This is a genomic window from Thalassotalea fusca, assembly GCF_053485835.1.
The window spans coordinates 1-57,671 of the sequence record NZ_JBQRUN010000017.1; the positions used below are offsets into that span (position 1 = coordinate 1).

General features: G+C 39.6%; 54 protein-coding genes and 11 tRNA genes (1 of these 65 running past the window's edge). 43 read left to right on the forward strand and 22 right to left on the reverse strand.

Annotated elements, in window-relative coordinates; all coding sequences use genetic code 11:
• Window positions 1-108: 108 nt before the first annotated feature.
• The 3 genes from ACSLUK_RS16425 to ACSLUK_RS16435 form a co-directional block, all read right to left on the reverse strand.
• Window positions 109-185 (reverse strand) — tRNA-Met (locus ACSLUK_RS16425).
• Window positions 186-315: 130 nt separating this feature from the next.
• Window positions 316-392: transfer RNA gene (locus ACSLUK_RS16430), tRNA-Met, on the reverse strand.
• 86 nt (window positions 393-478) lie between these two features.
• A tRNA-Met gene (locus ACSLUK_RS16435) sits at window positions 479-555 on the reverse strand.
• Between the two features lie 225 nt (window positions 556-780).
• Here ACSLUK_RS16435 and rlmKL point away from each other — a divergent pair.
• Genes rlmKL through ACSLUK_RS16455 form a run of 4 tightly spaced genes read left to right on the forward strand, consistent with a single transcriptional unit; the run spans window position 781 to window position 6,814 of the window.
• Window positions 781-2,913, forward strand: coding sequence for a bifunctional 23S rRNA (guanine(2069)-N(7))-methyltransferase RlmK/23S rRNA (guanine(2445)-N(2))-methyltransferase RlmL (gene rlmKL / locus ACSLUK_RS16440; RefSeq protein WP_448549776.1), 2,133 nt, complete (start codon window positions 781-783; stop codon window positions 2,911-2,913).
• Window positions 2,910-3,149: a glutaredoxin family protein gene (locus ACSLUK_RS16445; RefSeq protein ID WP_448549777.1), complete on the forward strand. Its 240-nt coding sequence runs from the start codon at window positions 2,910-2,912 to the stop codon at window positions 3,147-3,149. Before rlmKL ends, ACSLUK_RS16445 begins: the two co-directional genes overlap by 4 nt.
• A complete protein-coding gene (gene uup, locus ACSLUK_RS16450) occupies window positions 3,140-5,047 on the forward strand; it encodes an ATP-binding cassette ATPase Uup (protein ID WP_448549778.1) in 1,908 nt (635 codons plus the stop codon). The genes ACSLUK_RS16445 and uup overlap by 10 nt, the downstream gene beginning before the upstream one ends.
• 24 nt (window positions 5,048-5,071) lie before the next feature.
• On the forward strand, window positions 5,072-6,814 hold the full coding sequence (locus ACSLUK_RS16455; RefSeq protein WP_448549780.1) for a DUF3466 family protein: 1,743 nt from the start codon (window positions 5,072-5,074) through the stop codon (window positions 6,812-6,814).
• 69 nt (window positions 6,815-6,883) lie between these two features.
• Here ACSLUK_RS16455 and fabA read toward each other — a convergent pair whose 3' ends face one another.
• Window positions 6,884-7,399: a bifunctional 3-hydroxydecanoyl-ACP dehydratase/trans-2-decenoyl-ACP isomerase gene (gene fabA, locus ACSLUK_RS16460; protein WP_448549781.1), complete on the reverse strand. Its 516-nt coding sequence runs from the start codon at window positions 7,397-7,399 to the stop codon at window positions 6,884-6,886.
• Window positions 7,400-7,561: 162 nt separating this feature from the next.
• On the opposite strand from fabA, the gene ACSLUK_RS16465 reads away from it, so the two are divergent.
• From ACSLUK_RS16465 to ACSLUK_RS16520, 12 genes are all read left to right on the forward strand, one after another.
• Window positions 7,562-7,834 (forward strand): RepB family protein, encoded by a 273-nt coding sequence (locus ACSLUK_RS16465; RefSeq protein ID WP_448549783.1) that lies wholly within the window; start codon window positions 7,562-7,564, stop codon window positions 7,832-7,834.
• A gap of 143 nt (window positions 7,835-7,977) precedes the next feature.
• Window positions 7,978-8,622 (forward strand): UvrY/SirA/GacA family response regulator transcription factor, encoded by a 645-nt coding sequence (gene uvrY, locus ACSLUK_RS16470; protein WP_448549784.1) that lies wholly within the window; start codon window positions 7,978-7,980, stop codon window positions 8,620-8,622.
• A gap of 2 nt (window positions 8,623-8,624) precedes the next feature.
• Window positions 8,625-10,469: an excinuclease ABC subunit UvrC gene (uvrC, locus tag ACSLUK_RS16475; protein WP_448549785.1), complete on the forward strand. Its 1,845-nt coding sequence runs from the start codon at window positions 8,625-8,627 to the stop codon at window positions 10,467-10,469.
• Between the two features lie 94 nt (window positions 10,470-10,563).
• Window positions 10,564-11,145 (forward strand): CDP-diacylglycerol--glycerol-3-phosphate 3-phosphatidyltransferase, encoded by a 582-nt coding sequence (pgsA, locus tag ACSLUK_RS16480; protein ID WP_448549879.1) that lies wholly within the window; start codon window positions 10,564-10,566, stop codon window positions 11,143-11,145.
• Window positions 11,146-11,281: 136 nt separating this feature from the next.
• A tRNA-Gly gene (locus ACSLUK_RS16485) sits at window positions 11,282-11,357 on the forward strand.
• 39 nt (window positions 11,358-11,396) lie between these two features.
• A tRNA-Cys gene (locus ACSLUK_RS16490) sits at window positions 11,397-11,470 on the forward strand.
• 4 nt (window positions 11,471-11,474) lie between these two features.
• Window positions 11,475-11,561, forward strand: a tRNA-Leu gene (locus ACSLUK_RS16495).
• Window positions 11,562-11,620: 59 nt separating this feature from the next.
• Window positions 11,621-11,696: transfer RNA gene (locus ACSLUK_RS16500), tRNA-Gly, on the forward strand.
• 24 nt (window positions 11,697-11,720) lie between these two features.
• Window positions 11,721-11,796: transfer RNA gene (locus ACSLUK_RS16505), tRNA-Gly, on the forward strand.
• Window positions 11,797-11,858: 62 nt separating this feature from the next.
• Window positions 11,859-11,945: transfer RNA gene (locus ACSLUK_RS16510), tRNA-Leu, on the forward strand.
• A gap of 22 nt (window positions 11,946-11,967) precedes the next feature.
• Window positions 11,968-12,043 (forward strand) — tRNA-Gly (locus ACSLUK_RS16515).
• Window positions 12,044-12,432: 389 nt separating this feature from the next.
• A tRNA-Leu gene (locus ACSLUK_RS16520) sits at window positions 12,433-12,519 on the forward strand.
• Window positions 12,520-12,978: 459 nt separating this feature from the next.
• Here the strand turns inward: ACSLUK_RS16520 and ACSLUK_RS16525 are convergent.
• Complete coding sequence (locus tag ACSLUK_RS16525) at window positions 12,979-13,758, reverse strand: slipin family protein (RefSeq protein ID WP_448549787.1); 780 nt, start codon at window positions 13,756-13,758, stop codon at window positions 12,979-12,981.
• Window positions 13,742-15,109: an NfeD family protein gene (locus tag ACSLUK_RS16530; protein WP_448549788.1), complete on the reverse strand. Its 1,368-nt coding sequence runs from the start codon at window positions 15,107-15,109 to the stop codon at window positions 13,742-13,744. The genes ACSLUK_RS16525 and ACSLUK_RS16530 overlap by 17 nt, the downstream gene beginning before the upstream one ends.
• A 220-nt stretch (window positions 15,110-15,329) precedes the next feature.
• Here ACSLUK_RS16530 and ACSLUK_RS16535 point away from each other — a divergent pair, with 220 nt between their 5' ends.
• The 4 genes from ACSLUK_RS16535 (at window position 15,330) to ACSLUK_RS16550 (ending at window position 17,168) form a co-directional block, all read left to right on the forward strand.
• On the forward strand, window positions 15,330-15,929 hold the full coding sequence (locus ACSLUK_RS16535) for a hypothetical protein (protein ID WP_448549789.1): 600 nt from the start codon (window positions 15,330-15,332) through the stop codon (window positions 15,927-15,929).
• A gap of 155 nt (window positions 15,930-16,084) precedes the next feature.
• Entirely contained in the window at window positions 16,085-16,471 is a 387-nt protein-coding gene (locus ACSLUK_RS16540) for a plastocyanin/azurin family copper-binding protein (protein ID WP_448549881.1), read from the forward strand.
• A gap of 18 nt (window positions 16,472-16,489) precedes the next feature.
• The gene (locus ACSLUK_RS16545) at window positions 16,490-16,927 is read left to right on the forward strand and encodes a DUF2753 family protein (protein ID WP_448549791.1); all 438 of its coding nucleotides are present in this window, start codon (window positions 16,490-16,492) and stop codon (window positions 16,925-16,927) included.
• A 16-nt stretch (window positions 16,928-16,943) separates the two neighbouring features.
• Complete coding sequence (locus tag ACSLUK_RS16550) at window positions 16,944-17,168, forward strand: hypothetical protein (RefSeq protein WP_448549792.1); 225 nt, start codon at window positions 16,944-16,946, stop codon at window positions 17,166-17,168.
• A gap of 260 nt (window positions 17,169-17,428) precedes the next feature.
• Here ACSLUK_RS16550 and speE read toward each other — a convergent pair whose 3' ends face one another.
• Together speE and ACSLUK_RS16560 are read right to left on the reverse strand one after the other, a co-directional pair.
• A complete protein-coding gene (speE, locus tag ACSLUK_RS16555; RefSeq protein WP_448549794.1) occupies window positions 17,429-18,289 on the reverse strand; it encodes a polyamine aminopropyltransferase in 861 nt (286 codons plus the stop codon).
• Complete coding sequence (locus ACSLUK_RS16560) at window positions 18,279-19,238, reverse strand: adenosylmethionine decarboxylase (RefSeq protein ID WP_448549795.1); 960 nt, start codon at window positions 19,236-19,238, stop codon at window positions 18,279-18,281. The genes speE and ACSLUK_RS16560 overlap by 11 nt, the downstream gene beginning before the upstream one ends.
• 265 nt (window positions 19,239-19,503) lie before the next feature.
• Here ACSLUK_RS16560 and speB point away from each other — a divergent pair, with 265 nt between their 5' ends.
• Together speB and speA are read left to right on the forward strand one after the other, a co-directional pair.
• Window positions 19,504-20,448 carry an agmatinase gene (gene speB / locus ACSLUK_RS16565; protein WP_448549797.1) on the forward strand — a complete coding sequence of 315 codons (945 nt, stop codon included), beginning with the start codon at window positions 19,504-19,506 and terminating at the stop codon, window positions 20,446-20,448.
• Window positions 20,441-22,360: a biosynthetic arginine decarboxylase gene (gene speA / locus ACSLUK_RS16570; protein ID WP_448549799.1), complete on the forward strand. Its 1,920-nt coding sequence runs from the start codon at window positions 20,441-20,443 to the stop codon at window positions 22,358-22,360. The genes speB and speA overlap by 8 nt, the downstream gene beginning before the upstream one ends.
• Window positions 22,361-22,445: 85 nt before the next feature.
• Here speA and bfr (ACSLUK_RS16575) read toward each other — a convergent pair whose 3' ends face one another.
• From bfr (ACSLUK_RS16575) to ACSLUK_RS16585, 3 genes are all read right to left on the reverse strand, one after another.
• Complete coding sequence (bfr, locus tag ACSLUK_RS16575; RefSeq protein ID WP_448549800.1) at window positions 22,446-22,913, reverse strand: bacterioferritin; 468 nt, start codon at window positions 22,911-22,913, stop codon at window positions 22,446-22,448.
• A gap of 3 nt (window positions 22,914-22,916) precedes the next feature.
• Window positions 22,917-23,393 carry a bacterioferritin gene (gene bfr, locus ACSLUK_RS16580; RefSeq protein WP_448549802.1) on the reverse strand — a complete coding sequence of 159 codons (477 nt, stop codon included), beginning with the start codon at window positions 23,391-23,393 and terminating at the stop codon, window positions 22,917-22,919.
• Between the two features lie 178 nt (window positions 23,394-23,571).
• Window positions 23,572-23,766, reverse strand: a complete 195-nt coding sequence (locus ACSLUK_RS16585; RefSeq protein ID WP_448549803.1) for a (2Fe-2S)-binding protein — start codon at window positions 23,764-23,766, stop codon at window positions 23,572-23,574.
• A 272-nt stretch (window positions 23,767-24,038) separates the two neighbouring features.
• On the opposite strand from ACSLUK_RS16585, the gene icd reads away from it, so the two are divergent.
• Window positions 24,039-25,289, forward strand: coding sequence for an NADP-dependent isocitrate dehydrogenase (gene icd / locus ACSLUK_RS16590; RefSeq protein WP_448549804.1), 1,251 nt, complete (start codon window positions 24,039-24,041; stop codon window positions 25,287-25,289).
• A gap of 82 nt (window positions 25,290-25,371) precedes the next feature.
• Here icd and cspD read toward each other — a convergent pair whose 3' ends face one another.
• A complete protein-coding gene (cspD, locus tag ACSLUK_RS16595) occupies window positions 25,372-25,593 on the reverse strand; it encodes a cold shock domain-containing protein CspD (RefSeq protein ID WP_448549805.1) in 222 nt (73 codons plus the stop codon).
• A gap of 213 nt (window positions 25,594-25,806) precedes the next feature.
• Between cspD and clpS the strand changes: the two genes are divergently transcribed.
• Together clpS and clpA are read left to right on the forward strand one after the other, a co-directional pair.
• Entirely contained in the window at window positions 25,807-26,127 is a 321-nt protein-coding gene (gene clpS / locus ACSLUK_RS16600) for an ATP-dependent Clp protease adapter ClpS (RefSeq protein ID WP_448549806.1), read from the forward strand.
• Between the two features lie 30 nt (window positions 26,128-26,157).
• The gene (gene clpA, locus ACSLUK_RS16605) at window positions 26,158-28,416 is read left to right on the forward strand and encodes an ATP-dependent Clp protease ATP-binding subunit ClpA (RefSeq protein ID WP_448549807.1); all 2,259 of its coding nucleotides are present in this window, start codon (window positions 26,158-26,160) and stop codon (window positions 28,414-28,416) included.
• A gap of 74 nt (window positions 28,417-28,490) precedes the next feature.
• On the opposite strand, the gene infA is transcribed toward clpA, so the two are convergent.
• The 5 genes from infA to ald form a co-directional block, all read right to left on the reverse strand.
• Window positions 28,491-28,709, reverse strand: coding sequence for a translation initiation factor IF-1 (gene infA, locus ACSLUK_RS16610; protein ID WP_093328826.1), 219 nt, complete (start codon window positions 28,707-28,709; stop codon window positions 28,491-28,493).
• 84 nt (window positions 28,710-28,793) lie between these two features.
• Complete coding sequence (locus ACSLUK_RS16615; RefSeq protein WP_448549809.1) at window positions 28,794-29,489, reverse strand: arginyltransferase; 696 nt, start codon at window positions 29,487-29,489, stop codon at window positions 28,794-28,796.
• Between the two features lie 13 nt (window positions 29,490-29,502).
• The gene (aat, locus tag ACSLUK_RS16620; protein WP_448549810.1) at window positions 29,503-30,204 is read right to left on the reverse strand and encodes a leucyl/phenylalanyl-tRNA--protein transferase; all 702 of its coding nucleotides are present in this window, start codon (window positions 30,202-30,204) and stop codon (window positions 29,503-29,505) included.
• Window positions 30,205-30,210: 6 nt separating this feature from the next.
• A complete protein-coding gene (gene trxB, locus ACSLUK_RS16625) occupies window positions 30,211-31,161 on the reverse strand; it encodes a thioredoxin-disulfide reductase (protein WP_448549812.1) in 951 nt (316 codons plus the stop codon).
• A gap of 292 nt (window positions 31,162-31,453) precedes the next feature.
• Window positions 31,454-32,572, reverse strand: coding sequence for an alanine dehydrogenase (ald, locus tag ACSLUK_RS16630; protein ID WP_448549814.1), 1,119 nt, complete (start codon window positions 32,570-32,572; stop codon window positions 31,454-31,456).
• Window positions 32,573-32,703: 131 nt separating this feature from the next.
• Between ald and lrp the strand changes: the two genes are divergently transcribed.
• The 12 genes from lrp to ACSLUK_RS16690 all read left to right on the forward strand — a co-directional run bounded on the left by lrp (window position 32,704) and on the right by ACSLUK_RS16690 (window position 46,331).
• Entirely contained in the window at window positions 32,704-33,180 is a 477-nt protein-coding gene (gene lrp, locus ACSLUK_RS16635) for a leucine-responsive transcriptional regulator Lrp (RefSeq protein WP_448549816.1), read from the forward strand.
• A gap of 58 nt (window positions 33,181-33,238) precedes the next feature.
• Complete coding sequence (locus tag ACSLUK_RS16640; protein WP_448549818.1) at window positions 33,239-35,785, forward strand: DNA translocase FtsK; 2,547 nt, start codon at window positions 33,239-33,241, stop codon at window positions 35,783-35,785.
• A gap of 1 nt (window position 35,786) precedes the next feature.
• Window positions 35,787-36,458, forward strand: coding sequence for an outer membrane lipoprotein periplasmic chaperone LolA (lolA, locus tag ACSLUK_RS16645; protein ID WP_448549821.1), 672 nt, complete (start codon window positions 35,787-35,789; stop codon window positions 36,456-36,458).
• On the forward strand, window positions 36,445-37,794 hold the full coding sequence (locus ACSLUK_RS16650) for a replication-associated recombination protein A (RefSeq protein WP_448549823.1): 1,350 nt from the start codon (window positions 36,445-36,447) through the stop codon (window positions 37,792-37,794). The genes lolA and ACSLUK_RS16650 overlap by 14 nt, the downstream gene beginning before the upstream one ends.
• Window positions 37,775-38,176, forward strand: a complete 402-nt coding sequence (crcB, locus tag ACSLUK_RS16655; protein ID WP_448549825.1) for a fluoride efflux transporter CrcB — start codon at window positions 37,775-37,777, stop codon at window positions 38,174-38,176. The genes ACSLUK_RS16650 and crcB overlap by 20 nt, the downstream gene beginning before the upstream one ends.
• Window positions 38,177-38,193: 17 nt before the next feature.
• On the forward strand, window positions 38,194-39,480 hold the full coding sequence (serS, locus tag ACSLUK_RS16660) for a serine--tRNA ligase (protein ID WP_448549827.1): 1,287 nt from the start codon (window positions 38,194-38,196) through the stop codon (window positions 39,478-39,480).
• Window positions 39,481-39,598: 118 nt separating this feature from the next.
• Window positions 39,599-40,084, forward strand: a complete 486-nt coding sequence (locus ACSLUK_RS16665; protein WP_448549829.1) for a TlpA family protein disulfide reductase — start codon at window positions 39,599-39,601, stop codon at window positions 40,082-40,084.
• A 69-nt stretch (window positions 40,085-40,153) separates the two neighbouring features.
• Entirely contained in the window at window positions 40,154-41,281 is a 1,128-nt protein-coding gene (locus tag ACSLUK_RS16670; protein WP_448549831.1) for a M14 family metallopeptidase, read from the forward strand.
• 47 nt (window positions 41,282-41,328) lie between these two features.
• A complete protein-coding gene (locus ACSLUK_RS16675) occupies window positions 41,329-42,813 on the forward strand; it encodes an alanine/glycine:cation symporter family protein (protein ID WP_448549833.1) in 1,485 nt (494 codons plus the stop codon).
• A 94-nt stretch (window positions 42,814-42,907) separates the two neighbouring features.
• Window positions 42,908-43,240 carry a hypothetical protein gene (locus ACSLUK_RS16680; protein WP_448549835.1) on the forward strand — a complete coding sequence of 111 codons (333 nt, stop codon included), beginning with the start codon at window positions 42,908-42,910 and terminating at the stop codon, window positions 43,238-43,240.
• Entirely contained in the window at window positions 43,240-43,530 is a 291-nt protein-coding gene (locus ACSLUK_RS16685; RefSeq protein WP_448549837.1) for a YeaC family protein, read from the forward strand. The genes ACSLUK_RS16680 and ACSLUK_RS16685 overlap by 1 nt, the downstream gene beginning before the upstream one ends.
• The gene (locus ACSLUK_RS16690) at window positions 43,527-46,331 is read left to right on the forward strand and encodes a DUF349 domain-containing protein (protein WP_448549839.1); all 2,805 of its coding nucleotides are present in this window, start codon (window positions 43,527-43,529) and stop codon (window positions 46,329-46,331) included. Before ACSLUK_RS16685 ends, ACSLUK_RS16690 begins: the two co-directional genes overlap by 4 nt.
• 48 nt (window positions 46,332-46,379) lie before the next feature.
• On the opposite strand, the gene ACSLUK_RS16695 is transcribed toward ACSLUK_RS16690, so the two are convergent.
• Window positions 46,380-46,991, reverse strand: coding sequence for a LysE family translocator (locus tag ACSLUK_RS16695; protein WP_448549841.1), 612 nt, complete (start codon window positions 46,989-46,991; stop codon window positions 46,380-46,382).
• Between the two features lie 400 nt (window positions 46,992-47,391).
• Between ACSLUK_RS16695 and ACSLUK_RS16700 the strand changes: the two genes are divergently transcribed.
• A complete protein-coding gene (locus ACSLUK_RS16700; RefSeq protein WP_448549843.1) occupies window positions 47,392-48,492 on the forward strand; it encodes an ABC transporter substrate-binding protein in 1,101 nt (366 codons plus the stop codon).
• An 18-nt stretch (window positions 48,493-48,510) separates the two neighbouring features.
• On the opposite strand, the gene ansA is transcribed toward ACSLUK_RS16700, so the two are convergent.
• Together ansA and sppA are read right to left on the reverse strand one after the other, a co-directional pair.
• Window positions 48,511-49,515 carry an asparaginase gene (ansA, locus tag ACSLUK_RS16705; protein ID WP_448549845.1) on the reverse strand — a complete coding sequence of 335 codons (1,005 nt, stop codon included), beginning with the start codon at window positions 49,513-49,515 and terminating at the stop codon, window positions 48,511-48,513.
• A 45-nt stretch (window positions 49,516-49,560) separates the two neighbouring features.
• Entirely contained in the window at window positions 49,561-51,420 is a 1,860-nt protein-coding gene (gene sppA / locus ACSLUK_RS16710) for a signal peptide peptidase SppA (RefSeq protein ID WP_448549847.1), read from the reverse strand.
• Window positions 51,421-51,589: 169 nt separating this feature from the next.
• Here sppA and ACSLUK_RS16715 point away from each other — a divergent pair, with 169 nt between their 5' ends.
• Both ACSLUK_RS16715 and ACSLUK_RS16720 read left to right on the forward strand, forming a co-directional pair.
• Window positions 51,590-52,288, forward strand: coding sequence for an HvfX family Cu-binding RiPP maturation protein (locus tag ACSLUK_RS16715; protein ID WP_448549850.1), 699 nt, complete (start codon window positions 51,590-51,592; stop codon window positions 52,286-52,288).
• A gap of 16 nt (window positions 52,289-52,304) precedes the next feature.
• Window positions 52,305-52,856, forward strand: coding sequence for an NAD(P)H nitroreductase (locus ACSLUK_RS16720; protein WP_448549852.1), 552 nt, complete (start codon window positions 52,305-52,307; stop codon window positions 52,854-52,856).
• Between the two features lie 117 nt (window positions 52,857-52,973).
• Here ACSLUK_RS16720 and asnS read toward each other — a convergent pair whose 3' ends face one another.
• Window positions 52,974-54,374 (reverse strand): asparagine--tRNA ligase, encoded by a 1,401-nt coding sequence (gene asnS, locus ACSLUK_RS16725; RefSeq protein ID WP_448549854.1) that lies wholly within the window; start codon window positions 54,372-54,374, stop codon window positions 52,974-52,976.
• 149 nt (window positions 54,375-54,523) lie between these two features.
• On the opposite strand from asnS, the gene ACSLUK_RS16730 reads away from it, so the two are divergent.
• Entirely contained in the window at window positions 54,524-54,880 is a 357-nt protein-coding gene (locus tag ACSLUK_RS16730) for a hypothetical protein (protein WP_448549856.1), read from the forward strand.
• A 25-nt stretch (window positions 54,881-54,905) separates the two neighbouring features.
• On the opposite strand, the gene bioA is transcribed toward ACSLUK_RS16730, so the two are convergent.
• The gene (gene bioA / locus ACSLUK_RS16735; RefSeq protein ID WP_448549859.1) at window positions 54,906-56,204 is read right to left on the reverse strand and encodes an adenosylmethionine--8-amino-7-oxononanoate transaminase; all 1,299 of its coding nucleotides are present in this window, start codon (window positions 56,202-56,204) and stop codon (window positions 54,906-54,908) included.
• A 100-nt stretch (window positions 56,205-56,304) separates the two neighbouring features.
• Between bioA and bioB the strand changes: the two genes are divergently transcribed.
• Complete coding sequence (bioB, locus tag ACSLUK_RS16740; protein WP_448549861.1) at window positions 56,305-57,381, forward strand: biotin synthase BioB; 1,077 nt, start codon at window positions 56,305-56,307, stop codon at window positions 57,379-57,381.
• 2 nt (window positions 57,382-57,383) lie between these two features.
• Window positions 57,384-57,671, forward strand: the start of a protein-coding gene (bioF, locus tag ACSLUK_RS16745; protein ID WP_448549863.1) for an 8-amino-7-oxononanoate synthase. 879 nt of this gene lie beyond the right edge of the window; 288 of the gene's 1,167 nt are visible here — the first part of the coding sequence; the start codon lies at window positions 57,384-57,386; its stop codon lies off the right edge, out of view.

Sequence of the window (57,671 nt, forward strand, 5' to 3'; positions counted from 1 at the left end):
TTTATAAGAGAGCTGAGCCCGATGAGCTAAGCAAACGTTTAAAGATTGGAACAATTTAAGATCAATATCTAAAAAAGGGAGGTAATAAAAATAGAATTTCTCAAGAATTGGTTGCGGGAGCCGGATTTGAACCGACGACCTTCGGGTTATGAGCCCGACGAGCTACCAGGCTGCTCCATCCCGCGTCCGAATGGTTCAATGCAAAGTGCATTAAACAAGCCTAAGAAGTTTTAATTCATTCTTAAAGAATTGGTTGCGAGAGCTAGATTTTAACCGTCACCTTCGCTTAAACGTGTCTTTACAAATAGTAAAAGTTGGTTGCGGGAGCCGGATTTGAACCGACGACCTTCGGGTTATGAGCCCGACGAGCTACCAGGCTGCTCCATCCCGCGTCCGATGTACTTCTTTAGCAAGTACCACATTGTATTCACGGCTACGATTAGCCAATTCGTTAAACCATATTAGCTATGGGAAGAATTGGTTGCGGGAGCCGGATTTGAACCGACGACCTTCGGGTTATGAGCCCGACGAGCTACCAGGCTGCTCCATCCCGCGTCCGTGAAAACGAGGCGTATCTTAAGGATACTCGTTCCATAATGCAACAGGTTTTATCAATTAATTGTTTGTTGGCTTAAATCTTAGCCATATTGATTCATATTTCTACGTAATACGTTCAATAGTTTAAGTATAGCTGTTAAACAGTGAGTTTTGATGTAATAGAGTTTATGTCCTTCGCTAGTTTGTATATAATCGCGGCATCATAAAGTTCGGATACATACAATGCTGCAATTTCTTGCATTAACTTCTCCTGGGATTGAAATCCTGCTCGCTGAAGAGCTCCAAAAATTAGGTGCTTCAGATATTACGCAAAAGCCGGAAGGTGTTTATTTTTCTGCTGAATTGAACAGTGCATATAAGATCTGTTTATGGACGCGTTTGGCTAGCCGCATATTGTTGAAAATAGAACAGTTTGATTGCGACTCAGTTAAAGCGCTACAAATAGCTGCTTCATCAGTAGAGTGGTCGAACTGGTTCAACAGTGATAGTTATTTCGCTGTAGATTTTGTTGGTAAGAGTAGTGATATTCGAAACAGTCAGTTTGGCGCATTAACAGTGAAAGACGCGATTGTTGATCATTTTCGCGACGCTGGCCTTGAACGTCCAAATGTAGATAAAGTTAATCCAGATATCCGTATTCAAGCACGTTTGTTAAAAAACATGGTGTCTTTCTATTTGGATTTTTCAGGACGAGCTTTATTTCAGCGTGGATACCGACAGCATAGTGGCGCGGCACCACTTAAGGAAAATTTGGCGGCTGCGCTAGTAATGCGTAGTGGTTGGTTGCTAGACACATCTAAACCGTTAGTTGACCCTATGTGTGGTTCAGGTACTTTATTGATTGAAGCTGTATCAATGGCTTCAGGTATCGCACCTGGTATAGAAAGAGAAAAGTGGGGCTTTGAAAAATGGCTGAATCACGATGAGTCCACTTGGCAGGATGTTTTAAAAACCACAATCACTGAATCAAATGAAAACTTAGCCAATGCCAAAGTTAAAGTATTTGGTATTGATATTGATAGTCGTGTTATTAAAACTGCTCAACAGAATGCGCGCATGGCGGGTATTCAACAATTCATTGAGTTTAAGTGCAATGATACCAATAAGATGAATAATCAGTTTGGTCAGCAAGGTACTATATTGTTTAACCCGCCTTACGGGGAGCGAATTGGAGAAATTCCTGAACTAGTAGAAAGCTTCGTTATACTAGGGCAAAAGCTTAAGCAACAGTTTAATGAATGGCGGGTAGCAATTTTTACGGCAAACATTGAATTGTTGTCGATGCTAAAGTTAGCAAGCTTTAAACGCTATAAATTTAAGAATGGTCCTCTGGATTGCCAACTTGCGCTTTATAATATAGATGAAAAACAAAGTCAAAAAGATGCACTGGCCCCTGAAACTCACTTTGATGAATCTCAATCTTCGTTTGCGAACAGAGTAAAGAAAAATATTAAAACGCTCAAAAGTTGGGTCAAAAAAGAAAATATTGAATGTTATCGCTTATATGATGCAGATATTCCGGAGTACAACGTTGCTATAGATATATATGGCGAATATGTTGTTATACAAGAATATGCGGCGCCAGGAACGGTCGACCAGGAAAAAGCAGCGAAGCGTTTGCAGGAAGTTATATATTTCACGCCGAAAGTTTTGGATATACCAACGAGCAAAGTTGTCCTAAAGACCAGAGCAAAGCAACGCGGGGCGAATCAGTATCAAAAAGTAGACAAAAGCCAACGTGAGATTATCGTCCATGAGTACGGCGCAAAGCTAAAGGTTAATTTGTGGGATTATTTAGATACAGGCCTATTTTTAGATCATCGTAAGACGCGTCAGATTGTTGCTGGCAAGTCGAATGGAAAATCTGTACTTAACCTTTTTGCATACACGGGGTCAGTCTCTTTACATGCAGCACTTCACGGTGCATCTTCTGTAACTACGGTTGATATGTCTAAAACGTATTTATCATGGGCAGAAGATAATTTCAGATTGAATAATTTGGTTGGTCATAAGTATCAATTCATACAAGCTGATTGCTTACAATGGCTAAAACAAAACACAGACAAATACGATGTAGTGTTTATTGATCCCCCCACGTTTTCAAATTCAAAGCGAATGGAAGAAAGTAGCTTTGATGTTCAACGCGACCATGTAGCATTGATTAGCGATGGCCTTGCTTCGCTAGCTGAAGGTGGTGAATTGATATTTACCAACAACAAACGCAATTTTAAAATGGATTTTGATGCGATGGAATCGTTGGGTGCTACCGTTAAGCCGATAAGTGAACTTACACGAGATAAAGACTTCCAACGTAACAAACATATTCATAATAGTTGGCTTATTAAAAAGAAATGATAAAACAGTTTATTTTATACGGGAGCGAGGGATGCCATCTTTGTGAATTGGCTGACGAGATATGCTCTCCAATTATTAAAGACGGATTGGCACATATAGATATTGTCTCTGATGACAAACTTGTTGAGCAATATGGCGTTCACATTCCGGTATTAAAGCACATAGCAAGTACAAGCGAGTTATACTGGCCATTTACGGCAGAAGAAGTTGAGGTTTTTGTAACACAATGGAATTAATTAGGATTACAAACGCGGAATTAGCTTTTGGCGAAGATAAGATTCTCGACAATACCGATTTACGCATCAACAGTGGAGAACGTGTTTGTCTTGTAGGTCGTAATGGTGCTGGAAAGTCGTCGTTATTGAAAGTTTTGATGGGTATACAACACCTAGATGACGGCCAATTCATAATTTCAAATGATGTAAGACTCGGCATGTTGGAGCAAGATCCACCCGAGTCGTGCGATCTTTCTGTTTTTGAATTTGTTGCTCAAGGTGTTAAGGCAAATGCGGAGCTAATTAGCCGTTATCATCAGTTGGTGCATAAAGTAACCGAAGATCCAAGTGAGACAAATCTGCAACTTTTGGCGGATGTTCAGCAGCAACTTGAACAGGCAAATGCCTGGCAAGATGAACAACGCATTGAACAAGTAATGAGTAAATTGCATTTAGATCCAGATAAATCTGTATCGGATCTATCTGGTGGCTGGCTAAGAAAACTAGCATTAGCTAAGGCGTTAGTGACTGATCCTGATGTGTTACTGCTAGATGAACCCACTAACCACTTAGATATTGACAGCGTTCTTTGGCTAGAACAATTCTTGAAAGACTTTTCTGGAACGATTGTTTTCATCAGTCATGACAGGGCATTTATCAGAGGGTTATCAACACGTATTGTTGATCTAGATAGAGGTCGACTGACTAGCTACCCGGGAGATTACGATGTTTACGTTGATCAAAAGCAGCACGATCTACAAGTAGAATCAACGCAGAACGCGCTATTTGATAAAAGGCTTGCTGAGGAAGAAACGTGGATCCGACAAGGCATCAAGGCTCGCCGTACACGTAACGAAGGGCGAGTAAGAGCGCTTGAAAAGCTACGTGTTGAGCGCCAGCAAAGACGAGATATCAAGAGACAAGGGGATATTAATATCTCGCACGGAGACCGCTCTGGAAAACTTGTTTTTGAATCAGAAAATCTCTGTATGCACTTTGGTGACAAACGAGTAATCGACAATTTAGATTTGCTTATTACTCGCGGTGATCGCTTAGCGTTGATTGGCGCAAACGGTACAGGTAAATCAACTTTAATTAAACTACTGATGGAACAAATACAACCAACCAGTGGCAAAATGCGTGTTGGTGTTAACTTGGATATTGCCTATTTTGACCAACATAGAGAGCAACTAGATCCGAACAAAACGGTACAAGACACTGTCGCTGAAGGCAAACAGGAAGTTACGGTAAACGGGCGTACGCGTCATGTGCTTGGTTACCTGCAGGACTTTTTATTTAGCCCCAAACGTGCAAGAACGCCCGTGCGAGCTTTATCTGGTGGAGAAAAAAACCGTTTATTGTTAGCGCGTTTGTTCTTAAGGCCGAGTAATTTGCTCATTCTCGATGAACCAACGAACGATTTGGATATCGAAACACTCGAATTGTTAGAAGAAGTCGTTGCAAATTACAGTGGAACCGTTATTTTAGTGAGCCACGATCGTGATTTTGTAAATAATTGTATTAGCACTTGCCTTTACTTTGATGGAAGTGGTCAAATAAATCAGATTGTTGGTGGTTATGATGACGTCGATAGTTATTTAGCTGAAAAGGCATTGCAGCGTGAAAAATCAGCTGCGCCGGTAAAACAAGCGAAGAAAGAAACTAAAAAAGAAAGTAGTGTAACGTCAGCGCCTGCTAAACGGAAATTGTCGTATAAAGAAACGCGTGAATTAGAGTCACTTCCTCAAGAAATCGAATTATTGGAAGAAGAAATCGCTAATCTGCAAGAAAGCGTTAATCAACCAGACTTCTTTAGTCAAGAATCTGAAGTAACCGCTAAAATTTTGAACCAGTTACAAGAAAAAGAGTCAAAGCTCGAGTCCTGCTATCAACGATGGCAAGAATTGGACGAAATATAAAAAGATTAAGAGAAAAGTAGTTTCATGAATAAATTTGTAAAGTCTTTATTGGCTATTGGAGTTACCACGGCTTTAACAACAGGATTTGTTAACGCGGCAACATATAAGGTCATCGATAAGGGAGCGGCAGAGCGATTTAAATATACCTACGCTCAGCAAGAAAATAACAGTGGTGAGATGGCAATCTCTGGCACAAATGTATATAACTTTCCTGTTCAATATCAATATTTCGACGAGGGCGACTACGACAACATTGTCCGTTTAGCCGACCAGCAGCATGAAAATGTTCATGAACTTGAAAATATTCAAGATGAAAATGCGCTTAGGCAAGGCAACCCAACAGCGAATGATTTAGCATGGGTAGTTAGATACCTTGAAGGGATCACATCTTCTTTATATCAAAAAGTTGGCGATGTAGTTGCCATGACCAATAGCGGAGGTGAAACACAAGACTTTCATGTGTTTGACCAAAAATTGGCAGGTACAGAGCTATACACCCGCTCGACCACTGACTACATAAATGGTATCACTAACCAAGGCTGGGTTTATGGTAATGGTTCTGCACCTTATATGCCAATGGACTTTACGGAAAGTGATGGCGATGAAGTAACGCATTGGGTGCGTGATTTTAAAACGCGTGGTTTCTTCTCTCCTGATAATGGTCAGACGATTATCGAACTCTTGCCTCCAGAGCACGAACATGGTGGTGAGTCTGCGATTCTTGATATAAGCGAGAATGGAATTGCAGTCGGTTATGCAAGTACCAGTGTCGACCAAGATGCTGTAGACGTAATAAATGATGATACTGGGGGCTGTTCAGACCCTAATGTACTTGATGACTTGCCTTTAGAGGTATGTATTCAAAATATCCGTGATGGAATGTATAACTCAGAAGCATTCAAGTGGATAATTGATGAAACAGGTGAAGTAGAGTCTGAAGCATTAGGTTATCTTGTAACACCTCATGCAGATGATAGGCGCGAATATGTAAGCTTTGCGCAGGCAGTTAACGTTCATGGTGTCGCCGTAGGTTATGCACATGGCTGGTGGGATGAAAACGAGACATCTCCTGAAAACAATGAACCTCGCAGTATTTACGCGGTAGTGTTTAAAGACGGTACAGTTGTTGATTATACAGACGATCACAGTAAATACTTTGACTCGAGAGCATACGATATCAACGATAACGGTATAGCTGTCGGCCATGTAACAACTTATGTTAATGGTCGTTTGCGCACCAAGTTTTATTATGTTGATACCAACCAAGAAAATATGCAGATGGTTTTCCCTAAAGATTTCTTTAATGGTTCATCTAGTACGGCGCGATCAATCAACCAAGCAGGGTTTGTTGTTGGTGAGGGTGAAATAGAAACGCATAATGATAGCTCAACTAATCCACGTAGAACCCACGGCTTCCTATATGATATGTCTACAGATACGTTTACTAATCTAAATGACTTCTTACCATGTGAATCTGAATATACCATTATAGAAGCACGCCATATCAATGATAATAATGAAATTTCAGCAACCGCTTTGATCAAGGTACCTCGTAGAGATGCTAAAGGTGAGCTGATGCTTGATACGGACGGCACTCAATTGCAGGAAGATGTTGTACGTGCAGTTAAGCTTTCGCCAATAGATGGTGAAGTTGAAGACTGTTCAGCCGTTGAAGAGAAAGTTGAACGCCAAGGAGCAGGGTTCGGTTTTGGCCTACTGTTATCTATGCTCACGTTTGGCTTTGGGCGTCGTTTTCTAAAGGCCTGATAGGATAAACGAAACGAAAAAAGCTCAGCTATTTAGCTGAGCTTTTTTTATCTTAGTTCATGCTGAAAACTAGAATGCAGACGTATCAGTGAATAGACCAACTTTTAGGTCAGTTGCCTTGTAGATTTCCTTACCATCAACAGATACTGTACCATCAGCAATACCCATAAATAGTTTACGCTTAATCACTCGTTTAAGTGTGATTTTGTACGTTACCTTTTTCGCAGTAGGTAGAATTTGTCCCGTGAATTTAACTTCACCTACACCTAATGCACGTCCTCGTCCAGGGCCACCTGACCACGCAAGATAAAAGCCAACTAACTGCCACATAGCGTCAAGACCTAGGCAACCAGGCATTACAGGGTCACCTTTAAAGTGACAATCGAAAAACCATAGGTCTGGGTTAATATCGAGTTCTGCGATAATTTCACCTTTGCCATACTCACCACCATCATCGGTAATACTGATAATGCGGTCAAGCATAAGCATGTTATCCGAAGGTAGCTGACTATTACCTTCGCCAAACATTTCTCCTGTACCGGCTTTGATTAGATCTTCTTTTGAGAACGAATTTTTTTGGCTCATAACTCTTCTGTTTCATGTTAAGGAATTTAATTCAGGCGCTACTTTAGCGAACACCTGTACACTAAACAACTCTGAGCAGTTAATTTTTTTAATAATTTCTTTGATAGCTATCGTTTTTCCGATAAACTTCGGTTATGCGTAACTCTAATATAAATATGAAAAATGACAGATAAGTTACAGAAAGATAATAAGAAAAAAGCGCTAACGAATGCTGAAAAGCAAAAACGCTATAGAGAACGGCAAAAAACAAAAGGTAAGCAGGAAGTTCGTGGTTATTTAACGCCAGAAGCTTTAGAGTGTTATAAGCTGATAGCGGAACAAACCAATTGGACCGATTCGAACATTTTGAGTAATGCAGTTAGACTGACATATGCAGCTTATAAAAATGGCCAAATTGGACTATTAAATAATTGGCTGAATAAAAATAACCTATAATTGTTTAAAACATAAACACATCTAAATGTTATTCCATATTTAATGTTATGTTTATGTATAAATATCGTTGTTTTGCAGGATGATTAACTATATTCTTATTCGCTCAGTAGTAGAAGGTTAAAAAATTATAAGGTGCTACGCTCTTGATAAATGTTTTGTTAGTCGACGATCATGAATTGGTTCGTACGGGCATAAAAAAAATACTTGATGAAGTTAAAGGCCTAAAAGTAATCGGTGAAGCGCAAACCGGAGAAGATGCCGTTCAGTTTTGTCGTAAATCTCAACCAGACGTCGTGTTGATGGACATGAACATGCCTGGAATCGGTGGTTTAGAGGCTACCAAAAAAATATTGAGATATGCACCAGATGTTAAGGTTATTGTGCTTACTGTTTATTGCGAAGATCCTATTCCCACTAAAGTTATGCAAATTGGTGCCGCTGGTTATTTAACAAAAGGTGCTGGGCCTGATGAAATGGTGAACGCAATTCGTGCTGTTAATAGTGGTCAGCGCTATATTACACCTGAAATTGCTCAACAAATGGCATTAAGCCAGTTTAAGTCTGCAGATGAAAATCCATTTAATTGTTTGTCTGAGCGTGAATTGCAAATCATGTTTATGATTACACGTGGTGAAAAGGTGCCAGATATATCTGAACAATTAGTATTAAGCACAAAAACAATCAACAGCTATCGTTATCGAATGTTTGAAAAACTAAATGTAAGTAACGACGTTGAATTGACTCATCTTGCCATCCGCCATGGGATGTTAAAAACTGAAAAGTTTTAGTATTGTCTAACGAAAGCTCAACACTACAATTTGATGCGAAAGCCTTTCTTGCTTCAGTAACTGAGCAAGCAGGGGTTTATCGCATGTATGACAGTGAGCAAACTGTTATATATGTTGGAAAGGCAAAAGATCTAAAAAAAAGACTCAGTAGTTATTTTAGGAAGGATGTTGGCAGTACAAAAACCAAAGCCTTAGTTAAGCAAATATGTGCAATAGATGTAACCGTTACACATACTGAAAGTGAGGCGCTGATTCTTGAAAATAATTACATCAAAAAGTATCAGCCTAAATATAATATCCTTCTTCGTGATGACAAATCATACCCCTATATTCTAATTTCGTCCCACAAACATCCTCGTCTATCTGCCCATCGCGGCGGTAAGAAAGTAAAAGGCGAGTATTTTGGCCCTTATCCAACGGTTGGTGCGGTATGGGAAAGTTTACGCTTGATGCAGAAGCTTTTTCCTATTCGGCAATGTGAAGATAGCTATTATCGCGCGAGAAGTCGTCCTTGTTTGCAGTATCAATTAAAAAGATGCTCCGCACCTTGTGTTAATAAAATTTCCGATAATGATTATGAACAACAAGTAGAACTAGCGAAGCTATTTTTAAAAGGCAAAAATTCAGAAGTCATCGAAATGCTGGTCGAAAAAATGGAGCATGCAAGTGAATCATTGGCGTTTGAAAAAGCGGCTAAATATCGAGATCAAATCGCAACACTTAGAAAAGTACAACAGCAACAGTTTGTTAGCGGGATTGCATCTGAAATGGATGTGATAGGTTTATACCAACAAAAGTCACAAGCAAGTATTCATGTCTTATTTGTACGCGATCACAAAATACTCGGTAGTAAGAGCTTTTTTCCATCTTTGCCTGCCGAAACTCAACCTTCCGAAATCGTGCAAGCATTTATTAGTCAGCATTATTTAGGTAATGAAGTAGGGGGCATGGCCATACCTAAAGAATTGGTTGTACCTGTAGCGTTGGAAGATCAGCGAGAATTAGCAAAGCTATTATCGACGCAAGCTGAATATGAAGTGAAAATTTCGCATAACGTTAAAACGGAACGTGCTCAATATTTAAAGCTCGCGACAACCAACGCCGAAAATGCGCTTGTCACGCGAAATAGCCACAGAGAATCTATGCTAAGTAGATTTTCAGCGCTTAACGACGTGTTTGAGTTAAATAGCAACATCTCACGTATAGAATGTTTTGATATTAGCCACACGATGGGACAGCAAACCGTCGCCTCCAATGTCGTATTCGACCAAGAGGGACCGTTAAAGAGTAATTATCGTCGTTATAATGTTCATGGTATAACGCCAGGCGACGATTATGCGGCAATGGCTTTTGCCTTAAATAAACGTTTTGCTAAAGTTGAACAGTCGGACAATGTACCAGATATCGTGTTTATTGACGGTGGTAAAGGGCAACTCGCTCGCGCTGAAGAGGTAATCGCCTCATTAAACTTGCCTAGTACTCCATTACTCGTTGGAGTTGCAAAAGGAGAATCTCGAAAGCCGGGACTTGAAACGCTTATTTTGGCTGGTAGTCATCAACTTATTAATTTACCAGGCACTTCTCCAGCACTTCACCTAATTCAACACATAAGGGATGAATCGCATCGATTCGCTATTTCAGGACATCGCGCTAAACGTCAAAAAGAAGCAAAACGATCCACGCTAGAAGAGATTCCAGGAATAGGAGCCAAAAAGCGTCAAGCACTACTAAAGTTTTTGGGTGGGATGCAGGAAGTAAAAAAGGCAGATGTGAGTACTTTAGAGAAGGTTCCGGGTATCAGTAAGACGTTAGCAAAAACTATTTATGATAGCTTGCATGACAATTAGCCTCATATCTGTGTAGAATGAACAAAAAAGCTTATTGCCAAATCAAAATTAACGTTGAAATGGTAATGACGTAGAAAAGCTAGTGAATGTAAATATGTGGACAATCCCTAATCAAATAACTTTATTTCGTATCATCCTAATACCTATTTTTATAATTGTTTTTTATCTTCCAATTTCTTGGAATAATTTTGGTGCGTTTGCCGTCTTTTGGTTGGCAGCGGTAAGTGATGCGTTAGATGGTTACTTAGCGCGTAAGTTGAACCAATCATCTGCATTCGGTGCGTTTATTGATCCTGTAGCTGATAAACTCATGGTTGCTGCTGCGTTGATAATGATAGCGGAAGATTTTGGTGTCTGGTGGATATCGGTACCTGCGATGATAATGATCGCAAGAGAGATATTCATTAGTGCGCTGAGAGAATTCATGTCTTCTAAAGGAAAGCGTGATGTTGTTGCGGTGTCGACGCTAGGAAAATACAAAACAGCGGCACAAATGTTAGGTATTATGGGACTAATTTGGCAACCAGATTATGACATCCCTTTAATTATTTTTGATTTCCCGCATGAAATTTTAATGTTTGCTGCATACGCCTTTTATTATGTTGCTACAATTTTAACCATTTGGACTATGATTATATACTTCAAAGCGGCGTGGCCAGAACTTAAAGGCGAGTAAATCACAAGTTTTTGTTAAAAAAAGCATCATTTTAGACGCTTTTTAACCAGTTGAAACAAAATTGAAATTTAAGGGTTGACTCGCAATAAATTCAATGTAGAATGCGTCTCCAGTTGACAGGGAGTCAATCAATAAAGCGGCTGTAGCTCAGTTGGTAGAGCATCACGTTGCCAACGTGAATGTCACGAGTTCGAGTCTCGTTAGCCGCTCCAATTTTTCTAAGGAATGCTACCTACTGTAGTTGATGAAACGGCGGGTTGGCAGAGTGGCTATGCAGCGGATTGCAAATCCGTGGACCTCGGTTCGACTCCGGGACCCGCCTCCACTTTGCCCGGGTGGTGGAATTGGTAGACACAAGGGATTTAAAATCCCTCGCTGGTAACAGCGTGCCGGTTCAAGTCCGGCCCCGGGTACCATTTCATCATGTACAGTGTAGTAATAGAAAACACAGGAAGTGATAGTGTAGTTTTATAAAGCGGCTGTAGCTCAGTTGGTAGAGCATCACGTTGCCAACGTGAATGTCACGAGTTCGAGTCTCGTTAGCCGCTCCAAACACACACAAGAAAGTTATTTATGCGGCTGTAGCTCAGTTGGTAGAGCATCACGTTGCCAACGTGAATGTCACGAGTTCGAGTCTCGTTAGCCGCTCCAACTTTTGCTTGTAATGAGCACAGTAGGGCACCAATCCTTACTATAAAAATATTACCCAAAATGCCCGGGTGGTGGAATTGGTAGACACAAGGGATTTAAAATCCCTCGCTGGTAACAGCGTGCCGGTTCAAGTCCGGCCCCGGGTACCATTTTGGTAATCACTCTATCTATGCGGCTGTAGCTCAGTTGGTAGAGCATCACGTTGCCAACGTGAATGTCACGAGTTCGAGTCTCGTTAGCCGCTCCAATTTCCTCTCATAAAGACTAATGTTTGTATCAAAACAGGCAGAAAAAGCTTTGTTAGAGAAGTAGGGTACCAATCCTTACTATAAAAATATTACCCAAAATGCCCGGGTGGTGGAATTGGTAGACGACGTGCAGGATGCACTAGTGTCACGAGAGGCAGGACGCCGGAAGTGACCACAAGGATTAGTCCGAAGGACTAACAAAAAGTAGGGTACCAATCCTTACTATAAAAATATTACCCAAAATGCCCGGGTGGTGGAATTGGTAGACGACGTGCAGGATGCACTAGTGTCACGAGAGGCAGGACGCCGGAAGTGACCACAAGGATTAGTCCGAAGGACTAACAAAAAGTAGGGTACCAATCCTTACTATAAAAATATTACCCAAAATGCCCGGGTGGTGGAATTGGTAGACACAAGGGATTTAAAATCCCTCGCTGGTAACAGCGTGCCGGTTCAAGTCCGGCCCCGGGTACCATTCTTAGATATTCATTAATTTCCCAACACTTGATTAAAATTTAATTTGCAGTGGTTAAGTTATTTAGAATCACAAGAATTTAAATCCTGGTCTACCATTGGTAGACGCAAATACAAGACCGATTTAAAATCCCTCGCTGGTAACAGCGTGCCGGTTCAAGTCCGGCCCCGGGTACCATTCTTAGATATTCATTAATTTCCCATCACTTGATTAAAATTTAATTTGCAGTGGTTAAGTTATTTAGAATCAAAAGAATTTAAATCCTGGTCTACCATTGGTAGACGCAAATACAAGATCGATTTAAAATCCCTCGCTGGTAACAGCGTGCCGGTTCAAGTCCGGCCCCGGTACCATTCTTGGACTTTCAGAAATATCTTAACATTCGATAGAAGTTTAACTATCTATACACAATGTATTAAGATTCAAAAAAATTTAAATCTCTGTCATCCCGTTAGTTAATTAGCGTTCTTTGTCTTTTCCTGTTCGAAACAAATCGTCAATTAGGTTTAAAGGTAATGGAAATAGAATAGTTGAATTCTTCTCTCCAGCTATTTCAGTGAGGGTTTGTAAGTATCTCAGCATCAATGCGTTTGGTTGTGCACTTAGTTCACTTGCTGCTTCCCCTAATTTTTCAGCGGCTTCTTTCTCACCTAATGCGTGTATAACTTTTGCTCGACGAGTTCGTTCTGCTTCAGCTTGTTTTGCTATGGCACGAACCATCGACTCGTTGAGATCAACATGCTTTATCTCTACATTAGACACTTTGATTCCCCAGCCCTCCGCTCTGGCATCCAAAATTTCCTGAATGTCTTTATTTAACGTTTCTCTACTCGAAAGCATTTCGTCCAAATCATGCTGACCTAAAACGGATCGCAGTGTTGTTTGTGCGAGCTGAGATGTAGCTGCCAAATAATCTTCTACGTTGATGATCGCTTTTTGTGCATCGATTGCACGGAAGTAAATAACGGCATTAACTCGAACAGAAACGTTGTCTTTGCTAATTACATCTTGGCTTGGTACATCCATAACTACAGTGCGCAAATCTACTTTAACGATTTGTTGAATAAAAGGGATGACAATTATTAAGCCAGGGCCTTTGATTTTGTAGAAACGACCTAAAAGAAAAATTACACCGCGTTCATATTCTCTTAGAATGCGAAATGCACTAAATAATAGTGCGATAAACAGTATGACAACAAATCCTTGAAACATTTGTAAATTACTAAGTAGTTGTTCCATTTGATGATTCCTCAGTTACGATAGGCGATGTAGTAAGTACTAATCCTTCAATGGCATTTATTTTTACATACTGCCCTTTGTTAACAGGTTGGCTAAATGTTGCTGCCCACCTTTCTCCGTTAAATAGGACGAATCCTGAATCGACGTAATTACCTTCTGCTATAGCAAGCGCGCCAATTAGTTCTTCTGGTCCAGATACAACTTTTGCTTTTCGTTTTCGCCATATAAGGCCTAACGAGAAAACAATAAAAGCAAATGAAACAAAAGCGAATGCGGCGATCAAAGGTAACGAAACAACAAATTCTGGTTGTTCGGTGTCAATCAAGAAGATCGACCCCAACACAAATGCAATAATGCCTCCGATGCCCCAAATACCAAAACTTGGCATTAAAGATTCAACGACTAGTAATGCAATACCAAGTAAAAGTAGTGCAATACCGGAATAGTTCAATGGTAAAAGCTGTAACGCATATAGGGCGATCAGTAATGAAATGGCGCCTGTGATACCTGCAACGCCGATACCTGGGCTATAAAACTCTAGAATTAGCCCGTATATACCTATCATCAGCAATATGTAAGCAATGTTAGGATCGGTAATGGTTGAAATAAACTGGTTACGCCAATCTGGTAAAATATTGTTCAAACGTGTATTACTTACCGTGATTACTTTATCGCTACTTGATAGCTCTCCGCTTTGAATTATCGTATTAAGAAGTTGTGATGGGTTATCTGCTAAATAATTGATCACGTTTTTTTCAAAGGCTTCCTGCGCAGTTAATGTTGCCGCTTCCGATACTGCCAATTCCGCCCATTCTTCATTTCTATTGCGAAGCTGCGCAAGTGAACGCATGTAAGCTATCGCATCGTTGAGTACTTTTTTCTCCATTGCAGACGCTGACGGTGGTTTTTCTTGTTGAGATGGGGCGGTAGGTGAGGCCATGTTAACGGGGGTCGCAGCGCCTAACGTAGTAGCTGGTGCCATAGCTGCAAAATGACACGCATATAAGATATAAGTTCCAGCACTCGCCGCACGAGCTCCCTGAGGATGTACTAGGCAAGCGATTGGCTTAGATGAGCTTAATATTACCTGATTGATTTGCCGTAAACTTGAACTTAAGCCTCCTGGAGTATCAATAGTTATGATTATTAAAGGTACATAAGGAGAGATTTGTGCTTTCTCGATTTCGGAAACTAAATATTCACTCACCGCTGGGCCAATAGCGCCGTCAATCGATAATACTGGAACACTATATGTTGCACTATTCATTGAAAGCGCGTCATCAGTTTGAGCACTAATAGTGTGCGAGACCAGTAATACAATAATTGCAATAGCTTTTCGCCATAAGGACATAGTTATTTCCATCTAGGCACTTAGTCTTAGTATAGTTGACTGGCAGATAACTATATGCCGGTGAAAACATTTTAGTCCGCGCGTTTTATTAATTTATATTTTGTATAGGCTATTGGTGAAAATAAATAAGAATGTTGTAGGCCATGATTTATCTTTACTTATTGTCTAACGTATTGATTTTCTGTATGATTCCATATATTTTCAACGAATTTTTGTAGAGATGATCAAACAAGTTTTTAAAAAGAATGGTGAACAACTTTTCATCGAAATTTTCACCATTGTGATTGGTATTTTGTTGGCACTAACCATTGATGAATGGGTAACTGATTATAAATACAGAAGCTTTAATGAAAAATTAATCAATGAAATGTACATTGATTTAAATAATGACATTAAAAACACTGAAGAAACTATCAGCCGATTAGCACGTAGTGTATCTGAACTGAAAGAACATATCAGCGACATAACTGACGATCCTAGCACGCCCAATAAAAGCGTTGAAACCCATATTCTATATGAGCGCAACTTGTTTTGGGATATATCTTCGACTAAAGCCGATTTTAGTTTACTGCAATCACAATCAGAAGATTTAGTAGATAGTGTATATGAAATAAACACAATGCAAGATGCGATTCAAGAACATTACAAATTGATGCGCCAGTTTTTACTTACTGTTTGTGAATTTAACGACGACATGCGAATCAAGTGTTTAGAAAAAAGCTTAAAGCAACGAGAATACTTAGTTAAATTGTTAGAGACACAGAAAAAAGCTTATTTTGAATTCAAAAAGCATTATGAGGAATTCATCAAAAACTCATAGTTTCATTCGCCTTTTTTCTTCTAGCATTAAAAACAAATTAACATTTATATTGACACTCAAATGATAATCGTTATCATTTGAGTGTTTTTGTTTTCTTGTATCTGAAGATGTATAGATTATTTGCTTTGTTTTTTCTGTTTTTTCATCAAATTGTAATGTCACAAGTGCATATAGTTAAGCTTTTGAGTTCAAACGAAAGTGGGCATCCCATGGTTATGGAACCAGGTTTTATTAGAATATCGGCAGGTGATACGGTTAAGTTTATTCCCTCTGACATTACGCATAATGCGCAATCTATAATTTTGCCAGATGGTGCTAATTCATTTACAACAGAACTTGGTGAAGCACAAAGCATCACTTTTCCAGTTGAAGGGGCGTATTTATATAAGTGTACTCCCCATTTTGCTTTAGGCATGGTAGGGGTCATCCAAGTTGGTAACGCAAACAATCATGATGCGTTTATTAGAGAATGGGAAGGAATTAAAGAAAATGTTGTGCTTAATCAGTCCCGCGTGGAATCGCTTATTAAGCAAATAAATTAATTAGATTAAGGATCTAGAATGGAATCACTTAACCATTGGCAATCCCTATTAGAAAAAGGAAACACGTGTTTTGCTGCAAACCAGTTATTGCAGGCAGAGTTTTACTATAAAGAAGCTGTAGAGTTTTTAGAAAAAGCTTGGCGAAATGATTTAACAAATGTAGAACTGCTAATGGCTTGGATATGCGCAGCACATAATCTTTCAACATTATTTGAAAAACAGCGAGATTTTGATGTTTCACTCCAATATTTACTGCTTCCACACCATCGATTGCTAACGATTATAAGCGATCCTGAGTGTCAGGAAGATATTCAATTAATAGCGATAAGTGCTATTAAACTTACATTTAAGCCAATTCAAGCGTTTTCTAAAAGACATCCAGTATGTAACGAATGTGCGCAAGCAATAACGGCTTTTGGTGAGGCACTTAACGATCAACAACCACAACTTCATTAGATGGATTAAGAGGTCTATGAAAAAATTAGTCTTTTTCTTAACGCTATTCTCATTCTATTCTTCATCGGTTTTGGCGCATGGAGGGCATGATCACAATGATCCTAACGCACATTTTGTTCACTTTTTTTGGCTTGCTCCCATTTTAGTTGCCTTCATTATTGTCAATTCCAATATCAAAAAGCGAAAACACTTTAAAAGTTTTGAAACGACTAAGGTGGCGCGACAATTAGAGGATAAGTAATACCAATTGAATTAAATATTTGATCATTCAGAGAGAATTAAAATGCTTCGCGGCACAGCTTCTGAGACCTGCTCACGCTAAGTGAGTAATTTCTTATGCAGATTGGTATAGAGCGCAGATTTTAGGTCGTGTGATTGAGGTATTCAAGTTTGGACGGTAGTGCTGAAAAACGACAAGTTGGTGGTGAAAGCGGTTCAATCTAACGACTAAGTGAACAGCAAATAGCTTGAATTTATTCGCTGTTCACGTTTACTGATACGCTATTCGTTGTCAATTAATCCAGATAGTCCATTTTTAACAAAGTTTGGTAAAGCAAATGCTGCGCTATGCAATGGCGCATTGTAATATTCGAATGTTAAACCTGAATCTTCTACACGTTTAGCTTCGAAATCTTTAACTGGGTGATAGTGCTTAGAAGCAAATGTAAAGCTCCATAGGCCACCAGGGTAGGTAAGATTGCTAAAGCTATACAGATAAGTGTTTTCGAAAACACTGTTCAATACAGATAATAATGAACGTTGAATTTCCATCGCATACCACGAAGATTCGCCTTGGGAAACAACAATGCCGTCATCAGTTAAGCAGTTGTACACATCTTGGTAGAACTCTTTGCCAAATAAAGGTTGTGCAGGCCCAATTGGATCGGTGCTATCAACAATAATCACGTCAAACTTTTCATTCGTTTCTTTAACGAATTTCACACCGTCGCCAATTATTAGGTTGATTCGATCGTCATCTAAAGCTGCCGATGTTTGAGGGATGTGCTGTTTACAGGCATCAACAACCATAGCGTCAATTTCAACCATAGTGCATTTTTCCACACTTGGGTGACGAATCACTTCACGTGCTGTGCCACCATCGCCACCGCCAATCACAAGTACATTTTTGGGCGCTGGATGTACAAAAAGAGGCACGTGGGTAATCATATCATGATAAGCAAACTCGTCTCGCTCAGTAACCATGATGAGCCCATCGTTTAACAGCATCTTACCGTGACCCTTGGTTTCTACTACGTCAACGGTTTGGAATTCACTTTTACCAGAAAAAAGGACTTTCTCTACTTTTATTCGTAAACCTAAAAAGTCTTCAAATTTTTCTTCAATCCACAGATCAGAGTGCATTATTTTCTCCAAGAATATCGATAGCAGTCGCCACTGTCTTGTCGTCTGCGGGTAAAATATAAGTATTAAAGTTTACAAGATAGCCATTTGCTAACGGTTGTTCTACGCGAGTTTGGCAGACGTAATGATTAGGTACTTGCTTTGCACATTCGTCATGGGCAAATTCGTTAAACGTTAATACGTCAAATGAATTTGGTTGCAAAATCTCGATCAGTGTAGGTAGCAATTCAAATAAATTGATATTTGCTTCAAAGCTTACGTAACTACTATCGAGTTGCGGCGTTATATGTATAGTTAGATATTTGTCACCATTGATGGCATTAACAGAATAACCGTATGGATCAAATACAAAGTCATCAAACACAAAGCCAGGGAGTAACTTTTCTAAATGCAGATAATCTCTAATCTGTTTAGATTTTAAGCCTGGTGATGTTAGGTGCAATGAGGCGTCTTTGCCGATTTGATAGGCTAATAACTCATAGGTTTTATCTGCAGGTTCACATTTAAAGTCATTGTCTTGATGAAACACATAATTATGATGCGCATCCAATGGCCCATAACGCAATGCAACACCTGAAATATGGTTTGACAGTAATTTTATGTCGTCACCAAACGATGTAAGTTGCTGTTGTGCAAAATACTCGTTCTTGCGTTGATATATAACCTGTTCAACATGATCTTTGTTGATACGCGAAAGTACATACTCGACTGACTTAACTAATCGAGTTGTGCCACAGGTTAGAATAAGTATGCGATCGTGCCAGACGAATAGACTAGACTCAGAAAGCAAATATGCTGTGCAGTAATCATTAGAAATAGATGACAGTATCTTAGCATGACATGCATCGACCATTTCTTCCCAAAAACTTTGATCAAAGTCGTTTAAAAACGACATTTTTTCGCTATTTATAATGATTTCTGCTTTTTTTTCAGAACCTTCAAATAACAATGCTGAAACCCTCAGTAAAGATGCGCGGTATACGCATTTTTAGCACCAAAAAAAGTGGCGACATTTTACAAATTAATTATGTATTTTCAATAGAAAAATACTAAATTTGACGATTAATACGTATTTTTCTATGTCTTTTGCAATAATCTTTGTAGACTTTTTTAAAATAATTTGCATAATTGCGCAAATTTTTTCGACTAATTATCCTTAGTCCCGTTAGTTTAAGAACGAATAATTCGTTAATTTTTTAGTGTAAGAATTTACTATGGTTCAAGTTTCATCAACTTTCAACATGCCAGAGTGCAGATATGAATGGTCACAGTGTGCCGATAATATTAGTGCTGATGGTATTTATATATTAGGATTTGAGTTCGACGGTACAGCTTGCTTTCGTAAGGGGACAGTCGAAGGACCAAATGCTTTGCGCGCTGTATCAGATGGGATTGAATCTTATTCTCCATACCTAGATGCAGACCTAGAAGATGTTACTTTTTATGACATTGGTAATTTGCCGACGGAAATTATCGCAACAGGTAATGACCATGCTGATATTGAAGCGCGCTGGCAATTGGCAACAGATACATTTTTTGCGCAATTTTCATCTGTCGATCTTAAATCTGACAATATTCGTGTGATTACACTTGGAGGCGAACATTCAATTTCATACGCCCCCATTGTTACTTATCTTAAACAGTTTAAGGACTTAGTTGTAGTGCACTTAGATGCGCACGCCGACTTACGTGATGGATATCTTGGTCATCACTTTTCGCATGCTTCCATTATCCGTAGGGTCGTAGACCATTTTGGCGATGATCATCAGTTAATCCAATACGGTATTCGTTCGGGTACTAAAGATGAATATGACTGGATGCGTTTGCATAATTCATTGGCAATTAGTAGACGGGAATTTTTAGATAAAATTGCCGCGATACCAAAAGATCAACCAATTTATCTAACATTGGATTTAGATTATTTTGATCCGAGCTTTTTCCCTGGAACTGGCACGCCAGAACCAGGTGGAGAAGATTTTCATTCTTTCGTTAGCCTTTGTAAGCTGCTAAAAGAGAAAAATTTTGTTGGCTGTGATGTCGTAGAGCTTTCACCATCAATTGATCCTACGGGAAATAGCGATGTATTTGCAGCTAAAGTAGTAAGAGAATTGTTGTTGTGCTTAGCGCATCAACCAGATGGAGAAAACGCCAATGACTGATGCAGCAAATTGGTCTATAGAGCAATCTGAAGACATATATCACGTAAAAAAGTGGGGCGCAGGGTATTTTGATATCGACGTGTCCGGCGATATTCATGTAATACCACAAACGGATAATCCGACATTAAGAATTAACTTAAAAGAAGTTATCAAAGACATGCAATCGTCTGGCATCGAATTTCCGGCAGTGATTCGATTTCACGACATTTTGCGTGCACAGGTTGAAAAGTTAAATCGCACATTTCGTGACGTAATTGAAAGCGAAAACTACGAAGGTAAATACTTTGGTGTTTATCCCGTTAAAGTTAATCAAATGCGCGAAGTCATCGAAGAAATTGTGAATGCGGGCAAGCGTTATAACTATGGCTTAGAAGCAGGCTCCAAGCCTGAACTTATAGCCGCGTTGGCACATAACACCAATCGTTCTGCGTTAACGATTCTAAACGGCTACAAAGATGAAGAATATCTGAAACTTGCCTTACTCGGTACTAAGATTAAGCGCAATATGGTTGTGGTCATTGAAAAATTTACCGAGTTGCGGAATCTGGTTACGCTAGCTAAAAAGTATGAAGTGAAACCTATAATTGGCCTTCGCGTAAAGATGATGGTTAAAGGGCGTGGTAAATGGGAAAGCTCGAGTGGTGAGCGTGCAAAATTTGGTTTAAGTATTGCTGAAATAATTAATGCAATTGACTACCTTGAAAAGCAAGACATGCTCGAATGTGTTGAACTTTTGCATTTTCATATTGGTAGCCAGTTAACAGATATTAGAGCGGTAAAAGAAGCGATTCAAGAAGCTGCACAAGTTTACTGCAAGCTTTATCAAAAGGGCGTACCTTTACGTTACCTAGACGTTGGTGGCGGTTTAGCGGTCGACTATGATGGTTCTCAATCAACCAACGATTCGTCATGTAACTATCACATGCATGAGTACGTAGAAGACATAATTTACGGACTTAAACAACAATGTGATATTGATGAAGTACCACACCCACATATTGTTAGCGAAAGTGGTAGGGCAATTACAGCGCATCATTCTTGTGTAGTAACTAAAGTAGTGGGCGAAGTAACTACACTGGGGAAAGGCGTCAACACCAAAAGAGAAACTGGCGAACACATTATTGTTGCTAACATTCGCGATACAGAAAAAGACATCGACTTGGAAAGTTGTCAGGTTGCGTATAACGATTTAACTCAACTAAAAGAGCAAGCGTTAAGTGCATTTAAGTTGGGCGTGCTAACACTTGATGAATTTGCAAAAGCAGAAACAATGTTTTGGCGTGGGTTAGAAAAGATTAATACGTTGGCGCATTCGCTTGAAGAAATGCCCGAAGGGTTAAAAGATATTGACCTGTTATTGTCTTCTCAATATTTGGCGAATTTTTCTGTATTCCAGTCAACCGCAGATTCGTGGGCAATAGATCAGATTTTACCGATTGTGCCGATATCACGTTTAAATGAAAAACCTACGAAGCTATGCAGCTTGGTCGATATTACTTGCGATAGCGATGGAAAAATTGACAAGTTTATTGGTGAAGACTCGGTAGTCGCAAACAGTATACCATTGCATACGCTAAACAAGGGCGAGGACTACTTCATTGGGATCTTCTTAACGGGAGCTTACCAAGATGTAATGGGGGATATGCACAACTTATTCGGTCGATTAAACGAAGTTCATATTGTGAGTTATGATGACGATCCTCGTGATTTCTATATTGAGGAATATGTACACGGGAATTCGATTGAGAGTGTACTGTCAACTATGCAATATACACCAGCAATTTTGGCGCAAACGATCAAAAAGGAAGTTGATGGACAAATTCAGCGGGGTAAAATTAAGCCGCGTGATGGTGTAGATTGGGTTGATTTCTACGAAGATTGTTTAAAGTCTTATACATACCTAAAAGCGTAGCGCTTTAATTCATATTTTTTGTGAAATATAAAAAAGCAGCAATTGATAGGTTTCAATGCTGCTTTTTATTTAAGTTTGCAATCGACTAAATTTGAGATTGTAAGTAATTTTCTAAGCCAATTTTATCGATTAGCCCGAGTTGTTGCTCCAACCAAAAGGCATGATCTACTTCTGTGTCGTCGATTAATGTTTGCAGAATATTACGCGATACAAAATCCTGTTTTTCTTCGCATAATGCCATTGCTGCTTTTAGGGCATTGTCTACTGCGTATTCTACCTTTAGATCATTCGCTAGCATTTCAGGCACGGTTTTTCCGATGCATAGCCCATCGCGCGTGACCATATCGGGTGTTCCTTCTAGAAACAAAATACGCTGAATCAGCGCAGATGCGTGGCCTTTTTCATCGTCAAATTCATGATCAATTCGCTCAAATAACTTGTTAAGCCCCCAATCTTCATACATTCTGGAGTGTATAAAGTATTGATCCATGGCAGCAAGTTCGAAAGCCAACAGACCGTTCAACGCATTGATTACTTCGTTGTTACCTTTCATGATTTAGTCTCCGTCATCTAGTTGCGCTTGCAGGTAGTTGGCGATGCCCATTTCTCCAATTTGGTAAACTTGTGCTTCAAGCCAGTCCATGTGCTCCTCTTCGCCAGTGAGAATGTCCACTAAAATTTCTCTACTTACAAAATCTTGTTCAGTTTCGCATAGTGCGATCATCGATTTCATTGCGTCTATTTGCTCTTGTTGAAACGCGATATCGCAATCGATCATTTCCTGAGGAGATTCACCTATGGCAAGTGCGCCTAGCTGTTGAAGGTTAGGTAATCCTTCAAGAAACAATATACGTTCAATTAGGTCATCCGCTTGCTTCATATCGAGAATAGATTTTTTGTAGTTTTTTTCATTAAGGTTCTCGAAACCCCAATTTTTGTTCATTCTTGCATGTAAGAAGTAGCGATTGATTGATGTTAATTCGATAGTTAAAAGCTTGTTAAGCATAGTAATTATCGCTTGCTTACTTTTCATATATCACCCGTAAAAATTTTACTCGCATGAAAAGTATAGAAGAGGCTGAGATAAAGACAAATTAAACTTATATTTCAATCATTTAGTAATAGAAATGATAACTATTTTGTTTCGTTATTTAGATGGGGCAAATAGCAATGTAAAGGTAAGAATTAGGGGGGGTAAAAGCAGAAAAGCGCTAAATAACTTCTTTGAATAGACTTTCGTCAATAATGGTATTGTCGATGATTTTTTGTGTAAGTTTGGTGCAGGTGCCGCATTGGCTTGCGATATCAAGGTGTTTTTTGAGTTCACGGATATTACCAACGCCATTAGATACGACTAACTCTTTGATATCTTTATCAGTAATATTTTTACAAATACAAACAAACACAATAATAATCTACTTCTTAGTTAAAACGGAAATGATAATAATTGTTATTAGCGCTAATGTCAACTTCAGATTGCTTAAATTAACGCAGGTGAATCCTTACTTTTAAGGATGTGAATTGAGTTAAAACAAGTGTTTTATACATTCATTTAAAAAATGTCGAATATCACCGAAACTGTATTAGTGAAATCGATGCCCATCGATTAACTTGGAACAGTGTTAGATAAATTTTTTAAAGTTTACTCCTGAAAATTTTCACTCAGAGGACTAATGTTATGCATAACCGTGTTGAAACTCCACCTAACGGCCAGGCAATTACTATTGAGCATGGCAACCTTATTGTTCCTAACAATCCAATAATTCCATACATTGAAGGCGATGGTATAGGAATTGACGTTACGCCTGCAATGTTGACTGTGGTAAATGCTGCAGTAAATAGGGCGTACGGGGGGGATAGAAAAATTCATTGGATGGAAGTGTATGCCGGCGAAAAAGCAACGCAAGTCTATGATAGTGAAACCTGGCTACCAGAAGAAACTTTAGATATTTTTAGAACGTATAAAGTGGGTATAAAAGGGCCACTAACAACGCCCGTCGGTGGTGGTATGCGCTCGCTAAATGTGGCTATTCGCCAACTACTGGATTTATATGTTTGTCAACGACCAGTGCAGTGGTTTGAAGGGGTACCAAGCCCAGTTAAAAAGCCATGCGAAGTTGATATGGTGATTTTTCGTGAAAACTCTGAAGATATCTATGCAGGCATAGAGTACAAAGGTGGAAGTGAACAAGCGGAAAAACTTATCCAATTTCTACAACATGAGATGGGGGCTGCTAGCATACGTTTCACCGAGGATTGTGGCATTGGTATAAAGCCTGTCTCAAAAGAAGGCTCACAAAGACTCGTAAGAAAAGCGATTCAATATGCCATTGATCATGATCGTTCGTCGGTTACACTCGTACACAAAGGTAATATTATGAAATATACCGAAGGTGCGTTTAAAGAATGGGGCTATGAAGTTGCTAGGCAAGAATATGATGCTGAACTCATTGCAGGTGGACCTTGGTGTAAAATAACAAACCCAAATAATGGCAAGGAAATTGTCGTTAAAGACGTAATTGCTGATGCCATGTTGCAACAAGTCTTATTGCGACCAGCTGAATACAGTGTAATTGCAACGTTAAACCTTAATGGTGATTATTTGTCTGATGCCTTGGCTGCACAAGTAGGCGGCATAGGAATAGCTCCAGGTGCAAATTTAAACGACGATATTGCAATATTCGAAGCTACTCATGGCACAGCCCCTAAATATGCTGGGCTTAATAAAGTAAATCCAGGATCCGTTATATTATCTGCTGAAATGATGCTTCGTCATATTGGTTGGAAAGATGCCGCTGATCTTGTTATAAAAGGTATGTCGGGAGCTATTAGCGCTAAAACAGTGACCTACGATTTTGAAAGGCTTATGGATGGTGCAACGTTAGTGACATGTTCACAATTTGCTGAATGTATCATTGAGCACATGTAGTTTACTTAGTAAGCCTTTGATGCTGCAAAAATAAAAAACACAGCATATGCTGTGTTTTTTTTCTGTGTTCAATCAGCTAACACTACTCGATAGAATCAATATCCTTTGGAGTAATACTGGCAGCATGGTGACCTTTCGGACCAGCGTTTAATTCGTAATCTACGTCTTGACCAGCTTTCAACGTGCGGTAACCATCCATTTGAATAGTTGAATAATGTGCGAAAATGTCTTCACCACCATCATCTGGACGAATGAAACCAAACCCTTTAGCGTTGTTAAACCATTTGACTTTACCGTGAGCCATACTTCAACTTCCTTCTATATTCATCGGTATTTAGGTATGCTTCCCCAAAAGCATATTTACATATACGTAAGTGACTAATTTTTCGTCACTGATTTAAATCGTAGATAATAAATTTAAATAGTCAAGTCAAAAACAACGTTTTTTATTATAAATTAAGCAATTTTTTTTCATTTTGGCACAGCAAAATGATCAGCTAGAGACTAATATAGAATTATGAGTAAGTGGAAAGAATTAACGGATAACCAAGAGGTCCTTGAAGAAGAAACCATTGAATCTTTTAAAAGGCCCCCTATGTATAATGTTATGCTATTAAATGATGATTATACCCCGATGGATTTTGTAATAGAGGTATTGTGTAAGTTTTTTAGCATGACTTCTGAAAAGGCAACGGACATAATGCTAGATATACACTATAAGGGAAAGGCTAAGTGTGGCACATATTCTGCAGAAATCGCAGAGACGAAAGTGAGTCAAGTTAGTAATTATGCGATTGAACATCAACATCCACTTAAATGTATGATGGAAAAAGCTTGATTGGCAAATATGTATTTGTTGGAGTAGCGTATGCTTAACAAAGATTTAGAAATTTCACTTAATATGGCGTTTCGCCAGGCCAAAGAGTCTCGCCATGAATTCATGACCGTTGAACATCTATTGTTGGCGCTTTTAGATAACCCTTCATCCATTGATGCCTTAAAAGCATGTGGCGCTGACATGAGTAAGCTTAGAAAAGAGCTTATTGATTTTATTGGAGAAACGACTCCTGTTATTCCAGATGGGGAAGAGGATCGTGAAACACAACCTACATTGGGTTTTCAGCGGGTCCTACAACGTGCTGTTTTTCACGTACAATCATCGGGTAAGAGCGAAGTTAATGGCTCAAACGTTCTTGTGGCTATTTTTAGTGAGCAGGAGTCTCAAGCGGCTTACTTTTTAAAGAAATCTGATATTACCCGCCTAGATATTGTCAATTATATTTCTCATGGCATTGCAAAAGTTGATCATAAAGAAAATGGCCATCATATTGAAGATCAAACAGTTGTTCAGGAAGAAGAACCTAGAACGATTGACAATTTTGCTACCAACTTAAATGACGAAGCATTAGCCGGCAAAATCGATCCGCTTATAGGTCGTGACGATGAAATGGAACGTACGCTTCAAGTATTAAGCCGTCGCCGTAAAAACAACCCGTTATATGTTGGTGAGGCAGGTGTCGGTAAAACGGCAATTGCTGAAGGACTTGCTAGTTTAATTATTTCCGATAAAGCGCCAGAGTTTTTAAAAGAAGCGACAATTTACTCGTTAGATATGGGAGCACTCCTTGCTGGTACTAAGTATCGTGGAGACTTTGAGAAGCGCTTTAAGGCACTTTTAAAAGAGCTTGAGCAAGACGGCAATACAATATTGTTTATTGATGAAATTCATACCATCATCGGCGCTGGTGCTGCATCTGGCGGTATGATGGACGCCTCGAATTTGATTAAACCCTTACTGTCTTCAGGTAAGTTGCGTTGTCTAGGTTCAACAACATATCAAGAATATCAAAGTATCTTTGAGAAAGATCGCGCATTAGCACGTCGTTTCCAAAAAATTGATGTCGTTGAGCCGAGTGTTGACGACACTACCAAAATTCTACAAGGCCTAAAAGATAAGTACGAATCACACCATGGTATTCGATATACCAATAAAGCGCTTCGTGCAGCGGCACAATTGTCGGCCAAATATATCAATGAAAGATTTCTGCCTGACAAAGCGATTGACGTTATAGATGAAGCGGGTGCGAAACAACAGTTACTTGTACCATCTAAACGCAAGAAAGTGATAAATAATACCGATATCGAGAGCATTGTGGCAAAAATGGCTCGTATACCGGAAAAGTCTGTCTCTTCTACGGAAAAAGATAGCCTTAAGAATTTAGATCGTAACTTGAAACTAGTGGTGTTTGGTCAAGATCACGCCATTGACGAATTAACTTCAGTTGTTCGATTGTCCCGAGCTGGTCTAGGTAGCGAAGAAAAACCTGTTGGCTCATTTTTGTTTGCTGGTCCAACGGGTGTAGGTAAAACTGAAGTAACTCAACAACTCGCTAAAACTTTGGGTGTTGAGTTGTTACGTTATGACATGTCAGAGTATATGGAAAAACATGCGGTTAGCCGCTTGATCGGTGCACCTCCTGGTTACGTCGGTTACGAGCAAGGTGGATTGTTAACTGACGCCGTAATTAAGCATCCACACGCGGTTGTTCTATTAGATGAAATAGAGAAAGCGCACCCTGATGTGTATAACATCTTATTGCAAGTTATGGATCATGGTACGTTAACCGACAACAATGGTCGCAAAGCCGATTTTCGTAATATTACGTTGGTCTTAACAACTAATGCGGGTGTTACTGAAACAACGCGTCAATCAATTGGTTTTAAACAACAAGATCACAGTTTTGATGCAATGGATGAAATTAACAAAGTGTTTTCGCCAGAGTTCAGAAACCGTTTAGACAATATTATTTGGTTTAATCACTTAACAGATGAAGTCATTCAACAAGTGGTAGATAAATTTATTGTTGAGTTGCAAGCACAACTTGATGACAAAGGTGTGTCACTAGAACTTACCAAGGAAGCGAAAAAGTGGATGGCGGTTCACGGTTACGACAAGGCGATGGGAGCAAGACCAATGTCTCGTCTGATTCAAGAACACTTGAAGAAACCACTTGCTAATGAATTACTTTTTGGTGATTTAGCGCAAGGTGGAATTGCTAAAGTCAGTGTTAAGAAAGACAAGTTAATGATTCAATGTGAATCAAAGAAGGAACTGGTAGAGCAATAGTCATACCCAGTGACTTTTGCTTAACATATAAAAAAGCCCCTTAATAAAGGGGCTTTTTAATGAAGTCTGATTTTTTATCTTGCACGGAAAATAATGCGACCCTTAGATAAATCATACGGCGTAAGTTCTACCGTAACTTTATCACCGGTTAATATACGTATGTAGTTCTTACGCATTTTACCTGAAATATGAGCTGTCACAACGTGACCATTTTCTAATTCAACGCGGAACATAGTATTAGGTAAAGTCTCTAAGACTGTCCCTTGCATTTCAATATTTTCTTCTTTCGCCATTGGGCGTCAAACCTCTAATCTTGTGCGTAAATAAAAAGCTGCGCAGATAATGCCGAAATCAACGGCTAATGTAAAGGCATAGTGCTATTTATTTCTCAATTGCCACGAATTTTGGTACAAAATCTCGTGTGGATAGAACTGATTCTTGTAATTCATCTTTTGGCAACGATCAATTTGATAGCCCAAGTATAGATAATCCTTGCCAATTTGCTTGGTGATTTCAATCTGACTAAGTATAGAAAACATGCCCAAACTATTTTTTCGATAATCAGGGTGATAAAACGTATATACAGCGGATAGCGCTTGCTCGAGCACATCGGTAACGGCAACAGAAATAAGTTCAGTTTCATCATATATTTCGATGAATATTTGTTCAAACGAGTAAGTCTTTAGGAAACTTTTATATTGTTCTGGCGACGGGGGATACATGGCGCCATCGGTATGAATTTCACTAATGTAGCGTTCATATAGCGCGTAATAATCATTCTTAAGCTCATTTGAAACGATGATGCTAAAAGCTTGATTCTTTTTTATTATTCGTTTTTGACTCTTGCTTGGTTTAAATTGTTTAGCCAACACGCGTAAAGATTGGCATGCATTACAATGCTGACAATGGGGGCGGTAAATTTGATCGCCACTTCGCCTAAAACCTTGTGACATAAGCCACGAATAGTGTTCTTTGTCGTGCAATCTTGGATCGGTTGCAACTAATAAACGTTCTTGTTGATTTGGCAAATAACTACAAGGAAATTCCTGCGTAATGCCTAACTGAAAATTCATACCCATACTTTCATTATAGCGTACGTGGTTCCCAAAGCGTTGATGGTACTTGAAGATTTAACATGCTTGTTTGCAATCTTTGAAATTCGGCTAGTGCGACATCCTTACACCCCATTGATGCGAGAAAAGGATTCAAAATTTGGCAGTCAATAAAATCAACATTGGCATCGGCAAGCATGTTACACAAGCCAACTAACGCAAACTTAGATGCGTTAGCTTTTTGATAGAACATAGATTCGCCAGAAAAGTAACCATTGATTGCAATGCCGTAGAGCCCCCCAACGAGCTCACTATCTTGCCAAACTTCTACTGAATGTGCATAGCCTTCATAATGTAATTGGATATAAGCCAGTTGCATTGCTTTAGTTATCCAAGTCTCTTCACCACGAAAGGGAGCGTTTGAACACTTGTCAATCGTTTCGACAAAAGCTTTGTTCACAGAAATAGTGTAGGGCGTGCGCTTAAGGTGTTTTCTAAGCGTTTTATTTATGTATAAATCGTCAAATTTAAGAATAGCGCGCGGGCTTGGGTACCACCAAAGAATTGGTTCACCGTCATTGTACCAAGGAAATATTCCTTGCTTGTAGGCTTCAATGATTCGTTGAGGTGAAAGATCCCCTCCAATAGCGAGTAAGCCGTTTGGCTCGGCGAGTGCGCTATCTAAAGGAGGGAATTGTGTATTACCAGTATCTAACCACTGAAAAGGTTTTAGCATACGGCCTTATTTAGCATCCAAATATTTTTCTGCATCAAGTGCTGCCATACAGCCAGCGCCTGCAGAAGTAATTGCTTGACGATAAACGTGATCAGCCACGTCACCAGCAGCAAATACACCTTCGATACTTGTTTGAGTCGCATTACCACTTGTGCCACTTTGAATCGTTAAATAACCGTCTTTCATGTCCAACTGACCATCAAAAATGCCCGTATTAGGCTTGTGGCCAATCGCAATGAATACACCAGCGACATCAAACTCTTCAGTTGCGTCTGAGTTTGTGTCTTTCAAACGAACGCCAGTAACACCCATGTTGTCGCCTAGCACTTCATCTAAAGTACGATCTAAATGAAGCACAATATTGCCGTTTTCTACTTTATCCATAAGACGTTTTGTTAAGATCTTTTCTGAACGGAACGTATCGCGACGGTGAACTAAGTGTACTTCAGAAGCAATATTTGACAGGTAAAGCGCTTCTTCTACTGCGGTGTTACCACCACCAACAACAGCAACTTTTTGATTGCGATAGAAAAAGCCGTCACATGTCGCACATGCAGATACACCTTTACCCATAAAGGCTTCTTCAGATGGTAAGCCTAGGTATTGTGCTGACGCACCAGTAGCAATGATCAAAGCGTCACACGTATATTCGCCGGTATCACCTTTTAATTTAAACGGGCGTTGTGTCAATTCAACTTCGTTAATGTGGTCGAAGATGATTTCTGTATCAAACTTTTCTGCATGTTTTTGCATGCGTTCCATTAATGCAGGACCAGTTAGATCATCAGCGTCGCCAGGCCAGTTTTCTACTTCTGTCGTCGTAGTTAGTTGACCACCTTGTTGAAGGCCCGTAATCATAACAGGGTTAAGGTTTGCACGTGCTGCATAAACAGCGGCGGTATATCCAGCAGGGCCTGAACCCAATATGAGTAATGGACAATGTCTCACTTCGCTCATGAACTACTCCAAATTATTTGTAAAACGAACTATGTTCTAATTGATTGGGATTCTATGGAAATATCTCAAGGGCGTAAAATAACTTTTGTTGATTAATTTTTGTCGCTTTGCGCGATTTGCACCATTTTTTTTACGCTTTACTGATTTTCATCAACGTTTAATTAACACAACCAATTGAGGTGTTGAATGAAAATGTATTACCGGGAGATATAAAAACAATGCACGTAGAGTACATATAGAAAAGCCAGTTAGATTGCTAACTGGCTTTATCGTATTTGCTTAAATTGTTCGCTTAAGCATTTAATGCTGTTGCTGGCGCAACAAATTCAAAGCCTAAGTTTTCAGCAACTTCTTTAACTGTTACTTTGCCATCAATAACATTCAAACCATTTAACAGGTGCTTGTTATCGTTTAATGCTTGCTTGTAGCCTTTATTCGCTAATTGAATAATGTAAGGTAAAGTAGCATTGTTCAACGCAAATGTTGATGTACGCGGTACAGCACCTGGCATGTTTGCAACACAGTAATGAACTACGTCGTCAACAATGAATGTTGGTTCTGCGTGAGTAGTTGCTACTGAAGTTTCGATACAACCACCTTGGTCAATCGCAACGTCAACGATTGCTGAACCAGGCTTCATGTTTTTAATGTGTTCTTTTGTTACAAGTTTAGGGGCTGCAGCACCAGGGATTAACACACCGCCAATCACTAAGTCAGCTTCTAAAACATGCTTTTCTAACGCATCAGCAGTTGAGTATACTGCTTTGATTTTATTACCGTATAAGTCATCTAAACGGCGAAGTACATTAGTGTTACGGTCAAGTACTACAACGTCTGCACCCATGCCTACTGCCATTTTAGCTGCGTTATTACCAACCATGCCGCCGCCAATAATCACAACTTTTGCAGGTTCAACGCCTGGTACACCACCTAATAACATGCCGCGTCCAGCATTAGACTTCTCAAGTGCTTGTGCACCTGCTTGAATTGACATACGGCCAGCTACTTCAGACATAGGCGCTAGCAATGGTAGGCCGCCGTTGTCGTCAGTTACTGTTTCATAAGCGATACAAATTGCTTTGCTCGCTACTAAATCTTGGGTTTGAGGCAAGTCTGGTGCTAAGTGTAGGTATGTGAAAAGAATTTGTCCTTCACGTAACATAGCTCTTTCTACAGCTTGCGGCTCTTTTACTTTTACAATCATCTCAGCTTCAGCAAAAACTTCGCTTGCTGAAGATAAAATTGAAGCGCCTGCATCAACATAGTCTTGATCGGTAAAACCGATGCCGATACCTGCATTTGTTTCAACTAATACTTTGTGGCCGTGTCCGATTAATTCTCTAACGCTCGCCGGAACCATGCCTACACGATATTCGTGGTTTTTAATTTCTTTTGGTACACCAATTATCATATTTATATACTCGCTGTTGAAATATGTGGCTAGTATAATGCGCTTTGATTGAAATAACCTGTCGAAAATTTTCGAGTTGCAGTATATAATCCTGCAAAAGTCGCATAAAAAAGTTTTTTATAAATAGCAAAATGGACGAAATACGTAAAATTGATCGTATCGATAGAAACATTTTAGTCGAACTTCAGAAAAACGGTAGATTATCAAATGTTGAACTATCTAAAAGGGTAGGGCTCAGCCCAACACCTTGTTTAGAACGCGTAAAACGACTTGAAGCAGATGGTGTGATACTTGGCTATCAAGCGCGATTGAACCCAGAGAAACTTTCTGCCGCACTATTAGTATTTGTAGAGATTACTCTCACTAAAACCAGCCCTGACGTATTTGATGAGTTTTCAAAAGCGGCGAACGAACTCGAAGACATATTAGAATGTCATTTGGTTTCCGGAAATTTTGATTTTTTACTAAAAACGCGTGTTTCCGACATGGCTGCCTATCGTCAATTGTTAGGGGACACCTTACTTAGACTGCCGGCAGTAAGTGAAAGTAGAACTTATGTGGTGATGGAAGAAGTAAAATCGTCCAATATCATACCAATTAAACGATGACGTATTTAACAATTACACTTAGTTTGTTATTTTAACGTCATATATTTGTATTTCCTTAATGGAACGAAACACTTTGTCTGATAATTCTCCAAAATTAAATGGTATACAACGGCTGCTTGAAGCAGGTCTGTTAGTTACCTGTGTATTTGCAATGTTTATGATGCTGGCGCTATTCAGTTTTGATCCAGCAGATCCCGGTTGGTCTCAAACGGGTTATGAATCTCCTATCCGTAATTTAGGTGGTGCGGTTGGCGCATATATATCTGACTTACTATTAAATTTGTTTGGCATTGTTGCTTATAGCTTACCTTTTGTAATTGCGATAACAGGTTGGTTGTTATTTCAAAAATACTATCGATTAATTCAACTCGATTATTTGACGCTAGGATTAAAATTAATCGGTTTCATTATGTTATATATAGGTGTCACGTCTATTGCGAGTATGAATTTTGATGACATTTTCTATTTTTCAGCGGGTGGCATTTTAGGTGACGTGCTCAGTAGCTCTTTTCTACCTTACTTATCTTTTGTTGGCACCACACTATTATTCTTAATGTTGATCGCCAGTGGTTTCGTTTTACTAACAGGTATTTCATTAATACGTGTGATAGATGCTATAGGTGAGTACTCAATTAATTCAGCAGTTTATTTAGCTAGGTTACCTGCGATTATTAAAGATAAATTTGGCACTGAACAGCCAGTTAACGATAAGTCGCTAAATAAAGCAGATAAAAAAGAAGTAATTGCTAAAAGCACTAATGAACAGTTCGATTCAGTATCAGAACCTAATATAGGTATGGAAAACGAAGAACCACATATCAACTTTGACAGCTTTGAAGAGCAAGATGATGTAAAGGGAGCTTTTGACCAAATTGGCTTGGATTCTTCAGAGAATATCATTTCGCCGAGCAAAGACGATATTTCATTATCACTTAACAATGACGTTGAACCATTTGTTGAAATTGACGATTTAATGGGTGAGCCATTAGCGATCAATGTGCAAGATCATGTTAGCGATGATGAAATTGCCGCGGCATTTGAATCAGTTGAAAAAATTGAGGTAGATGAAGTTCCAGCCGAGCAAACCTCGAACAAAAAACTAGCGAGTTATGAAGAAATGCCTTCGATTAACTTGTTAGATAGACCAGACAAAGAAGAAAACCCAATCGATCAAGAACAGTTAGATGTGGTTAGTCGTTTGGTAGAAGCCAAGTTGGCTGAATTTGGCGTAAAAGCAGATGTCGTTGCGGTATTCCCGGGCCCTGTGATCACGCGATTTGAATTAGATTTGGCGCCAGGTGTTAAAGTAAGCAAGATTTCAAACTTATCTAAAGATTTAGCGCGTTCATTGTCAGCAAAAAGTGTTCGTGTTGTAGAAGTAATTCCGGGTAAATCGGTCATAGGTCTTGAATTGCCAAATCATCACCGCGAAATAGTGTATTTACGCGATGTATTAGGCTGCGAGAAATTTGAAACGTCGTCTTCATCATTAACAATGGCGATAGGTAAAGACATTGCAGGCGAGCCTGTAGTCGTTGATTTGGCGAAAATGCCACATCTATTGGTTGCGGGTACAACTGGCTCAGGTAAGTCTGTTGCGGTAAATACCATGATTGTCAGCTTGTTATATAAGTCAACACCAGAAGACGTGCGAATGATCATGATTGATCCGAAAATGCTTGAATTGTCTGTGTATGAAGGCATTCCGCATTTGTTAGCTGAAGTTGTGACCGACATGAAAGAGGCCGCAAATGCGCTTCGTTGGTGTGTAGGCGAGATGGAACGTCGTTATAAGCTAATGTCAGCGCTAGGGGTAAGAAACCTTAAGGGTTATAACCTAAAAATTGCCAAAGCAAAAGAGGCCGGCGAACCCATTATCGATCCACTTTGGCAATCGAGTGATGCTTTTGACCAAACGCCACCAGTGCTAGATAAACTACCTAGCATTGTCGTTGTTGTTGATGAATTTGCCGACATGATGATGATTGTGGGGAAAAAAGTTGAAGAGCTTATTGCGAGGATTGCACAAAAAGCACGTGCAGCGGGTATTCATTTGATTCTTGCGACACAACGCCCATCAGTTGATGTTATTACGGGTCTTATTAAAGCGAATATTCCTACACGTATGGCTTTACAAGTGTCATCGCGCATTGACTCCAGAACCATCTTGGATCAACAAGGGGCCGAACAGTTATTGGGCTATGGCGATATGTTTTATTTACCGCCAGGTTCCGGCTTACCAACGCGAGTTCATGGCGCATTTATTGATGATCATGAGGTGCACGCTGTCGTTAGTGATTGGAAATCTCGTGGGGAACCAAATTATATCGACGAAGTCCTATCTGGTGATAGTGAACAAGAAGTGTTGTTACCTGGCGAACAAGCAGAAGGCGAAGAGTCAGAACTTGATGCGCTTTATGATGAAGCATTAGCATTTGTCACGGAAACCCGTCGTGTATCTATTTCAAGTGTTCAACGTAAGTTTAGAATTGGTTACAATCGTGCTGCGCGAATAGTTGAAGATATGGAAATGCAGGGCGTAGTCAGCTCGCCGGGGCACAACGGTGCACGTGAAGTGTTAGCACCTCCACCAATTAAGGATTAAGATGTACCAGAAAAATTTGAAGCGCGTTGCATTTATCATTGCAGTGTCAACGTCTTGTTTTGCAAGTCACGCGGTAAATAGCGTACCTTTCGTTGAAGGTGAATCCTCTGCAATCACGAATGAACAAAAACATACATTACGCGAAAAGCTAAATAAACTAGAGTATTTCAGCGCTTCGTTCGTTCAAACGATTTACGATGAAGATGGTGAAACCCTGCAACGTGCAGAAGGCAGTATTGCAGTAGCTAAACCAAATAAAGTTAATTGGCATACTAAAGTCCCAGATGAAACCCAAATAATCTCTGATGGTAAAACACTATGGTTTTACGATCCGTTCGTCGAACAAGCGACTGCCTTTAATGTAGAAGACTCAATTGCAAATACACCAATTTTGCTCATTACAAACAATGATGCATCTGTATGGCAAAAATTTTCTGTCAGTCAAACAAGCGATGGTGCATATACTGTGCGTAGTAATGATCCTAACAGTCGTGTTGAAATGCTCGTTATTGCATTTGATGAAAGCGATTTAATCAAGCGCTTTGACATAGTTGACTCAACCGGCCAAACGAGCAAAATAGAACTGGCAAATGTAAATGCGAATATTCAGCCGAGTGCTGATAGTTTTCACTTTAACTTACCTGATGGTGTTGTCTTAGATGACCAACGATGACGGCGCAATGCAGTTTGACTTTGGTGATGGTATTGATGTCGCACCATTAGCAGCTCAATTACGCCCAAAAACGCTACAGGATTATGTTGGTCAAAGACATATATTGTCTGCTGATATGCCTTTGCATCAGGCGATTATCAATGGACATTGTCATTCGCTGATTTTGTGGGGACCACCAGGAACTGGCAAGACTACTCTTGCTGAAATCATCGCGACACACGCTAATGCCGAAGTAGAACGTATCTCTGCGGTAACCGCAGGTGTTAAAGATATTAGACAAGCAATCGATAGTGCTAAACAACGCCTGTTAGTAAGTCAGAAACGTACATTGTTGTTTGTTGATGAAGTTCATCGCTTCAATAAAAGTCAGCAAGATGCATTCTTACCACATATTGAAGATGGCACCATTCTGTTTATTGGCGCTACAACCGAAAATCCTGCCTTTGAGCTGAATCGCGCATTGCTGTCTCGCGCGAAGGTATATGTACTCAACGCCTTAAATGAAAATGAATTAAGGAGCGTGGCTGAAAGGGCATTTAGTTTTCTACGCCAAGCAAATCGTTATTTAGTTAGGGTTAGCGAAGAGATTATTGACCACCTAACTAAACTGGCTTGCGGCGATGCAAGAAAACTACTTAATATTATTGATAATGCAGTTAGTTCGCTTAGTGACACCAATCAAGCACTCACGATAGAACACATCGTAAATGTTGCAGGCAGTAATATTGCGTCTTTTGATAAAGGTGGCGACGTCTTTTACGATTTGATTAGTGCGTTTCATAAGTCGGTTAGAGGGTCTGATCCAGACGCAGCTTTGTATTGGTATGCGCGTATTTTAATCGGCGGTGGTGACCCTTTGTATGTCGCTAGACGTTTACTTGCTATTGCCAGTGAAGATATTGGCAATGCCGACCCTAGGGCAATGCAATTAGCGATAAATGCTTGGGATACGTTTCATCGAGTAGGGCCAAGCGAGGGCGAGCGAGCAATTGCACAAGCGGCTGTGTATATGGCGTTAGCGCCAAAAAGTAATGCAGTGTATCAAGCGTTTAATAATGCAATAGAGCTCGCTAAAAATAGTTCTTCGCTAGAAGTGCCAATACATTTACGTAACGCGACCAGCCATATTACTGAATCGTTGGGACATGGGGCTGAATATCGATACGCCCATAATGAAGAAGGCGCTTTTGCGGCAGGAGAATCGTATTTTCCTGAAGTACTTAATAAAACGCGGCTTTATTATCCCAGCGATAGAGGTTTAGAAAAGCAACTTAAAAGTAAATTGGATTATTTACATCAACTAAACGAGCAGGGTCATGAACAACGCTACAAGTAGCTTGACGATATATCTATTAGTTGCGCTTGGCGGTGCATTCGGTGCAAGTTTTCGCTTTTATATTTCACAATTAATGTTAAATTGGCTAGGAAAAGGATTCCCTTTTGCTACTTTGGCAGTTAATATCTCTGGCTCCCTGATTATGGGGATGTTATATGGACTGATAGAACAAGGTGTAATAGAGGTGGGGATTTACCGAACGTTAATAGGTATCGGTTTTCTTGGCGCCTTCACTACTTTTTCTACTTTTTCACTCGATACTTTGCTGTTATTTCAGCAAGGGGAATTTTTCAAAGCGGTGATGAATGTAACGCTTAATGTTGGATTGTGCCTATTGGCTGCCGGCATTGGTATTTATCTCGCAACTTTATTTAATAAATAACAAACAAGTGACAAACCATGCTTGATGCAAAACATTTAAGAACAGATATTGAAACAACGGCAAAAAACTTAGCTAAACGCGGATACACTTTAGACGTCGCAACGTTAACGTCATTAGAAGAGCAACGCAAAGCTATTCAGGTAAAAACTCAAGAATTACAGAGCCAGCGCAATACCCGTTCTAAATCGATAGGCCAAGCTAAAGCGCGTGGTGAAGATATTCAACCATTATTAGCTGAAGTAAGTCAGCTAGGTGATGAGCTTGAAGCGGCCAAAGAAGAACAGAATAAGGTGCTTGAGCAAATCAATGCGATTGCTAGTGCTATTCCAAATCTTATCCATGAGTCTGTGCCAGAAGGTGAAGACGAAAGCGACAATGTTGAAGTGCGTCGTTGGGGCACGCCAAAAACATTTGATTTTGAAGTTAAAGATCATGTCGATCTGGCAACAGCATTAGATAAAGGTTTAGACTTTGAAAGCGGTGCAAAACTTGCGGGTACGCGATTTGCCGTAATGCGTGGCCATATCGCTAAATTACATCGTGCACTTGCTCAGTTCATGCTTGATGTACATAGCCAAGAGAATGGTTATGAAGAAATGTATGTGCCTTATTTAGTTAATCATGACTCTTTATATGGCACCGGCCAATTACCAAAATTTGGTGAAGACTTGTTCCATACTGATTTAGCAAACCGTCAGTTTTCACTTATTCCGACCGCCGAAGTACCACTAACTAACTTAGTTAGAGACGAGATTGTGGATGAGGCAAGTTTGCCAATTAAAATGTGTGCGCACACGCCATGTTTCAGAAGTGAAGCGGGTTCATCTGGACGAGATATTCGTGGATTAATTCGCCAACACCAATTTGACAAAGTGGAAATGGTGCAGGTGGTTAAGCCTGAAACTTCATTTGACGCATTAGAAGAGTTAACGCGTCACGCTGAAGTGATTCTTGAAAAGTTGGAACTGCCTTATCGTACGGTTGTTCTTTGCTCAGGAGACATTGGCTTTTCAGCAACTAAAACGTTCGACATTGAAGTATGGTTACCTGCGCAAAATACATATCGTGAGATTTCTTCATGTTCTAACATGGGCGATTTTCAGGCAAGACGTATGCAAGCGAGATTCCGTAGTAGTGAAACTAACAAGCCTGAATTACTTCATACATTAAACGGATCTGGTTTAGCAGTTGGCCGTACGCTAGTTGCAATTTTAGAGAACTATCAGCAAGCTGATGGTTCAATTGAGGTTCCAAGCGTCTTACAGCCATATATGAATGGTTTGACGGTAATTGGTAAAGCCTAGTATTTGATAAAATTAAAGTTAGATAAATAAAATCCGAAGCTTGTCTTCGGATTTTTTTTGAAAGATGTTTTTGAAATTCAGGTCTGTGTTAATAGGTTCACGTACTTAAGGTATTACATTGTTTAGAAGTTTAATTATTCAGATTCTTGCGTTTTTTCTAATTTTTCAGCTAATTTCTTGGTTTAAAACATCTAGTATGTTGGCTGATGATGAGCTCTCACATGTACAAGAAACTGTATTACCGACTATTCACGATGAGGTTGTTGATTTATATGCAGGTAAGTCCAAAAAAATCATTTATTTTTTTGCTCCTTGGTGTGAAATTTGCCATGCAAGCATCGGCAATTTACAAGCGATTTATGAAAAAAATAGTGACATAGACGTTGTTGCGATTGCACTTGACTATCGCTCAAAACAAGAGGTTTTAACTTTTACTTCAAAGCATCAATTAACCTTTCCGGTAGCTTATGGAAATGAAATTGTCAAAAAATCATTTAAAATTCAAGGGTACCCAAGTTACTACGTTTTAGATGAAGAAAATAAAATTCAGGCAAAATCAATAGGGTACAGTACAGAGTTAGGAATATTGTTAAGATCATTTTAACACTTCTGATCTGATTGCTGATTGTGTACACTATGGGTTTCATCAGTCAAATTAAGCTAGAGCTAACCTATGCAAATTTCAGCTAATTTCGATAGCGGTAATATTCGCGTTATCGAAGCAAACTCGCCTGATAACATTCGTCTGGAAATTATCAAAGACAACGATTCTGAGTTTTATCAATGGTTCCATTTCAAACTCCACAATAACGAAAGACAAGAACACGTCATGCACATCGTCAACGCAGGGCAATCTGCCTATGTTGAAGGTTGGCATGATTATCAGGCTGTAGCATCTTACGATAGAGAACATTGGTTCAGAGTGCCTACTGCGTTTGACGGACAAAACCTTACTATTACGTATACACCAGAGCATGATTCAGTTTATTTTGCCTATTTTGCACCTTATAGCTATGAGCGTCATCAAGATCTGATTCATAACGCTCAACTTGATATTGATTGCCAGTTGCAAGTATTAGGACAAACACTTGATGGCCGAGATATGAGCTTGCTAAAAATTGGCGAAGAAGGTGAAGGTAAAAAGGTCGTTTGGTTAACGGCGCGACAACACCCCGGCGAGTCAATGGCTGAGTGGTTTATGGAAGGCTTTATCGATAGATTGCTAGACGAAGACGATGGTGTAGCTCGTTCGTTGTTAAACAGTGCTGTTTTCTACCTTGTACCTAATATGAACCCTGATGGTTCAGTAAGAGGTCACTTAAGAACAAATGCTGCAGGTGTTAACTTGAATCGAGAGTGGCAAGAACCTTCAATGGAGCGTAGCCCTGAAGTTTATCTTGTTCGTGAAAAAATGTTAGAAACAGGTGTCGATATGCACTTGGATATTCATGGCGATGAAGCATTACCGTATAACTTCGTTGCTGGCTGCGAAGGAATCCCTTCGTATGATAGTCGTCATCAGCAATTAGAAGAAAAATTCAAGCAAGTTTTGTTAGCAATTACACCAGAATTTCAAGATGACAAAGGATATGACAAAGACGAACCGGGTAAAGCCAACTTAACAGTTGGGTCTAATTGGGTAGGTGAACAATTTAAGTGTTTAGCTTATACCGTGGAAATGCCGTTTAAAGACAACATATTGTTGCCTGATCATAGCGTTGGATGGTCTGATGCTAGAAGTAGCTTGTTTGGTCGTGATTTTTTAACTGCGATTTATCACATCGTTGATGATTTAAGATAATCTCCTTCGATAGAAGGATAAAATAATAATAATTTCAGGAGTATAGTGTGCAAGAACTTGTTAATAGTTTGAATGGGGTCATTTGGAGCCCAGCGCTAATTTATTTATGTTTAGGGGCCGGTGTATTTTTCTCAATAATTACACGTTTTGTTCAAGTTCGTCAGTTTAAAGAAATGTGCCGACTGCTTTTATCAGGTAAGAGTTCGGAAAGCGGTATTTCGTCATTTCAGGCATTGGCAGTGTCATTGTCGGGACGTGTAGGTACGGGTAATATTGCGGGTGTGGCAGCAGCCATTGGTTTTGGTGGCCCAGGTGCAGTGTTTTGGATGTGGGTAGTAGCGTTTTTTGGCGCGGCAACTGCTTATATCGAATCAACCAACGCTCAGATTTATAAAGAGCGTCAGGAAGGCATATACCGTGGTGGCCCAGCTTACTACATTGAAAAAGCGCTCGGCCAAAAATGGTATGCGTGGATTTTTGCTATTGCAACGATTATAGCCACTGGTGCTTTATTACCTACAGTGCAATCAAACAGTATAGGTGAAGCCGTTACTATGGTGTTTGGCACTGGTGAAATGCTAAATACGGCATTCGGTGAAATTTCTACGACTAAACTGTACACAGCTGTATTCATTGTGATGATGTTAGGCTTCATTATTTTTGGTGGCGTTAAACGTATCGCAAACTTCACTCAGGTAGTCGTGCCATTCATGGCACTGGCGTACATTATTATTGCCTGTGTTATCATTGCACTACACATCGATAAGTTACCAGCAGTATTTACGCTGATAGTTACAGATGCTTTTTCACCTATGGCAGGTGTTGGTGCCGCGATAGGTTGGGGCGTAAAACGCGGTGTTTACTCAAATGAAGCTGGCCAAGGTACGGGTCCTCACGCAGCAGCAAGTGCTGAAGTTGACCATCCTGCGCAACAAGGTTTAGTACAAGCGTTTTCAGTGTATATTGATACATTGTTTGTTTGTTCGGCGACTGCGTTTATGATTCTTATTACACAGTCTTATAATGTGCAACTTGAAGGTTCATCTTCTTTTATCGTGCAAAATATTGCAGGCGATATCGCTGCGAATAGTCCGGCATATACACAAATTGCGGTCGACGGAATGCTTGAAGGCGTAGGCAAGCCATTTATAGCATTAGCTTTATTCTTCTTTGCATTCACTACTATTTTAGCTTACTACTTTATCGCTGATAACAATGTGTCGTATATCAAACGCACCTTTAAAGCACCAATGTTATCTTTTGCGTTAAAATTACTAATTATGGTGGCCACTTTCTACGGTACAGTGAAAGCTGCCGATGTCGCATGGGGAATGGGTGACGTTGGTGTTGGCTTAATGGCTTGGTTAAACATTATCGGTATCATTATTATATTTTTTGTTGCTAAACCAGCGGTTAAGGCTTTGAAAGACTATGAGTCTCAGCAAAAAGAAGGCGTAGATGAATACACCTTTGACCCTGAAAAATTAGGGATTAAGAACGCTGATTTCTGGGTTGAGCGTAATAAAAAATAGAAATTTATGTGATTCGCTAAATTAGACGTAAAAAAACGCCCATAAGGGCGTTTTTTTTTGTAAAATATTGGCGAATTAATCTAAAGAGGTGATTATGGCGTTAATAGATTGTCCCAGCTGTCGAAAAAAAATATCCGATAAGGCAAAGTCCTGCTCTCATTGTTCAATAGATCTTGAAAATATGGATGAGGAAAAATTAGCTACGCTTCGAAAAATCAACCTTATCAATGAATCTCAACGGTTGATGTCTTTTTCATTTGTAGCAGTATTAATGTTTTGTGCCGGAATACTCGTACTTAATTGGTATAACGCGCAACCGGGTTCTTGGGAATACTTAGCGGCGTTAACTAGTTCAATCCTTGGCTTTGTCATCTATATTATTATTCGAGTAAAAATATTGATCTTAAAACGTGGTAAAAAAGCATAATGGATATAATATCAACAGTTAAACACATGTCTGAGGATATGTATCTTCGTATGAAGCACGCTGCGGAAACAGGGAAATGGCCAGAAGGTACGCCCGTTGAACAGGAACAACGGGATATGGCGCTACAAATTTCAATGGCTTATCAGGCGATACATCTAGACTCTAATGAAATGCTGACTATCGGCGCGAACGGAGAGATGGTGCATAAATCAAAACGCGAGATTAAAGCAGAGTTCGTTAACGAAGAAAAGGCTGATAGCCAAGATATTGCCAGGTTTACTCATTTATGATTTTTGACAAGTTATTCAAGCCTAAATGGCAACATAAAGATAGTAGCGTACGAATTGAAGCGATTGAAACGTTGCTCAGTGTTGATCAACAAGACAATGTTGAAACTCTAAAATGGTTGGTTGAAAATGATGAAGTAGACCTTGTAAGAAGAGCAGCACTTATAAAACTTAATGCATTTGAAGAGTGGCTAAATGCTGCGCAGTTCAATTCGTGCCAAAAGACAAAAGCGTTTGCGGAAAAAAAGGTCGAAAACATTGTATTTGGCCAAGATAAATCAATTACATTAAGTGTTCAGCAAAAATTTACCTTATTAGATAATGCGCTAAAGCCTAGTTTCATTGAGGCATGGCTTAACGTAGAAGATGATCCCAATTTGATCATTACACTTTATGAAAAACTTGAAAAACCACAATACAAGCTAAGAACATTCGCGGAAAAAGCGACTCCCGCAGTACAGAGTTACTTGGTAGAAGCAACAGATGACGTTGCTACGCTCGAAAAAATGTTAAAAAAAGCATGTGCTGACGACGTGGCGAGCTTAATTCAACAAAGAATAACGGCCATATTAGAAGAGGCAAATAAGCCTAAAGTTTTGACGAAAAAAACACAGCTTACTTTATCTAAGTTACTGGCCTTAAGAGAAGAATCTGACTATGAAGTTATGCTGGCTAAGCGAGCGAATTTAGAGAAAGAATGGTTAAGTTTAGTCTCTGATTTTGACTGTTTAGATAATGCTAATGAATTTGAAGCAAAGTATAGCGATATTAACGCACAGCTAGATAAGGTTTTCTCGCATAAAGCTGAAGCATACGAACAAGAAAAAATAGCCAAACAATTAGCTAAACAAAAGCAACAGCAATATAACGAATTCTTGCAAAAGCTAGAACACATTCAAAGCAGCATCACTGATGCAATTTTTGAAAATGTAACGCTAGATAACGTTGAAGTAAAACAACAGCTTGGGATGCTAAGTCAAAGCGTTAAATCATCTTCGATTGATCAGGAAAAGCAAGAGCAACTTATTGAATTGGCTGATTCGTTGGTTTCCAAGCTCGACAATTTATCTGAAATCGCTGCTTCGGTAACGCAAGCAACTCATTTAATTGCCAAAGCTAGTCAGCTTTCTCATGCAAACGAATTGTCAGAATTTAATGAAAAGTTTGCGCAATATTCTCAATGGCAAAAACAATGGCAGTCAGTAGTAGAAGTGGCAGAGGGCTATTTGCCGCAAGCTGTATTAGACGCTCATAAACAAATTGCAGCAGATTGGCAGAGTAAGTCTGAACCATTTCGAAAAGAACAACAAAAACTGTTTCATGTTGTTAAAAAGAAATTTGCCGATATTAATCGTTTAATTAATTCCGGCAAGTTCAACGCGGTCTTTGGTATTTTTAAAAAAGCATCGCGTCAATATTCGTTACTTAGCGAGCGACATCAGCAATCATTGAAAAAAGAACTCGACAAATTTAGCGAAAAAATTGACGAATTAAGTGATTGGGAACATTACGTTGCTACGCCTAAGAAACAAAAATTGCTAGAAGATGTCATTGCACTAGCCGAAACACCACTAGACAACCCTGTCAGTCAGTCTAATAAAGTCAAAGAGTATCGAAAGCTTTGGAATAGCTTTGGACACGCAGAAGACGACCTTGAAAATGAGCTTAACGACGCATTTAATCAAGCTTGCGAAAAGGCATTTGAACCGTGTCGTAAATATTTTGCAGAACAAGAAAAAATCCGTGAAAAAAATCTTGCTGTTAAACAAGCGATCATTGAAGAGGCACAAGTTCTAGCAAAGGAATTAGCTGACGAAGAAGATAAAGCGCTCGATACTAAATTGAATAAGTTAAAGCAACGTTGGCGTCAAAGTGGTGATATAGATCGCAAGCGTTATTTAGAGTGCAAAACAAGCTTTGAGCAAGCTATAGCGCCAATAAAATCTAAGGTGTATCAATACCATCAAGATAACGCGACTGCAAAACAAGCCTTAATTGCACAGGCGAAGCAAGCATTGGCTATGGACGATGTTTTTGAAGCGACGAACATAGTTAAGGGATTGCAAAAAGCGTGGGCTTCGGTCGGTTATAGTGGCGTTAAATTTGAAAATGACCTATGGCATTCGTTTCGTCAAGTAAATGACCAAGTGTTTGCCAAGCGAGATATCCAAAAGCAACAAGATGCCAGTTTACTGCAAACACAAGTAAACGATTGGCAAGCTCAGTTAGATGAACTCCTAAACATTGCACGTGAGCCAAGTATTAAAGTGTTTGATGAATCGCTTGAGCAGTTAAACGATTTACTTTACGCAGTTAAATCTAACAAGCATTCTGACAAGCAGTTGATTAATAAAATTTATGATGCGATAGAACAATTTAAATCTGAGCGAAAGAAAATTAAGTCAGCGCAACAAAAGTTACATTGGCAAACACTATTTGGTTTACTTGCCGATACCAGCAATGCATCGACGATGATTGATGAAAATGAGCGATTCGAACAGTTACCGACAACGTGGCAAAAAAAGTTACTGCAGGCAAACAAAAAAGTAGACGCCATGTCTTCAGATAATGAATCTCGTCAGGATAAATTGCTTAAGCTTGAAGTATTAGCGGGTGTAGAGTCGCCTAAAGCGTTGCATGAAAACCGAATGAAAGTGCAAGTGGCACTTATGCAGGAACAAATGACATCAGGAAGTACTGTAGATTTAACACAATTATTATTTGATTGGTTAACATATGTTGATTTTTCAACGATAAAGCCTGATGAAATCGAGCGTTTACAAAAAATTTATGTAAACAAGTAATTGCCGAATTAAGTGCTAATTAGCAAGTGTTTTAGGTGAACCTTTTGCCTAAAGCACTTGCCTTAATACTTCAGAAATTACCGGAATGACTGATGCAATAAGTAAGGTTGCCATCGTATAGTTAAACCAAGCCCTATGCGCTTTATTCTTTAATAAGTCTCTCAGAATATTGCCAAAGATCATCCAAACGCCCACACAGGGAAATGATACGACAAAAAAAGCGAGAGCAATGACGATAAACTGGTAACTTAAGTCTTCTCCTGCTGTACTAAACGTTGCAATTGCACCTGTTGCTACGATCCATGCTTTAGCATTTATCCACTGAAACAATGCACCGTTCATAAATGTTAGTGGTTTAACATCTGCGTTTGTAGATATATCGCTACTTGAATTGGCGATCATCCAAGCTAAATAGAGTAAATATGCTATTCCTATACACTTTATGATTAAATGTAATTCAGGAAATAGCGTAAACAACTGCGCAAATCCTAGCCCTACGAGCAACAACATAACCGTAAAGCCTACACATATCCCCGTTAATAATGGCAAGCTTCGTTTTATGCCAAAATTTACGGTAGAAGTCATCACCATAATGTTATTTGGACCCGGTGTAATAGACGAAGAAATAGCGAACAATGATACTGCGAGTATGTATTCCATATAAATTAGCATTGTTGTGTACAAGAATTAGCTGATGCTAACTGGCTTTTTGTTAAGGTTAAAGGTTTTTAGTTGATTATTTTGTGCTTGAAAAGTAACGAACTACTACTGAGCTTAACGAATAGCTCAACTAAAACTACGAGTTAAACATAGATTCATTGCTATAGTTATACCAATCCGCATAAGAAATTGCTCACTTAGCGAGAATTTAAAGGTTTAGAGACAAGGCATTGATTGCAAAGAGTGGTTGTTCTCGGCAACTGCGTCCTGCGTTGCCCTAATGTCCCACATCCATGTGGGAGCCTTGTTAAAATCAATAACGCAGCATATAAGCCTTTATAACTCGCCCTTTAGGAGTTCTTTATGCGGGTTGGTATTACATCGTGTCTTGGGAGGTAGTATGAGATTAATCTTTTTACTTTGGTGGTTTTCATTATCTGCGTTAGCTACGCCATTAAAAGTAACCCTTGTAAATCCCTCCATACCCGGTACACCATTTTGGGATCGGGTTACGGCAATTGCGTATGCCGCTGCCAATGATTTGAATATCGAATTGAGCGTAGTCTACGGTAGAGACAATCGTATCTTTAATCACAAGACAATCGAACAGCTTGCTTTCTTAGAGCAAAAACCTGATTACGTCGTACTCATGCCTTATGGGGGAAATGCTAAAGTTTCTTTTGATGTTTTGGAAAAGGCAAAGGTTTCATTTATAACGATGGAGCGAACTTTACATTACGACGAACAAACTGTTGTAGGATTTCCTCAAGAAAATTATCAATACTGGCTAGGTGAAGTTTACCACGACAACACACATGCTGGCTTACTTCTCGCTAATACGCTAATTACCAAAGCGAGTCATTTATTAGATAAAGATTCTTTAACAGCAATAGGTATTTCGGGCAGTTTTAGTGGCGAATCTGAACAACGAGTAGGTGGTTTCATTAAAAGCTTATCGCAATATCCAGATGTAGAACTATTGCAAGTAGTTCCAGGGGGATGGAGCAGGGAACGCAGTCGAGATATTATCCATCAACTTGCTAGTAGATATGGCGAAATCGACATCGCTTGGACCGCGTCAGATGGTATGGCGCTTGGCGTACTTGATTCTGCTTCAAGTTTACATAGTCCAATAAAAAATCGCATCATTACTGGTGGAATTGATTGGACGAGTGAAGCTGTACAAAAAATTAAGTCTGGCCAAATGACAGCATCAGTTGGAGGGCACATTATGCAAGCAGCGTGGGCTTTGATAAAAATACATGATCATCATGGCGGCCAGCCTGTGTTTATTAAAGGTGACGGAACGCCCCCATATTATTTGGAAGTGATTACGGCAGATAATATCGATTCATATGATTTTTTAGCCCAACAGGTTGATTGGAGCTTAGTAGATTTTAAAAAATTCTCATTATTACACCCACCAAAGAAAACAGCTCATCGCTTCAAATTTTCTTTGGTGGTTGAGCAAATCAACGCTATTACCGAGCAAAAAAGATAACGAAGTAAACGATGAATGCTATGAAAGCTCACCACGTAAATTTTGTTTTATTAATTCACGTACTTTATCAACGGTGTAATTTTGGCTTAGCAAATAATGTAATTTGGTTAAGGTGGCTTCAAGCGTCATATCACCACCACTAATGACACCACATTTACTCAAGGAAGCGCCAGTTGCGTAGCCACTCATATTAACCGTTCCTTTGATACACTGACTACAATTTACGATAACAATGCCGTTGTCATGCGCCTTCTTTAAACATGCAAGTAGTTGTTCATCTTGAGGTGCATTACCAACGCCATAACTGCGTATAATTAACGCCTTTACTGGTTGCTGAATAATGTTTTCAATAACTTGGACACTGATACCAGGGTATAAATGAACAACACCAATAGGTTGAGGTGTAATATTGAGCACTTCGCAAGGCGCTTCTCTTTGTTCGTTTAATGTACCTTCAACCAATTTAATGTTGATCCCAGCTTCCAACAAAGGTGGTAAGTTAGGGGAATCAAACGCATTAAAGCCATCCGCGTACGCTTTTATTGAGCGATTACCTCTAAACAGTTTATTGTTAAAGAACAAACTTACTTCATTAATTGGGAATTTATCCGCTATGTACAGAGAGTTTAATAAATTAACCTGTCCATCTGAGCGTAATTGACTAAAGGGGATTTGAGACCCTGTAACTATGATAGGCTTAGATAAATTCTTGAACATAAATGACAAAGCGGACGCTGTGTATGACATGGTATCTGTACCATGCAAAACAACAAAACCATCGTAGTCATCATATTTTTGATAAATATCGTCAGCAATACGTTGCCAATCACTAGGCGTCATATTGGATGAATCTATTAACGGACGGTATTCATTAATTGTAAAGTCTGGCATTTCTTCGCGATGAAAGTCTGGCATCGCGTTGATTGAGTCGGAAAGGTGCCCTTTAATTGGGATATAACCGTCTTCACTTGCCATCATACCGATTGTTCCGCCTGTATATGCGACGTATATTTTCTTTTTCATATGGTTCAACTAATAAAAAGCCCCGAATTTCGGGGCATAAGATAGTTAATTTATTTCACATGTCAAACATAATGAGTAAATGCCTTGGGGATCATTAAACTTATCAAGATGATTGAGTTCTTGTTGAAGTTGAAGTAATAATCCTTGAATAGGGCCTGTAGTCGTTAGTTCTTCTTGAGGGAAATAACTTTCAGCGGTATTAAATAGCTGTCTTAAAAATGCATCAGTCGATGACATTTCTTTTTCTACCAGCCAAGTATCATAATGTTTAAGTCCGGCCAAGTTTGCAGCAGCGTCAACGGCGTCATCAATATTACCGAGTTTATCGACAAGTCCTAACTCAACGGCTTTTTTGCCTGTCCACACACGCCCTTGTGCAATACTGTCAGCTTGCTCCAGTGTCATGTTGCGGTTAGTGGCGACTAGGGTAATAAAATCTCTATAACCCTTATTGATGTTCATTTGGATGATGCTACCAATACCGTCAGGAAGAGGGCGCGTAATGCCAAAACCAGCCATCTCAGTCGTGCCCACACCGTCAGTATAGATGCCTAACTTACTTAAGACATTTTCGAATGTCATGAACATGCCGAATATGCCAATAGAGCCCGTAATAGTTGTTGGCGAAGCATAAATTTCATTTGCAGATGCTGAAATCCAATATCCGCCAGATGCAGCATATGTACCCATTGATGCAACCACTGGCTTGCCAGCTTTTTTCAGTAATTCAACTTCCTGACGTATAATTTCAGAGGCATAAGCGCTACCACCAGGGCTATCAACTCGTAAAACAACTGCCTTTACTTGGTCGTCGTTACGGGCTTTACGTAAGAGCTTGGCTGTACTGTCTCCACCTATATTACCCGGTTTTTGTGTACCGTTTAATATCGTGCCTTTTGCAACGACAATAGCAACTTTATCACCTGGCGCTTTTGGTAATGGGAAAGGGGGTTTAATTGTGCGTAAATAGTCGTTAAACCCAATATGGCTGTACGTGTCTGCATTCTTTGATTGCCCCACCTCATCCACTAGGCTGTCAATTATTTGCTCACGTGTCTTAAGTTGGTCGACCCAGCCATTGTCTAATGCGTATTTAGCTACATCTCCACCGGTAGCTTCTAGCTTCTTAACAATAGCCTCAGTTGTTTCGTCGAAATTAGACTCAGGAAACTCACGCTGCTGTGCAACATCTACTTTATATTGTTGCCATAGTTCATTTAACCACGCCTGATTAGCTTCTTTCGCTTCTTCTGACATGCTGTCACGCATATAGGGTTCTACAGCAGACTTATAAGTACCTACGCGGAATATATGTTGGCTAATATCAAGTTTTTCGATGGCTGATTTGAAATAAAGTTGATATCGCCCGTAGCCGTCTAATAATAACCAACCATTTGGATTCATCCAGACTTCGTCGGCGTAACTTGCAAGGTAATACTGGTTCTGTGAAAACTGATCGCCAATAGCGATAACTTTTTTTCCTGATGTTTTAAAATCTTGTAGTGCTTCGGCAACTATTTTTAGTTTAGTAAGACCGCTACGTCGCATGCCATCAAGTTTTAATACGATGAGTGGGATTCTGTCGTCATTCTTAGCATGTTCGATAACATCGACAATATCTTCCAGAAGTACTTCAACCCGTTCAGGTTTTTGATCGAGTGCTTCCGACATGATGCTGTCTAATGGATCAATTTCATACTTTTGCTCTACAACGTCACCTTTAATATTTAATACCAATGCTGCGCTGTTAGGAACAACAACAGCTTCTTCTTCAACACTTATGGCTATCACAAATAACAATAAGATTGTGAAAAATACAAAATTAATGATGACTTTTCTTAGCGTATTCAACAAACTAAATAATCTTGCCATAAGTCCTTTTGGCTTTACTTCAATTTCACTCATATACTATTACAACTATTCCGCGGTTATACATATAGACAAGTATATGCTACTGAATATTGCCACGAGAAAGTAGATAAAATTGTAAATAAATACATATTTTCAACGATAATGAAATTATGTTGCTCGAATCGGGTTCTTATCTTTCATATTTTATGAGAAATAGACGTTTATGAAGTTATTTAATATTTACCATTCGCTAGCCAACCGTTCTTTTCATGTTAAATCGATATCGGCAACATTATTACGCCTATATCTTGCGCCAATATTTATTATTGCTGGTTACAGCAAAATGAATATGTCCAACCCAGATGTTGGTGGATTTAACCAGTTGTTTGCCAGTCAAGACATCGTCAATTGGTTTGGCAATAGTGAGTGGGGGTTGGGGTTACCTTTTCCAGAACTTTTAGCAAACTTGGCAGCTTGGACTGAGTTTTTTGGCGGTTGGTTACTGTTGGTAGGTTTGTTAACGCGCTTTGTATCGATCCCGTTGTTATTTACGATGGTTGTTGCAGCAACCACTGTCCATTTAGATAAGGGCTGGTTTGCAATTACGCCTACCAATGTTGATGCTAGTCCCGCAAAAGTACTTACTTGGATCGGTATAGACCAAGCTAAAGTTAGCCTTAGCAATAGCGAAGCAACTCGCGTGCGCTTAAACAAAATGAAGGAAATTCTTGACGAAAACGGGAATACTGAATGGCTTTATGAAAATGGCAATATCGTCGTGCTTAATAATGGGATTGAGTTTGCGTCGACTTATTTTATTATGTTGCTGGTTTTAATAGGAATTGGTGGTGGACGATTTACTAGTGTTGACTATTACTTATATAATCATTGGATTCGACCCAAACTAGAGAACAAGTTGTAGTAACTTTCTTGAATTAATGGACATAATTAAATTTTTAACCACGCGACAATCTAATCCGTTATTAACTACGCCAGCGCCTGCGTCAGAACAAATTGAACAGATACTGTCTGCTGGCATGCGCGTTCCAGATCATGCTGGTTTAACGCCTTGGCACTTTGATGTAGTGGCAGGTGCTGGACTTGATAAGTTAAGCTTAATTTTTGGCGAAGCTGTCGAGATTACAGGCGGTGATGACACGAAAATACAAAAAGCTAAAAATATGCCTTATCGTGCACCGTTGATTATCGTGGTTAGTACACGGTATCAACCGCATGACAAAGTGCCTGAAATAGAACAAAGTATAGCGGCGGGCTGTGCAGTACACGCGATGCAGATGGCTGCAACAGCGTTAGGATATGGAGCAATGTGGCGTACTGGCGCAATGAGTTACGATGCTAACGTGAAAATGGCGTTGAACATAGAAGCACATAATGACATTGTTGGATTCCTTTACATCGGCACAATGCAAAAGCAACTTCCAGTAAAGCCAAGTAGGGCATTTGCGCCACATGTGAGTTATTTGCGCTAGCTATTCATAACAAATCCATCAAATTTGTCATTATAACAATGACGGTAGCAAATTTATCGATCAAAAAAGCCCTTTAACTTAAGGGCTTTTCTATCACTGGATTGTTGCGCGTTTTGTTTAATATGCTGCGCTATTCGGTGTTCTTGGGAACGGTATTACATCTCTTACGTTTTGTACACCTGTAGCATAAGCAACAAGACGTTCGAAGCCTAACCCAAACCCTGAATGTGGAACTGTACCGTAACGACGTAAGTCGCGATACCAGCTATAGTCGACAGGATCTAAATTCATTTCTGCTAAACGTTGATCTAAAACATCTAAACGTTCTTCACGTTGGCTACCACCGATAATTTCACCAATACCCGGTGCAAGAATATCCATTGCGGCTACTGTTTTACCATCGTCATTCAAGCGCATATAGAATGACTTGATGTCTTTAGGGTAGTTTTGCAGTACCACTGGTCCACCAACGTGCTCTTCCGCTAAATAGCGTTCGTGCTCTGAGTTAAGATCGATACCCCAAGACACTGGATTTTCGAATTTTTTACCACAGCCTTTCAAAATTTCGATAGCGTCGGTGTAATCCATACGTACGAATTCACTGTTGATAACAGAATTCAAACGGTCAATAACTGTTTTGTCGACACGCTGTTGGAAAAATGCCATATCGTCTGCACGTTCTTCTAATAGTGCTTTAAATACGTATTTCAACATGTCTTCAGCTAAATCAGCGGCATCGGATAAATCAGCAAAGGCGATTTCTGGTTCAATCATCCAGAATTCTGCAAGGTGACGACTCGTGTTTGAGTTTTCTGCGCGGAAAGTAGGGCCAAACGTGTAAACTTTAGATAGGGCACTACAATAGGTTTCAACATTTAGTTGACCAGATACCGTTAAGAAGGTTTCTTTACCAAAAAAATCTTCGTTGTAATCTACATCGCCTTTTTCTGTGCGCGGTAAGTTTTCTAAATCGAGCGTACTCACACGGAACATTTCACCAGCACCTTCACAGTCGCTGCCTGTGATTAATGGAGTGCTTATCCACATGTAGCCACGCTCGTATAAAAAGCGATGTACTGCATGTGCTAGTGTATTTCTTACACGCGTTACTGCACCACCAATATTCGTACGTGGGCGCAAATGCGCATGCTCACGTAAGTATTCCAGAGAGTGGCGTTTAGCTGCCATTGGATAAGTATCAGGGTCTTCAACAAAACCAAGTACTTCTACATTTGACACTTGAATTTCGAATGATTGACCGTCGCCCGGTGATTCTACCAGGAGGCCTGTTACTTTTACCGATGCACCAGCGGTTAACTTAAGGACTTCGGATTGATAATTATCTAACTCATTAGGAACGATTGCTTGAATTGCGTCAAAACATGATCCGTCATGGATAGCTAAAAATGAAATACCCGCTTTTGAATCACGACGTGTTCTGATCCAGCCGTGTACGGTTATTTCTTCATTTACAGGGTACTTTCCTGCAAGTACATCAGTAATTGCGATAACTGACATTTATCAACCTCTTTGTCATTAAGTGTTATTCTAAATTTAGGGCTTGATATGTTACCTCGACAATTACGTTTAACAAGTAAAAGTTAATAAAATAAGGTAATTTGAAGGTAAAATATAAACTAACCAGTGTAATTTAAGTAGTTTAACAAATGTTGAATCGCAGAAAACGTGAAAATTTAGATTACCTAGTGCTGATAATGAAGGCACTCGCACTAACGGGCTGGCTGTTGTTCGTTATAGGCTTGGTTGTGTCTTTTTACGCTGCACCTGACGATGATTTTGGTTTATTGCGTCATCATGACATTGAGATTCGTTCTTACTGGCTAACGCCGCTAACCGGGTATCTCTATGTGATACTATGGTTTAGTGCGTTGCTCAGTTATTTAAGTATCACCATCAATCATTTTAGGTCTCGGCGGAAAGACGACAACCAACACTATAACTATTTGTTATTATTTACGATTGTTGTGTGTTGGATAATATACATCGCAAGAGATTTCACTTAGTTAATCCCCATCCAGCGAATTGGTGTTAGCTAAAACACTGTGGTATCGCCAATGCACTTTCAATACTTTCTACCAAATGTTTGATTTGCACATCGTTGATAATAAGCGGTGGCATAATATAAATCAGTTTGCCAAACGGCCTAATCCAAACACCTTGCTCAACGAAGTGCTTTTGTATTTCAGCAACATTTACGGCGGTTGTGGTTTCAACAACGCCTATTGAACCTAAAACGCGTGTTGAAGCAACACGTTCATGTTTATCTAAAGGTAGCAATGTGTTTTTCAACACAGATTCGATATGTTTAACTGTTGATTGCCATTCAGAACTAATAAGTAACTCGATGCTAGCGTTGGCAACAGCACAGGCAAGTGGATTACCCATGAACGTGGGGCCATGCATGAAGCAACCGGCTTCACTTTGGCTAATGACTTTCGCAACCTCATCGGTACAAAGTGTTGCCGCTAGCGTGAGATAACCGCCGGTGAGTGTTTTTCCTAGGCACATAATGTCAGGAGAAACATTAGCCCACTCGCATGCAAATAATTTACCTGTTCGGCCTAAACCAGTCGCTATCTCATCTGCAATAAACAGCACATCATAGTGTGTACATAATTCTCGTACTTTTTTTAGGTAGTTAGGATGGTAAAAACGCATTCCTCCAGTACCTTGTACGATAGGTTCAATAATAAATGCGGCGAGTTGTTCATGATGCTGGGCAAAATATTGTTCTAGCTCTGCTGTTGCGTCGGGTTGCCACTCTTGATAAAAGTCACAATTAGGGGCTGGAACGAATATGTTCTGCATTAATACTGAATCAAATAACTGATGCATACCAGTCACCGGGTCACAGACTGACATTGCTGCAAACGTGTCACCATGATAGCCATTTCTAACTGTCATCAGTTTATGCTTTTGTTTTTTCCCTTTTGCGTACCAGTATTGAATAGCCATTTTGATCGCTACTTCTACTGCAACTGAGCCACTGTCTGACAAAAACACTTTGTCTAATCCCTTTGGAGTTAGCGAGATCAATTTCTCACATAATGAGATTGCAGGTTGATGGGTTAAACCACCAAACATAACATGTGATACTTTATCTACTTGCGCTAAGAGCGCTTGATTAAGAGCGGGGTGGTTATAGCCGTGTAACACCGACCACCATGAAGACATACCATCAATTAATTTTTCACCTGTCGTTAGATGAATATATACACCACTAGCGGATTCAACCGGATAAGAAGGCAATGGATTTTCCATTGACGTATAAGGGTGCCATATATTTTCACGGTCAAAATCGAGCATTTTTGGTGTTATTTTGTTCATTTGTTAACTTTGGTTGTGTTTGTTTGTTGACATATCTTACGTGCGGCATAGACTACTCTTTTAGTTTTTATGTTTCAATTTTATTTAAAGGGTAAGTTACATGTCTCAATCATCAACAAATCAAGCCGTTGATAATGCCAATGTTCGTCACAATTGGACGACGAAAGAAGTTCAAGCATTATTTGATTTGCCCTTTAACGATCTAATGTTCAAGGCACAAACTGTTCATCGTCAGCATTTTAATGCTAATGAAGTACAGGTGAGCACTTTGCTTTCAATAAAAACAGGTGCTTGTCCGGAAGATTGTAAGTACTGTTCACAAAGCGCTCGTTACAAAACTGATATCGAAAAAGAACGTTTGATGGAAGTTGAAAAGGTACTCGAAGCTGCTCAACAGGCAAAAGCGCAGGGGTCTACACGCTTTTGTATGGGGGCAGCGTGGCGTAATCCCAAAGAGCGTGACATGCCATACGTACTTGAGATGGTTAAAGGTGTTAAATCACTTGGCCTAGAAACTTGTATGACATTGGGCATGTTGTCACCAGATCAAGCAGGACAACTACAAGAAGCAGGCTTAGATTACTATAACCACAACCTTGATACGTCACCTGAACATTATAACCAGATCATTACGACTCGTACTTATCAAGATCGTTTAGATACGCTTGACGCTGTGCGCGGCGCTGGCATGAAAGTATGTAGTGGTGGAATAGTAGGTTTGGGCGAGCAAGCAAATGATCGTGCCTCATTGTTAGTACAACTTGCTAACTTGTCACCGCAGCCAGAAAGTGTACCAATTAATATGCTCGTTAAAATTGATGGTACGCCATTGTCTGATGTTGAAGACTTAGATTCGTTTGATTTTATCCGTTGCATCGCCGTGGCACGCATCATGATGCCAATGAGTCACGTTCGCTTATCTGCTGGCCGTGAAGCTATGAACGAAGAAATGCAGTCTTTATGTTTCTTAGCAGGGGCGAATTCGATATTTTACGGTTGTAAATTATTAACAGCTGCGAACCCTGAAACAAATCAAGACATTCTGCTATTTAAGAAACTTGGTATTAATACCGAGACGATTGATAACAATATTGACGAAGCACAGGAGTCAATGGCGTTAAAAACTGCTATGGTTAATAACCAAAATGCTGATTTGTTTTACGATGCGGCCAACTAGAAATGACAGCATTCGACTGCTCAAGTTTTAGCCACAAAGTACAAAAACAACGTGACTTAAACCTTTATCGCAGTCGACGCAGTGTTGAAAATCAAGATGCACGACACATTATTATCGACGGAAAGCGCTACCTAAACTTTTCGTCAAACGATTATCTAGGATTGAATCAACACCCCTTAATTAACAAGGCGTTAGAGGAAGGTGTGGACAAGTTTGGTGTATGTTCAAGTGCTTCAAGTTTGGTTACGGGTTACCATTTTGCTCACCAACATTTAGAAGAACAGATATGC

Excerpts from the sequence above, each read along its gene's own strand:
- rlmKL (WP_448549776.1), top strand. The coding sequence starts at position 781 with ATGCTGCAATTTCTTGCATTAACTTCTCCTGGGATTGAAATCCTGCTC.
- ACSLUK_RS16445 (WP_448549777.1), top strand. The coding sequence starts at position 2,910 with ATGATAAAACAGTTTATTTTATACGGGAGCGAGGGATGCCATCTTTGT.
- uup (WP_448549778.1), top strand. The coding sequence starts at position 3,140 with ATGGAATTAATTAGGATTACAAACGCGGAATTAGCTTTTGGCGAAGAT.
- ACSLUK_RS16455 (WP_448549780.1), top strand. The coding sequence starts at position 5,072 with ATGAATAAATTTGTAAAGTCTTTATTGGCTATTGGAGTTACCACGGCT.
- fabA (WP_448549781.1), bottom strand. The coding sequence starts at position 7,399 with ATGAGCCAAAAAAATTCGTTCTCAAAAGAAGATCTAATCAAAGCCGGT.
- ACSLUK_RS16465 (WP_448549783.1), top strand. The coding sequence starts at position 7,562 with ATGACAGATAAGTTACAGAAAGATAATAAGAAAAAAGCGCTAACGAAT.
- pgsA (WP_448549879.1), top strand. The coding sequence starts at position 10,564 with ATGTGGACAATCCCTAATCAAATAACTTTATTTCGTATCATCCTAATA.
- ACSLUK_RS16525 (WP_448549787.1), bottom strand. The coding sequence starts at position 13,758 with ATGGAACAACTACTTAGTAATTTACAAATGTTTCAAGGATTTGTTGTC.
- ACSLUK_RS16530 (WP_448549788.1), bottom strand. The coding sequence starts at position 15,109 with ATGTCCTTATGGCGAAAAGCTATTGCAATTATTGTATTACTGGTCTCG.
- ACSLUK_RS16535 (WP_448549789.1), top strand. The coding sequence starts at position 15,330 with ATGATCAAACAAGTTTTTAAAAAGAATGGTGAACAACTTTTCATCGAA.
- ACSLUK_RS16540 (WP_448549881.1), top strand. The coding sequence starts at position 16,085 with ATGTCACAAGTGCATATAGTTAAGCTTTTGAGTTCAAACGAAAGTGGG.
- ACSLUK_RS16545 (WP_448549791.1), top strand. The coding sequence starts at position 16,490 with ATGGAATCACTTAACCATTGGCAATCCCTATTAGAAAAAGGAAACACG.
- ACSLUK_RS16550 (WP_448549792.1), top strand. The coding sequence starts at position 16,944 with ATGAAAAAATTAGTCTTTTTCTTAACGCTATTCTCATTCTATTCTTCA.
- speE (WP_448549794.1), bottom strand. The coding sequence starts at position 18,289 with ATGCACTCTGATCTGTGGATTGAAGAAAAATTTGAAGACTTTTTAGGT.
- speB (WP_448549797.1), top strand. The coding sequence starts at position 19,504 with ATGGTTCAAGTTTCATCAACTTTCAACATGCCAGAGTGCAGATATGAA.
- speA (WP_448549799.1), top strand. The coding sequence starts at position 20,441 with ATGACTGATGCAGCAAATTGGTCTATAGAGCAATCTGAAGACATATAT.
- bfr (WP_448549800.1), bottom strand. The coding sequence starts at position 22,913 with ATGAAAGGTAACAACGAAGTAATCAATGCGTTGAACGGTCTGTTGGCT.
- bfr (WP_448549802.1), bottom strand. The coding sequence starts at position 23,393 with ATGAAAAGTAAGCAAGCGATAATTACTATGCTTAACAAGCTTTTAACT.
- icd (WP_448549804.1), top strand. The coding sequence starts at position 24,039 with ATGCATAACCGTGTTGAAACTCCACCTAACGGCCAGGCAATTACTATT.
- cspD (WP_448549805.1), bottom strand. The coding sequence starts at position 25,593 with ATGGCTCACGGTAAAGTCAAATGGTTTAACAACGCTAAAGGGTTTGGT.
- clpS (WP_448549806.1), top strand. The coding sequence starts at position 25,807 with ATGAGTAAGTGGAAAGAATTAACGGATAACCAAGAGGTCCTTGAAGAA.
- clpA (WP_448549807.1), top strand. The coding sequence starts at position 26,158 with ATGCTTAACAAAGATTTAGAAATTTCACTTAATATGGCGTTTCGCCAG.
- infA (WP_093328826.1), bottom strand. The coding sequence starts at position 28,709 with ATGGCGAAAGAAGAAAATATTGAAATGCAAGGGACAGTCTTAGAGACT.
- ACSLUK_RS16615 (WP_448549809.1), bottom strand. The coding sequence starts at position 29,489 with ATGAATTTTCAGTTAGGCATTACGCAGGAATTTCCTTGTAGTTATTTG.
- aat (WP_448549810.1), bottom strand. The coding sequence starts at position 30,204 with ATGCTAAAACCTTTTCAGTGGTTAGATACTGGTAATACACAATTCCCT.
- trxB (WP_448549812.1), bottom strand. The coding sequence starts at position 31,161 with ATGAGCGAAGTGAGACATTGTCCATTACTCATATTGGGTTCAGGCCCT.
- ald (WP_448549814.1), bottom strand. The coding sequence starts at position 32,572 with ATGATAATTGGTGTACCAAAAGAAATTAAAAACCACGAATATCGTGTA.
- lrp (WP_448549816.1), top strand. The coding sequence starts at position 32,704 with ATGGACGAAATACGTAAAATTGATCGTATCGATAGAAACATTTTAGTC.
- ACSLUK_RS16640 (WP_448549818.1), top strand. The coding sequence starts at position 33,239 with ATGGAACGAAACACTTTGTCTGATAATTCTCCAAAATTAAATGGTATA.
- lolA (WP_448549821.1), top strand. The coding sequence starts at position 35,787 with ATGTACCAGAAAAATTTGAAGCGCGTTGCATTTATCATTGCAGTGTCA.
- ACSLUK_RS16650 (WP_448549823.1), top strand. The coding sequence starts at position 36,445 with ATGACCAACGATGACGGCGCAATGCAGTTTGACTTTGGTGATGGTATT.
- crcB (WP_448549825.1), top strand. The coding sequence starts at position 37,775 with ATGAACAACGCTACAAGTAGCTTGACGATATATCTATTAGTTGCGCTT.
- serS (WP_448549827.1), top strand. The coding sequence starts at position 38,194 with ATGCTTGATGCAAAACATTTAAGAACAGATATTGAAACAACGGCAAAA.
- ACSLUK_RS16670 (WP_448549831.1), top strand. The coding sequence starts at position 40,154 with ATGCAAATTTCAGCTAATTTCGATAGCGGTAATATTCGCGTTATCGAA.
- ACSLUK_RS16680 (WP_448549835.1), top strand. The coding sequence starts at position 42,908 with ATGGCGTTAATAGATTGTCCCAGCTGTCGAAAAAAAATATCCGATAAG.
- ACSLUK_RS16685 (WP_448549837.1), top strand. The coding sequence starts at position 43,240 with ATGGATATAATATCAACAGTTAAACACATGTCTGAGGATATGTATCTT.
- ACSLUK_RS16690 (WP_448549839.1), top strand. The coding sequence starts at position 43,527 with ATGATTTTTGACAAGTTATTCAAGCCTAAATGGCAACATAAAGATAGT.
- ACSLUK_RS16695 (WP_448549841.1), bottom strand. The coding sequence starts at position 46,991 with ATGGAATACATACTCGCAGTATCATTGTTCGCTATTTCTTCGTCTATT.
- ACSLUK_RS16700 (WP_448549843.1), top strand. The coding sequence starts at position 47,392 with ATGAGATTAATCTTTTTACTTTGGTGGTTTTCATTATCTGCGTTAGCT.
- ansA (WP_448549845.1), bottom strand. The coding sequence starts at position 49,515 with ATGAAAAAGAAAATATACGTCGCATATACAGGCGGAACAATCGGTATG.
- sppA (WP_448549847.1), bottom strand. The coding sequence starts at position 51,420 with ATGAGTGAAATTGAAGTAAAGCCAAAAGGACTTATGGCAAGATTATTT.
- ACSLUK_RS16715 (WP_448549850.1), top strand. The coding sequence starts at position 51,590 with ATGAAGTTATTTAATATTTACCATTCGCTAGCCAACCGTTCTTTTCAT.
- ACSLUK_RS16720 (WP_448549852.1), top strand. The coding sequence starts at position 52,305 with ATGGACATAATTAAATTTTTAACCACGCGACAATCTAATCCGTTATTA.
- asnS (WP_448549854.1), bottom strand. The coding sequence starts at position 54,374 with ATGTCAGTTATCGCAATTACTGATGTACTTGCAGGAAAGTACCCTGTA.
- ACSLUK_RS16730 (WP_448549856.1), top strand. The coding sequence starts at position 54,524 with ATGTTGAATCGCAGAAAACGTGAAAATTTAGATTACCTAGTGCTGATA.
- bioA (WP_448549859.1), bottom strand. The coding sequence starts at position 56,204 with ATGAACAAAATAACACCAAAAATGCTCGATTTTGACCGTGAAAATATA.
- bioB (WP_448549861.1), top strand. The coding sequence starts at position 56,305 with ATGTCTCAATCATCAACAAATCAAGCCGTTGATAATGCCAATGTTCGT.